We start from the raw sequence: 57,210 nt of genomic DNA, 5'->3' as shown, positions 1-57,210 counted from the left end.
GGAGGAAGAATAGTCTGCCTTGGAGTGGTCGAATGTTTACTCCTCATCGTATAAGGGATTGGCTTGGCTTATTGAATTACCAGGTGGTTCATACCGATAGATATGCGGTTTTTCCAATGAAACACCCGTTTTGGACTTGGTTGGAGAATAGCATGGGTGATAGGTTAGCCCCATGTGGTAGCCTCTATTTTATTGTGGCAAGAAAAAGAACGTACCCCCTTAAACTGATTAAGCCGCACTGGCGACTAAAGAGAAAGCTATCGCCAGTTGGAGTGAATATGAGAGTAGAAAGTCGCGCCGAATCGACCAATAATTCAGATTAGTATCTCAAGTGATTTATCCTTTATACCCTTCATCTATCTCGGTTGGTTTTTCTGCTGCGGCTCTTGCTATATCATCGCATATTTCGTTTTCTCTATGCCCCGCATGCCCTTTAACCCAGTGCCAATCTACGAAATGGCGAGAAGCTTCAAAATCTAATGCTTTCCAAAGGTCTGCATTTTTTACGGGCTTTTTATCTGACGTTATCCATTCCCGTTTTTTCCAGTTGTGAATCCATTTGGTGATTCCCTGGCGAACATATTGGCTGTCCGTTGTTAAAATGACGTGGCAAGGCTCTTTCAGTGCTTTTAGTGCGACGACGGCCGCCATCATTTCCATACGGTTATTTGTTGTCAAAGTATAGCCTTTAGCCAGTTGCTTTTCGGTTTTTTTATATCTAAGGACGATGCCATAGCCTCCGGGACCGGGGTTGCCTAAACATGAACCGTCTGTGAAAACTTCAACTTGTTTCGTCATGATTTGATACTATTGCTCAATGCGCTGATTTCAGTATAAATATAGTCTGACATAGATATCATTATGAATACTAGTAACAATTTGAACCAACAACGAATCGTCGTACTCGATACCGAAACGACCGGTATGAACCGAGAAGGTGGACCAACTTATCTTGGGCATCGAATTATTGAAATTGGTGCAGTAGAAATCGTTGATAGAAAGCTAACGGGTAAGCACTTTCACGTTTATGTGAAACCTGATCGGTTGATTCAAGAAGATGCAATTGACGTGCACGGTATCACAGACGAATTTCTTCGCGACAAACCTGAATATAGGCAAGTTCATCAAGAATTCTTAGACTTTATCAAAGGTGCAGAACTTGTTGCTCATAACGCACCCTTCGATGTCGGGTTTATGGATTATGAGTTTGAGAAGTTAGATCCTAAAATCGGTAAAACAAGCCAGTATTGTAAGATTACCGATACTCTTGACATGGCGAAAAAGATATTCCCCGGCAAGAGAAATAATCTCGATATTCTCTGTGAGCGATATGGAATAGATAACTCCCATCGAACACTGCACGGTGCATTGCTCGATGCAGAGATCTTAGCTGATGTTTACCTGCTTATGACTGGGGGGCAGACTTCATTGCAATTCAGTAGTGAACAACAATCAGATAGCGAGGGTGAATCCATTAGGCGAGTAAACGCGGGTAGAAAATCTCTTAAGGTTTTACGAGCATCTGCCGATGAAATAGAAGCACATCAAAATCGTTTAGATATCGTAGAGAAAGGCGGAAGCTGTCTCTGGCGACAATAGAGGAAACTATGCTTAGGATTCTGTTTTTTATCACCTGTATTTTGACCAGTTTTTTTAGCTGGTCTCAAACAGAATCATCTGTCTCTTTATTGGACAACCGATTTCGAGTTGACCCGACTATAGAACAAATCTCATTCGTAATTTATCGAAAGTCGCCATCCCGATCGGTTGTACTGGTTCGTCCCGATGGTAAAAAATACTATTCATGGGAACATCCTGAAACCGTGTCTTGGTATGAAGAAAATGGCATGGACATTATTTCAATTGAAAACCCGATGCCGGGACCATGGCAGGCAGTCGGCAAGGTCACACCAAAAAATAATATAAAGTTACTATCGAATTTGCTTCTTCATGTCGATAAGTTTCCTAGTCGCCTGTATCAGGACGAGACAATAAAATTCACGGCACGCCTTACGCAAGATGGTAATCCATTAGTATTGAAGGACTTCTTGGATAGAGTGAGGTTACGCGTTAGCTTTATTCAACATGTTGAGGATGAGGAAAACCCAGAACTGACCTCAGAACCAGAATCCACTATTCTTGGTACCTTTAAAGACGATGGCCAAGGGTTAGATGAAGTATCCGGAGATGGTATATTTACCGTGGAGCTTCCTATTGAGGTTGCTCCAGGTAAATATCGAGCCATTATCACTTCCGGAAATGGCGTTTTTTTAAGAGCAGTAGAGCAGACCGTTCTTGTTTACCCTTCTCCAATTACGGTTGGCTTTATCCAATCAAGGGATGAAACAGAGGGGCATTTGGTCACGGTGACAGGTGAGCAGGGTATGGTTTTACCGGGTAGCATTGCAGCAACGATTGAACAAACGACGCCCGATAAAAGAACGATTCTTACTCAAAGTAGCGTTGGCCCAGAAGACTTTACGACCGAATTTACTATCACTAATGACCAGAAACCCGGAAAGCATACTTGGAAGGGCACTGTATATGCTACTGAAGGTGCGGCTAAACGCGACTTAGTCATTCAGGTTGAAGAGTCTGCTTTCAGTGTCATGGAGAAGCTCGATATAGAACAATCGACTAAAGAGTATCAGCGTTTGCAAGAAGAAAAGCGTAGGGCTCTCGAAATAGAAAGAATTAAGCGCGATAGAGAAGAGGCCAGAATGACTGGAATGTTAACAATATTGGTTGGTAATTTAGTCGTCATCATTCTAGGCCTTATCATTTGGTTTATCATTCGAAAACTAAGAGTACGTAAAGTTTCAGCACCCGAAATGCAACTTGATGCACCACCGAAACAGTAGTGGATTAGGAATAGAAGAGCTTGATGCTCTTCTATTTTTTTATGTGGTTTTTTAATGTTAAATCCAATTCTTTTATCTAATCGCTCGACACCTGAAATCAAAACTAGGTAAACTCCGAGTTAATATTAATCCCTTGAAAACAGTGAGAGTCACCATGTATCAAGATCTAATTCGTTCCGAACTAAATGAAGCGGCAGAAGTATTAAATAAATTTTTAAGTGATGATCACAATATTCAACAAATTGAAGCGGCAGCTAAGCTGATTGCAGATTCGTTTAAGCTTGGCGGAAAAGTACTTTCTTGCGGCAATGGTGGTTCACATTGTGATGCTATGCACTTCGCGGAAGAGTTAACAGGCCGATATAGAGAGGATCGCCCGGGGTACGCTGGTATAGCTATCTCAGATCCAAGTCATTTATCCTGCGTGAGTAATGACTTTGGTTACGATTTTGTTTTCTCCCGTTACGTTGAAGCAGTAGGGTCGTCTGGTGATGTATTGTGGGGGCTTTCTACTTCTGGTAATTCAAGTAATATCTTAAAGGCCATTGAAGCTGCTAAGAAGAAGGGGATGAAGACGATTGCGCTTACCGGTAAGGATGGCGGCATGATGGCAGGGTGCGCCGATATTGAAATTCGTGTACCTCATTTTGGTTATGCGGATCGCATTCAAGAGATCCATATAAAAATTATTCATATTGTCATTCAGCTAATTGAAAAAGAGATGGCTGAAGTATTCTAAAAAGCGGTTCGTATAGGCATATAAAGTGCTTAATGTTTCCTAGTAATATTAGTAGTTAAAGGTTTTGCAAATGTGTGAATTGCTCGGAATGAGCGCTAATGTGCCAACTGACATCTGTTTTAGTTTTGCAGGGTTGATGCAGCGAGGTGGAAAAACCGGTCCTCACAGTGATGGTTGGGGGATTACTTTTTACGAAGGTAAAGGGTTTAGAACTTTTAAAGATCCCAATCCTAGCTACAACTCAAAAATAGCGGAGTTAGTACAAAACTACCCTATTAAAAGTTGTGCTGTCATCAGTCATATAAGACAAGCGAATAGAGGCGGTGTTAATTTAGAAAATACGCACCCATTTACCCGCGAGTTATGGGGGAAGTATTGGACGTTCGCCCACAATGGGCAGCTATCAGATTACGATTCATTGCAAACAGGTCGATTTAGACCGGTAGGTAAGACAGACAGCGAGTTGTCATTTTGTTGGATACTCAATAAATTAGAGTCTAAATACCCTGAACCGCCTCAAGATATCGTTGAGATGTTCCAATATATCGCTGTTTGTTGTGACGAGTTAAAAGAGTTTGGTATTTTTAACATGTTGCTTAGTGATGGCGATTATGTGATGACTTATTGTACTAATCATCTCTACTGGATTACTAGACGAGCACCTTTTGGTAAAGCAAGCCTCATTGATGAAGACATGACGGTTAACTTTCAAGAAGAGACAACACCAAATGATGTTGTGACAGTTGTTGCTACTCAACCTCTAACGGACAATGAAACGTGGAATAGAATGAAACCAGGTGAATACAACCTATTTCATTTTGGTGAAGTTATAAGTTGTAATACGGAGTGTTTGGTTGATGTAGAGTTCGCTCTACCAAAAATTAAATAATCCGAATTTAATGAATAAAAAAACAGCGATGGCTTGTGAAGCTCTCGCTGTTTTTTTCGGTTAGAGAAAATATCACTCATTTATTACTAACTAATCAGAAGCATACCCTGACTCACCAAGTACTTTACCATCCAGTATCGCGTTGTTGTCGGTCATCGATAGCCGACCTTCAACAAACCAGTTTACGGTTAGTGGATAGATATCATGTTCTTGCGTTTGTACTCTTTCGTTTAATGTTTCAGGAGTATCCTCAGAAAAAACAGGTACTTTGGCTTGTAGAATAACAGGTCCGCCATCGAGTTGTTCTGTTACAAAATGAACACTCGTTCCGTGCTCAATGTCACCTGCCTCTATAGCACGTTTATGGGTGTTCAACCCTGTGTATTTAGGTAGTAGAGACGGGTGAATATTGATCATTTTTCCAAGATAGTGAGCCACAAATTCTTTGCTTAGAATACGCATATAGCCCGCCAGAACAATCAGATCTGGCTGATATCTATCTATTTGAGACATTAATTCTGTATCGAATAAATCTCGGTTTTCAAACGCTTTAGGATCGATAAAACGTGCATCAATATCGGATTGTTTAGCCCTTTCTAGGCCATACGCATCAGATTTATTTGAGAAAACAGCAGTGACTTCACCATTGGCAATTCGAGTGCCACAAGCATCAATGATAGCTTGTAGGTTACTACCGTTTCCAGAAATGAGTACGACGATCCTTTTCATAGTGTTGAATTACCTTAGTTTATCTCTACTTGCTCTTCGCCTTCAGATGCACTGGCAATTTCACCAATAACCCAAGCATTTTCACCTTCAGATTTTAGCAATTCAACAGCGGCACTCGCTTGATCTTTAGGTAACGCGACGATTAGGCCAACACCACAGTTGAATGTTCTATACATTTCAAAGGTTTCAACATTGCCTTTTTCTTGAAGCCAGTTAAAGATAGCAGGCCACTGCCAGCTTTTTCCGTCAATGACTGCTTTTGTCCCTTCAGGTAAAACGCGTGGGATATTTTCCCAAAAACCACCACCAGTAATATGCGATATTGCGTGAATATCGTGTTCCGCAATCATCTTAAGTGCTGATTTTATGTAGATTTTAGTCGGTTCTAAAAGATGCTCTCCAATAGCGCGACCATTCAATTCTTCTGAAAGATCAGCATTAGATACTTCAATTATTTTACGTACTAGAGAGTAACCGTTTGAGTGTGGGCCACTAGAACCAACAGCGATAAGGGCATCTCCAGCCGCTACCTTTGAACCATCAATAACATCTGCTTTTTCTACTACACCAACACAAAATCCAGCTACGTCGTAATCTTCGCCTTCGTACATGCCCGGCATTTCAGCTGTTTCGCCACCAATAAGTGCACAACCTGCTTGAATACAACCCTCACCAATTCCTGAAACAACATCTGCAGCGGTATCGATGTCAAGCTTACCTGTTGCATAGTAGTCAAGGAAAAATAGTGGTTCCGCACCTTGAACAATCAGATCGTTGACACACATAGCAACAAGGTCTATGCCGATTGTGTCGTGCTTGTTCATATCCAAGGCAAGACGAAGTTTCGTGCCTACGCCATCGGTACCAGAAACAAGTAGTGGCTCTTTATATTTGGTTGGCAGCTCGCAAAGAGCACCAAAACCACCAATGCCACCCATTACTTCTGGACGGCGGGTGCGTTTTACTACACCTTTAATTCTGTCTACTAGAGCATTACCTGCATCAATGTCTACACCAGCGTCTTTATAGCTAAGAGAAGTGTTATTGCCACTCACGGGAAGTCCTCGTCATGATAGTTTGGATGTGAAAATCGGCGCTATTCTAACCGAGTTGCAGCAATAAGGAAAACGTTTGCGTAAGAAATTTTTTCGTTATATTCATTCAGAAAAAGCTTAAAAAAACATGTATAATTGCAAGGTTTACTAAAAAATCGTCGGAGATGGAAATGAAAGTTGTTGAAGTGAAACACCCTTTGGTTAAACACAAAGTAGGTTTAATGCGCGAAGGGGATATCAGCACGAAGCGTTTTCGTGAGTTGGCTACAGAGGTTGGTAGCCTGTTAACTTATGAAGCGACAGCAGATTTCGAGACAGAAAAAGTGACAATTGAAGGCTGGGATGGCCCAGTAGAAGTTGATCAAATTAAAGGTAAAAAAGTTACTGTTGTTCCAATTTTGCGTGCAGGTTTAGGCATGATGGATGGCGTGCTTGAGCATGTACCTAGTGCACGTATTAGCGTTGTTGGTATTTATCGTGATGAAGAAACTTTAGAACCTATTCCTTATTTCAATAAACTTGCATCAAATATTGATGAGCGTATTGCTCTTGTTGTCGATCCGATGCTTGCAACTGGCGGCTCAATGATTGCAACTATTGACCTATTAAAGGACAAAGGTTGTAAGCATATAAAAGTCTTGGTTTTAGTTTCTGCTCCGGAAGGAATCGAAGCGCTTAAGAAAGCACATCCAGATGTTGAACTTTATACCGCTGCAATTGATGAGAAGCTAAATGACAAAGGTTATATCGTTCCAGGTTTAGGTGATGCGGGCGATAAGATCTTTGGTACAAAATAAGATAAGTGACTAGATTTGCTGTCGCAATCGATCGTAGTAAAAAGGGTTACTGTTTTACAGTAACCCTTTTTAGATCTTGTGTACTAGTTAGCGAGAGCAGTATCACGAAGTGAATAAATAGCCATAAACGACTCTACCTTCCGGGTTGGCTGCGTTGTAATCTAGAAACACACAACGTCAGCAAGGGTACTAATAATGAAAAATAGTTTTGAGCATACATTGCCTAATGAAGAAGGGTATTTTGGTGAATATGGTGGAAGCTTTATTCCTCCACAACTTGAAACAATTATGGAAGAGATCAATCAGTCTTATCAGAATTGCCGCCAGGATCCGAACTTTCAAGATGAGCTAGCAAGGCTTTATAAGCACTTTGTTGGCCGTCCAAGCCCTATTTTCCATGCTCAGAATTTATCGGAAAAATATGGCATAGATATCTACTTAAAACGAGAAGATCTTAACCATACTGGCGCTCATAAAATTAATCACTGCCTTGGCGAAGCGTTACTTGCGAAAAAAATGGGTAAGAAAAAAATCATCGCAGAAACAGGAGCTGGTCAGCATGGTGTTGCTTTGGCAACGGCTGCAGCACTTGTTGGACTTGAATGCGATATATATATGGGCGAAGTTGATATAGCAAAAGAACATCCAAATGTCGTTAGAATGCATATTTTAGGTGCAACCGTCGTACCTGTTTCTCATGGAAGAAAAACGTTAAAAGAAGCGGTTGATGCCGCGTTTGAAGCCTATTTACAAGATCCTGTGACTCAACTTTATGCGATAGGCTCGGTGGTTGGTCCTCACCCGTTTCCTATGATGGTGCGTGATTTCCAGTCTATCATTGGAAATGAGGCAAAAGTTCAATTTGAAGAGATGACCGGCAAACAACCGGATAATCTTGTTGCATGCGTTGGTGGTGGTTCTAATGCTATGGGGCTGTTCACCGCTTTCTTAAATGATGAAAACGTTGCTATTCATGGTGTTGAGCCAGCAGGTCGAGGTTTGGATGTAGAAGGCGAGCATGCTGCTACTTTAACTCTAGGGGAACCTGGGGTAATGCATGGATTTAAATCCTACATGCTTAAAGATAAAGAAGGGGAGCCTCAAGAAGTTTACTCGGTCGCTAGCGGATTAGATTATCCATCAGTAGGGCCTCAGCATAGTTACCTTAAAGATCTGGGACGAGTGCAGTATGGTACGGTAGATGATAAGGAAGCGATTGATGCATTTTTTGAATTATCTCGTTTAGAGGGGATAATACCCGCGATAGAGTCTTCTCATGCTGTTGCATATGTATTTAAGCTGGCTAAGCAAGGATTAAAAGGCAGTGTTTTAATTAATCTTTCTGGTCGTGGTGATAAAGATATCGATTTTGTTGTTAATAATTACGGTCAAGATTACGGTATAACATCTACGTTATAGTGAGAGTTAAATGAAAAAAGGTTGCGTATTTCACGCAACCTTTTTTCGTTTCGGTATACCGATATTTTTAGCAAAGTGTCATCACAGTTTATTTGAAAAACTAGGCTTCATCTTCTATTTGAGCATTATCCACTACGTGGTTTTCACCAAGATCATGTGGTAGGACTAAGTTAAGAATGATTGCCACGATACCACAAAGGCTTACACCTTGAAGGCTGAATTCACCGATACCGAAAGCCATGCCACCAATACCGAACACTAATGTCACTGCAACAATCGCTAGGTTGCGTGACTTATGTAAATCGACGTTATTCTTAATAAGAGTATTCAAACCTACGGTAGCGATAGAACCGAACAGAAGGATCATGATACCACCCATAACAGGCATAGGAATCGTTTGTAGAATTGCACCTAGTTTACCAACTAAAGCAAGAACGATAGCGGTAACAGCAGCCCAAGTCATGATCACAGGGTTATAAGCCTTGGTGAGCATAACGGCACCTGTAACTTCACTATAAGTTGTGTTTGGTGGAGCACCAACCATAGATGCTGCCATCGTCGCAATGCCATCGCCCATTATTGTGCGATGAAGGCCTGGTTTTTTAAGGTAGTCTTTACCTGTAACATTTGAGATTGCCAGCATGTCGCCCACGTGTTCAACGGCAGGTGCAATCGCAACTGGAATCATGAATAAGATGGCATTAATGTTGAATTCAGGTGCAACAAAGTTAGGTAATGAAATCCAAGCAGCTTCTGTTACAGGGCTAAAATCGACAACACCAAACATCAAACTTACAGCATACCCAACAAAGATACCACCAAAAATAGGCAGCAACTTCATAAAGCCTTTTGCAAATACGCTAATGCCAATAACGGACAATAACGATAAGCTAGAGATCCATAACGCTGCGTCAGCATCCACTAATTGAGTACCATCGCCTGTTCTGCCCAATGCCATATTAACGGCAACTGGAGCCAAGCCTAAGCCAATGACCATTATTACTGGACCCACAACGACCGGTGGAAGCAGCTTATGGATGATCTCGACACCTTTAGCTTTAATGACCGCACCCAAAATAATATACATAACACCAGCAGCCATAAGACCGCTCATTGTGCCCGCAATACCCCATGTTTGAACCCCGTACATAATTGGAGCAATAAACGCAAAAGAAGAGGCTAAAAAAATGGGAACTGAGCGTTTAGTGACAAGTTGAAAAATAAGGGTGCCGACGCCAGCACCAAACAGTGCAACGTTGGGGTCTAACCCGGTTAATAGAGGTACAAGAACAAGTGCTCCAAATGCAACAAATAGCATTTGTGCGCCCATAAGTACGTTAGTCATGATTCCATCCGAAATAGTTAGTTAAACAAAATTCGCAGGATTCTATCATTTATGCAATCGTTTGCCTCGCGGTTTAGATCAAAAAAATGGCTATAAATTGCTGAGATTTTCCAATATACCCCTGTAATAAATAGCCGTTGAAATTGAGCCAAACAAGGTTCTCGTGAGTTAACTTGGTAGTGTTCGTCTTTCTCGTTATACTAGAGCGGCTTAACTTCATTTATTCACTACTCATTTAATTTAGGGTCAGCATGCGCTATTTAGTTGTTTTGTTCATAGGAATACTCTCTTTACCTCTTCATGCATCAGTAAAGGTTGATGTGTTCAGTTCAGAAGTAGTTTTAGATGAGAGTAAAGCTGATGCTGAAAAACTCGCAAAAGCAGAAGGTTTGAAGCAAGTCATTGTTCGGGCATCTGGTGATAAGAACGCCATAAATAGCCCCGTGATTAAAAAAGTGCTTAATAGAAGCGGTAATTATCTTTCTCAGATCTCTTATGGAGAGCAATTAGGTCAGAAAAGTATAAAAATGGTTTTTAACCCACCTCAAATTCAGTCTTTGTTAGGACAAGCGGAGCTTCCGTATTGGTCTGACATTAGATCAAACTTAGTTGTTTGGGTGATTCAAGAAGGGCAATATGGCCGCGAAATATTGTGGGATTACACAGATAGCAGCGCTCTAAATCAAATTAAAATATTTTCAGATTTACGTGGTTTGCCGATCACGATTCCTGTTGGTGATATCGAAGATGTTACGAGTATATCTGGTCCTGATTTATGGGGCGGCTTTACGTCACCGATAAGCAAAGCAAGTGTGCGTTATTCTTCAGATGCAGTACTTGTTATTAGGGTGCAAAAGGCAGCGAATGGCAGCTATGTACGTTGGACGTTGTATGATGAAAAACCTGAATTCATAGTGGACTCTAAACGTGAACCAGTTGTAGGTGAAGCAACGGGCGATACTCTTAAAGCTCTAGAAGTAGTTATAGATGAAGTAAGTAATTACTATGCGCGTAAGAGTGCCATAAAGTCGAGTGGTGTATCAGAAAATACAATTACCGCAAAGTTTATTGAAGTTGAGTCTGCTCAAAGCTTTTTCGCATTAGAAAACATTCTACAAAAATTGAATTCAGTTGCGGGTGTCGACGTTGAAAAAATAGTCGGCAACGAAGTGACATTTAACATACACTTACTTGGCTCTGAAATAGATTTTGAAACAGAAGTAATCCAAAGCCAACACGTTACAAAATTTGAAGTGGACGAGCTTATTGCTCCAACATTAGATGAAAATAGTATAACTCCAGAGCTCAATGTGACGGTGGATGGTACAGAGTTAGTCGAGAGTGCTGAGCTAGTTGAAAGTACTACGGCAATAATCCCATCAGAAGAGACGACAGTTCAAGACAATGCCAATACTTTTCCTCAAGCGATAGAAGAAGTCATCAACACGGTTGAGCAAGAGCCTATGTTAGAAGTAAATTCGTTGGTTTTTGAGTGGGTAAAATAGCCGAACAAAAAGGCCCCTTAATTGATTAACTTCAATGGGGCCTTTTTTGATTTTGTTAACTTATTTTTTACCAAATTTCTCTTTTTCTTTTTTTCTACTTCCGACAACCTAGGTAACTTTAGGCCTAACTCTCTTCCTCGATGCCTTGCATAAAGTACGTTCCCTACAAATGCACTGCAAGCCAATATTAATTCGACCGCTGCAAGCCATCTTTCGCCTTGATCTACATATAAGATGGTGAGCGCATGCAAAAAATAGAGCATCAAAACAAAGTTTGCCCATGCGTGGGTATAAGCTTTACCCGATAATATGCCTCTCAACGGGAATAATAGAGGTATACACCAGCCAATAGCGGCAGTGAAAGGGTTAATGTGAGGGTGTGGAGAAATAAATATCTGCCATAGTGCTACCCAACTTAAAAGTGAAAGGTACCCAGTTAGAGCTAGGTAACGGTATTGTTGGGTTTTAGGTAGAACCTGCTTTTCTTCCATTGCGTGCTCTCTAAACTAACTCTAAGACTTGCTCGGGTGGACGACCATGTTTTGCTTTTCCGTTCGCAACAACAATCGGGCGTTCAATCAGTTTTGGATTTTCCACCATGGCCTGAAATAATTGGTCATTGGATAAGCTATCGTCCGCTAGATTGAGATCCTTATAGACGCTCTCTTTTGTCCTCATCATTCCGCGTACACTGGTAAGCTCGAGTTGTGAATAAAGTGTTTTTAGCGTATCAACCGAAGGAGGGTTTTCTAGATAGGTCACCACCTCAGGTGTAATTCCATTCTCTTCTAAAAGTTGTAGGGTTTGTCTGCTTTTTGAACACCTTGGGTTGTGATAAATCACGACTGTCATTGGGTTTCTCCTTGTTTTTATATAATTATTGTAATGATAAAAATCGATCGCGTTCAACCATAAGTTGATCGATTCTAGCATCAAATCTCGCTTGCTCTAAGCTACCTAGATCTGCAAGTTGACTTGCCTGAGTGAAATTTTGCAGCGCTTTGTTCCAATTGCCCCTAAGCGCAAAAATTTCGCCAAGAGCAGCTATATTTTCGTCTGTTTTTCCTGTTTTTCCGTAAGCATCTGCAAGAAGTTGCCAACCGTTCATATCCGTAGGACGTTCATGTGTGTATTTTTGCAATATACTTACTGCTTTTTGATTGTCATCGCTTTCAATCAGTGCGTTAGCATAGTTAATTATCAGCACCGGGTTATTCGGCTTTTTACTTAATGCGTTTTCTAGCATCTGCACTGACTTTTTGGGATTTTGTTGATAGATGTATAAATCAGATAGTGCATCAAGATAGAATTCGTTTAAAGCATCTTTCTTGAGTAAGGCAGTTAAAATAGGTTCTGCTTCTTCTAGTTTTTTGGTATCGAGGTAAACCAAAGCTTGACCATATTTATATGTTGGTTCTAATGTCGCGTTGTTTTTCTTTAATCTTCTTTCAAACCAATCGAGTGAAGCTGATGACTCTATGTTGGCATATCGAGCGACAATTCTTGCTTTCGCTAAATGGTATTCTAATGATGGACCCAGTTTCATAGGGGCATATTTCTGGGCTCTTGCTCTTGAATCTGTAATACGATCTTGTGGTAATGGGTGAGTAAGCAGCATGGCTGGTGGTGTGCTGGCATAACGGTATTCATCGGCTAAACGACCGAAAAATGTTGGCATGGCATAAACATCAAAGCCTGCTTTGGCTAATGTATTAATACCGAATCGGTCGGCTTCTTTTTCGTTACTTCGAGTGTAGTTGATTTGACTTTGCATGCTGCCAGCATTGGTGGCTGCCAGAGCAGCTATACCTGCCTCTGGAGAGGCGATAGCAAGCAATAATGAACCTGCGAGGGCTGCGATAGTTGCAGGAGTTCGTCGAGCTTGCTCCTCCATGCTTCTCGCTAAGTGGCGTTGCGTTACGTGGGCAATCTCGTGAGCCATTACGGAGGCGAGTTCACTTTCACTGCTTGCATGCAAAAATAGACCAGAATGTAATGCTACATACCCACCAAAAAACGCAAATGCGTTAATGTTTCGATCTCGAATCATAAAAAATCGAAATGGGGTTTTCACATCTTCAGAATTGGCAACGAGTTTATGACCAAGGTTAGTAATATATTCATTTAACACAGGATCGTTGATAATAGGGCTACTGGCACGCAGCATCCGCATGTAGGCGTCACCGTAAATCAATTCTTGATCGATTGTGAGCGTGCCCGCTGCTGCGGTGCCTATATCTGGTAACTCGTTGTTATTGGCTATAGCAGGCTGAGACAGTGATGTAGCTATAACTAAAGCGATTAAGGACCGTGTTTTTTTTAACATTGTTATTAGATGAACTCCGAGATCGTTTCGAGTTAAGACAGCGAAAAACTGCCTTGGTTCGCCTTTGTTTTAGCAAATATAGTTAAATAAAGCGCGTTAATTACCTATTGATTATTTCTATATTAAAAGTTGAGTTGAAAAGAGAAGCCCTTTTAATCAAAACCCTTTACAATATTCCCTTTATAATAAGCATCCAACGACAGAATGAAACCCTATATTCTTGATTTACGTGAAGAACGTTGCCCTATGGCACTATTGAGAGCTAAAAGGGAGTACCGCAATTCAATTGATAGGAAGCTTATTATTCAGATTCGTGATTTAAGTTCTAAAAATGATATTGTTCGTTTCTTTCAAATGCAGCATGTTTTAGTGCATATTGAAGAGACACCAGACCATTATTTGTTGGTAGTTAATAACTAAGAGAAGTTTATTAGATGTTTGATATGGTTAGTCGTTGGTATAAACGACGTTTTTCAGATCCACATGCGGCGAGCTTGGTTGCCATTTTGCTCGTTGGATTTATTACCATCTATTTCTTCGGGCATTTGCTCGCCCCTTTACTCGTGGCTATTGTACTCGCGTACTTATTAGAGTGGCCTGTGAGCCAATTGGTTCGCATCGGTCTTCCTAGGGGGATTTCAGTTGCAGTGGTGTTGATTATTTTTGTTGGTTTTATGATATTAGCTGTTTTCGGCTTAGTTCCAACCATTTGGAATCAGGTAGGCAATCTGATTAATGATATACCGACAATGTATAATGGCTTCCAAGAGTTTTTGAAAACGATACCTGAGCAATATCCAGAACTTGCCAACTTACAGATTGTGGAATCGGTCCTAGAAAATACAAAAAGTAAGGTGTTAGGGTTAGGAGAAACAGTCGTAAAAGGCTCTTTAGCATCCCTGATAAACATTGCTGCGCTTGCGGTTTATATGATTCTTGTCCCATTATTGATTTTCTTCTTATTGAAAGACAAAGAAGAGATGTTGTCTATTTTGAGTGGTTTATTGCCTCAAAATCGTCGTTTAGCAACGAAAGTTTGGCAGGAAATGAACCTGCAGATAGCCAATTATATTCGCGGTAAAGTGGTCGAAATTCTTATAGTTGGTTCTTCTAGTTATATTACCTTCGTTTTACTGGATTTAAGATACTCGGCCTTACTTGGTGTGGCTGTCGGTCTTTCGGTTCTTATTCCATACATTGGAGCCGCTGCCGTGACGGTACCTGTTGCGATTGTAGGCCTTTTCCAGTGGGGTGTATCACCTGAATTCTATTGGTTACTCGGTGCTTACGGCATTATTCAAGCATTAGACGGAAATTTGTTGGTACCAGTTTTGTTTTCTGAGGCAGTCAATCTACACCCTGTCGCCATTATATGTGCGGTACTGGTCTTTGGTGGTATGTGGGGGTTCTGGGGGTGTTTTTTGCCATTCCTCTCGCGACTTTAGTCAAAGCTGTATGGAATGCGATAAAGAACCAAGAAACCTCTGAAGCGCTAACGATTGACGAGTAAAAAATTCGTCATCCCCACACGGTTGTGGGAATGACGACGTTGTTATCGACATTTTTTATTAAATACCGATACTATTTATTAAGGTAGTCCAGAACGACCTCGTGATGGGTTTTGGTTTTAAACTTGTTGAATACCTGCTCAATAACACCATTTTCGTCAATCAAAAATGATATTCGATGTAGGCCATCGTAGATTTTGCCCATAAACTTCTTTTCGCCCCAAACACCAAATTGCTCCGCAGCAGAGTGATCCTCATCAGAAAGAAGCGTGAAGTTTAGTTCATCTCGTTCTATAAACTTACCTAACCGTTTAACAGGATCAATACTAACGCCTAGGACAACAACATTGTGGTCATCCAGTTGTTTTTTAATGTCTCTCAGGCCTTGAGCTTGGACTGTACATCCCGGTGTCATTGCTTTTGGATAAAAGTAGAAAAGTATTTTTTTCCCTTGAAATCAGAGATTGATACCTTGTTTCCGTCTTGGTCGAGCAAAGTGACATTAGGAGCTGGAGTTCCAGCAGTTAATGTTTCCATTTCAGACTTCCTTTATTGACTGTTTTTTATGAAATTTAGAGAGCCTTGCACGGATAAAGTTGTGCAAAGTTGATTAAACTCTTCTTGTAATTGCATTAAGTTATATTCCGCCTCAACTGTTGCAGTAATTGCAATTTGAAAAAGATTGTTATCACTGCTTACTTTGGCTTTATCTATGGTTTTAGCACTTAAAGAAGCTAGGCCAATGCTTCGGTCTGCAAAAAACTGAGTGAATTGCTCTGTTAAACCTTTTTTGTCATCAGATTCGATAAAAACTTCAATAGTATAGCTGTGTGGTAGTTCTTGATGAGGCGATGTTCTTTTCATCATGGTGATTAAACCGTGTTCTTGACCAAGAACAGGAAGAGTTGTTTCTACTCGGGTTATTTGACTTGCGCTACCAGCCGCTAACATTAACAACGTAAATTCGTTGCCAAATAGTGCGATCCTGCTATCCACTATGTTACATCCTGATTGAGTAACAAGGTGAACGACTTGATTACATATCCCTGGTCGGTCTGACCCTACCGCTGTGATGACTAAATGTTGAGACATAATTATTTAACTTTTTAAGTATTATCTCCAAATACTAGCACAGTTGGTATTGGGGTAAATAACAAACGAGTTTTCAGCCACAAGTCGGTTTAAGGGATAAATGTGCAATTATTCCATCATTTAGTGTAAAACATCACACTTTAATCCCTTGTGTTATCTAAGTTTCATGCATTACTATGCAAGTAGTGAAATTAAAGGGAGATAGACATGTTTTCAGGAAGTATTGTTGCGTTAGTTACCCCATTCAAAAAAGATGGTGAAGTAGACTACGATGGCCTAAAAAAATTGGTCGATTTCCATGTAGAATCAGGTACTGATGGCATTGTCGCTGTTGGAACAACGGGTGAGTCAGCGACGCTAACTATCGAAGAGCATGTTAAGGTTGTTAATAAAATCGTCGAGTGTGCAGATGGTCGAATTCCTGTCATTGCGGGTACTGGGGCTAATGCCACCCATGAAGCGATGACATTTAGTCGTTTACTTAATAACTCGGGTATTGTTGGCGTTCTCAGTGTTACCCCTTATTACAATAAACCGACGCAAGAAGGTTTATATCAGCATTACAAAGCGATTAATGATGTAAGCGAAGTTCCAATCATTCTCTATAATGTACCAGGTCGTACTGCGGTTGATTTATTGCCAGAAACAGTTGCACGTTTATCTAAGCTGGAAAATATCGTTGCACTTAAAGATGCAACAGGAGATTTAGAAAGAGTTGCAATTCATCGTGAACTTTGTGGCGAAGAGTTCGTCTTACTAAGTGGTGATGATGCTACGGGGCTAGAATTTGTACGATTAGGTGGACAAGGTGTAATTTCAGTTAGTAATAATGTAGCTGCAAAACCTATGGCTGATCTATTTGATCTTATGAAAGAAGGTAAGTACGAAGAAGCGGCTGAGATAGATAAGCGCTTAACATCACTACATAAAAATTTATTTGTTGAAGCTAACCCAATTCCAGTCAAATGGGCGGTCCATCAAATGGGTCTCATTGATGATGGCGGTATGCGTTTGCCTTTAACGGTGCTTTCTGAAGAAGCACAACCGGTTGTGAAGCAAGCGTTAAGTGACGCTGGAATACTATAAGTTAGAAAATAAATTCGAGATAAAATTGCTTTGTCTCGAATTTTATTAGGAGTGCTAATGAAGTTTTCTCATCAGCTAGTGATTAGTTCACTGGCTGTTCTTGTTTTAAGTGCATGTTCAGGTAGCCCAGAGCAAAGACGTCAAGCTAAAGACGATTTCGAATACCTTGAAACCGTTCCTTTTGAAAGTTGGACTGTTCAGGAGGGGGCGAAAGGTGAATTTTATCCAAATTATGATATTCCTGTAGGAGATTATGATGGAAATATTGGCCCTGATGTCGATATTCGTCCACCTCAACAGATATTAGAATTGATCCCTGGTGCCCGTTCTGAAGTGAAAGATGGCGTTGTATCAATTTGGCTTCTTCGAGAAGATGAAGTGGACAACGTATGGGAATCTGTCAATGACATGATTGTTGAACGGAATATAAAGCTAAGAGTTGATAGCGAAACACGTCTTGAATCTGATTGGATTTCTTGGGAATCAGAAGATGAAGAGAATCTAATTGAAGCCCGTTATCTTTTTGAGCGCATAGAAGCCAACAATAGATATGGTTTTCAAGTCAGTTTAATTGACTGGAAAGAGAACGGTATTGCTAAAGTTGTTAGCCGAACCAATAAAGAAAGGTATAACACGTTTATGACTAACGTGATTACTTCTACCTACGATCAAAGGCTACGAGCAGAAGCTGATCGAAAAGCACTTCAACTTGTTAAGCAGATTCCTATCAGTATGGGTAAAGATAGAAGTGGGTTACCTGTTATTATTGCGCGTGCTCCATATAACGCCTTTTGGCAGAGGTTGACTACCGTTTTACCGAAACTCGGCTTCCAACTTGAAGAGCGCAATCAATCTCAAGGATTGTTAAAGGCGAAATACTCAGAACCCGACGATGAGTTTTGGACATCTATAGGTACAAAACCACTTTCTCTCGAAAGTAAAACGTACACCTTCCTTTTAGGTGATATGGGGAACCGAACGTCGATCAACATTACAGATAGCACAGGTAAACCTGTAACGGCTGAAGTGCTTGAATCGATTGTTCCTGCTTTTGCAGCAGTAATAGCTAAAGAGTATTAGCCCCAATTATAGTCAAGCAAAAAGGACACTATTTGGTGTCCTTTTTTTGTTGTTCTTGGCGTTCTTTGTCTAGTTGATTCAGTCTATCTAAATCGCTTTGTTTCTTGTTTGTTTGACCAAATTTCATATTGGCAGTGTACTTAAGGGCTGCGATATTGCCTATAACGACACTGAGGATAATAATACTAATTACCCAAGGGTTTAGAAGAAAATCAATCATGTCATTTATCCTTGCATATATTAGTAATGTACCGAGAGAAAATCGTATCCAAGTTAACCTCAATGTAAGGTAAACCCAATAAACCCTGTTGCGAAATCGTGTCTAAGATTAAGGATTTTGATAACTGACCTAAGAGTTGCTCACTGCTTTCACGATGACTTATATGCCAAGGCTCCGGAGCAACACCACCTAAATCTATTTTGTATGGGAAGAAAAAACCAAAGAACGAAATATTATTCTTTAACCAGTGATAAAAAGGAGCTTGGTGACCTTCTAAATATTCCCATGGTTCCAGTTTTAATTGGCATCCGCTAGGGAGTAAGTTTTTAGCATAGACGTCGAAATCCGTTCCCCAATGATGACGACTAGCGCCAGGTAGAGCAGACCAGCGAAGGATCGCAAATAGACGTTGTTGTTTTGTTAGCTTATCAAACTCGATTGGCTGGCTATCAGCATCTAAAATAGCTAGCTGACCTGAGAATTTTTTGTCCCAAATCAGCTTTTGTCGATGAAAATCTCGAAAGCCACTCGCTACCTCTAACTGAAAACCATCACGTTCTGCAGCATTAACAAGACGGCTTATATCGGTCTCTATTAAATGGTTAACCTTAATAGATTGAAATTTAGTTTTGACCATCTTTAGGTGAGACTCTGTTAACCCTGTTAATTGCTGCTGATTCATGTGATTACTTAGTATTAAAGGTGTACCAAAAGTGAGTATTATTTTACCAATAGTTTTTGAATCGTTTTTTCGTACATGTCAGTTAGCTTTTCAAGATCTGCAATATTCACACACTCGTTTACTTTGTGAATAGTGGCGTTTACAGGGCCTAGTTCAATAACCTGACAATCCATGCGGGCAATAAAGCGCCCATCTGATGTACCCCCAGTAGTAAGAAGCTGTGGTTTAATATGATTGATCTCTTCAACAGCCTCGACAACAGCTTCTAATAACGCGCCATGATCAGTTAAAAACGGGTCACCATTAAGCGTCCAATCTATATCATAGTCTAACCCATAAGAATCAAGTGTTGAGAGTACTCGACGTTTTATTTCGTCGTTATTGAGTTCAGTACTAAAGCGCATATTAAATTGCACATTGAATTCACCTGGAATGACATTCGACGCTCCAGTTCCCGCATGAAGGTTTGGAATTTGGAAACTAGTAGGTGGGAAGTATTCATTCCCATCGTCCCATTTTGTTGTGACTAATTCGGATAGTGCCGGGAGAGCCTGATGGATAGGGTTACTTGCTAAATGCGGATACGCAACATGCCCTTGGATACCTTTTATTTTGATATCCCCTGTAATAGAGCCACGACGGCCATTTTTAATAATATCACCGGTAAAATGAGTACTCGATGGTTCACCAACGATGCACATATCAATGTTTTCACCGCGAGCCATTAACGTTTCTATTACTTTGACGGTACCGTTAATGAAAGGCCCTTCTTCATCGGAAGTAATTAGAAATCCGATTGATCCTTTATGGTCTGGATTTAGAGCAATAAAACGCTCCACAGCAACGATCATACAGGCTAAAGACCCTTTCATATCGGCAGCGCCACGGCCATGTAAATGGTCATCAATGATCGTTGGTTCAAATGGTGGTGTATGCCATTGGTCTAATGGACCGGAAGGAACTACGTCTGTATGGCCTGCAAAGGCAAACAAAGGTGCTTCGGTGCCACGACGAGCCCAAAAATTGGTAGTATCGTCAAAGACCATAACTTCAATATCAAATCCTAACGCTTTCAGGCGGTCTATCATTACCACCTGACATCCTGCATCTTCCGGAGTGACGGACTGTCGGCTGATTAAATCTTTTGCTAACGCCAAAACTGGGCTGTCATTCATTTTGGATAAATCCTTTTATTTAAAAATATCTGAATATTGTGGGGCTTTAAAGCCAATATATAGCTGCTCGTTTACTTTAAGTATAGGGCGTTTAATCATGGCAGGATGTTCGACTAACAGAGGAATAACCGAGTGTTCATCTAAGCTGTCTTTTTGTTCTTGAGTGAGTTGGCGATAAGTTGTACCGCGTTTATTAAGAACATGCTCCCAACCGAGTTGTTGGCAAAAACTGGCTACTAGGTGGTTATCCACGCCTTGTTTACGATAGTCATGAAAATCAAAACTAATGTCTGCTTCTTGTAGCCATTTTTTGGCTTTTTTAATTGTGTCGCAGTTCGGGATACCGTACATGGTAATACTCATCTCTATTCCTTCTAATGTTACCTGAGCGTGAATCCTATCAGGAACATGCCTATCAGACAAAATAACAATTAAATGTAATCTAATGCACAATTATCACTAAAGGGGATTAAGAGTGGGCACTTCTTGATCAAACGCAAAAACAATCGTAGGGAAAAAGAAATAATGACTCTGCTGTAGATTTTATTTCTTGAAATCAATGGCCCTCGAAATAAAGTAGTAATGGAGATATCGATGGAATTGAGTCCTGTTTTTGCGAGAAGACTGTATTTAGCGCTTTTAGTAGAAAATTTAGATAGGCCCAACGTGCCTAAATTGATCGAAAAGACCGGTTGGCCCCGTAGAACTATTCAGGATGTACTAAAAGCATTGCCTGGAATAGGGATTGAGTTGATGTTTGTTCAAGATGGGCGAAGACACAATGATGGCTACTATCAGTTATCTGATTGGGGACCTTTTGATAGTCAGTGGGTCCTCGAACGAAAAGGTGAAATAGCGTCTACACTTGGTTTTCATTAAGCACCACCATTACCGAGTAACCTAGAGCATGAAAAACGCTACAGAAATAATGTAGCGTTTTTTGTTTATAGCTTATAGCTTGGTACTGTATTCACAGAAAGAGGCACGTTTTTATCGGGATAATTACATTGGTAAGCTGTACCTACGAAAGTGACTGATGTGGCAAAATCGATAGGACTAAGTAAAAAAACAGTATTTGCTCCTATGTTATGGGCATTGCTTTTAAGCTCGTTTAGTGCACCTCTGATCATGGTGTCATTAGCAAAGAAAAGGTAATTATACCAGTGCCCCTCATTACCCGTAACTTCTCCTTTCCATTCACAATACTCAAAGCGATAAACACTATCTGTACGGATATGTACGGCCGAAGCTTCAGGGATTAGGATTTTAGTAGGAGCCGAGCATCCGATCAGGAAGCTAACGCAAATTAAAGATATCCACTTTATCATTGTCGATCCTAACTTAAAGATAAATAAGCGATAAATGCAATCCAACTTAATACCAATAGTAGCCATGGTGCCATTGCGTTACTTTTTTTGGATGGCTCGATCACTTCTTGGTTAGCTGATGTTTCGTCAAGGTTATTGAGCACCGCTTGTTTTTCTTTTTGAGACTTCTTCCTTGCTCGGTCAGCTTGACGGTTTTTTTCTTTTGCTGCTTTTTGTATAAAGCAATGCCTTTTTCAATACCCTGAGCAATCAATTTAGTTTGCTCTTTAGTTTGTGCTGGTTTTTGTGTTGCTTTGGCAATTTTCATTGCTTCAGCTTGTGATTCAGGTGAGACCTGTTTTTTACTCGTAGCCATAAAAATTCTTACAGAAAATGATTAACCAACATAGGTTATATGATATATCCTCGTAGATAAATAAATTGATGTATATAGTGATAAGTGCGTTATTTAATTGAAGAGTACAATAACGATGGCTTTCTGAAAGCACCTAAATTACTGTTGGCTGGTTGGCTATTTTTAGCAAAAGCTTGGATTATCTTTATCGTGGCTGGAGCTAGCAGGGATATGGGCGCTAAACTCCTAGAAATAATCTACCCAGTTCATTCCTCGTTATACCTCGGTTTAATTGCTGGTTTTCCTGCATTGCTTCTTATCTGGTTACTTAGCCTTAGAAAGCACGATAGAAAACGAATATGTATGGTCGTTTCCTATGGTAAATTAGCTACGTTAATAACGATATCAGTTCAGATATTATTGGTGCTTTATCAAATTTATCTGGAAAACAGCCAATTTAGTTGGCCAAATGCAGTGACACTGTTAAGCCTGATTTGGTTAATGCTTTATATATTGAGAAGCCGAAGAGTTCGAGACTGCTTTCGCTCGCCGTTGTTAAGTTAAAAAATAGTAGTTACTTATCTGATTGAGATGGTTATTTTTATCGGTTGGATAGAATAGAATAAAAAATAGTTATTTAGATAAAATTTTGGAGAAATGTTATGGCAAATTATCAATCTGCTATCGTGCCTGAAGCAGGTCCATTTGCACTCTATATTCAGATTAAGGTGAATTCACAACCTCAAAAAGTGATACAGCAACTTAAAGCGATACCTACTTTGGTAGAAGAACTTAATGAAAGCCAGCCTAATGCTGATTTAACTTCTTCTATTGCATTCAGTAAGTCGTTTTGGAGTAAAACGAATCAACCTATGCCAGAAGAGTTAATTCATTTTACACCGTTAGGAGAGGGTGAAATTGTTGCACCAGCAACAGATGTTGACGTACTTATTCACTGTCACTCGAATCGTCATGATTTGCATTTTTATCTACTTCGTAAAGTTATGTCGGAAATTGCGGAATATGTAGAAATCATAGATGAAACATACGGCTATCGTTTTATGGATGCCCGTGATATGACAGACTTTATAGATGGAACTGAAAACCCTGAAGGCGATGAAAGAAGGGAAGTTGCGATTATTCCAGAAGGGGCTTTTGCTGGTGGCAGTTATGTCATGGCGCAACGCTTTATTCATAACTTACCAGCATGGAACAGGTTGTCTGTCTCAGCTCAAGAGAAAGTGATTGGTCGTACAAAGGTCGATTCCATTGAGCTTGATGATGTTCCTGCGGCTTCGCATGTTGGGCGAGTGGATATAAAAGAAAAAGGTGTAGGGCTGAAAATTGTTCGACACAGTTTACCGTATGGCTCTGTTAGTGGTGACCATGGACTATTATTCCTCTCCTATTGCAGTACATTACATAACATTAAGGTAATGCTTGAGAGTATGTATGGTGTTACCGATGGTAAAAGTGATCAAATGTTGCGTTTCACTAGCGCCGTTACTGGCGCTTATTTCTTTGCGCCATCAAGCGAAATGCTACAAGCAATAGAGTTCTAAGTGTAGGTTACTTATATATTTACACTCATAACGCCTATTGAAAGTAGGAATTGTGAGTGTAAAACAGCCTTCCATTAGGGTTTTGGTATTTGAGATATAATGACTTATATCTTTACCGCACACCTCTAACTTTTCCCTAAAGTTTTTTTCTGCACAGCCGATACTAGCCTGAATTCCTCATTTAAGAAGGCGTTATGGCTGTCACCGTTAATACTAATGTTTCCGCATTGATCGCACAAAAGAATCTAAGTCTGTCAACAAACATGTTGAATCAGTCTCTAGAACGTTTGTCTTCAGGAAATCGAATTAATAGTGCTAAAGATGATGCCGCTGGTTTACAAATATCTAATCGCCTTGAATCTCAAATGCGTGGCTTAGATGTCGCTGTCCGTAATGCAAACGATGGTATTTCCATTATGCAAACGGCAGAAGGTGCGATGAAAGAGACCACTAACTTATTGCAACGTATGAGAGATCTGTCTCTTCAGTCTTCTAACGGATCGAATAGCCAATCAGAACGTGTTGCGATACAAGAAGAGATGACGGCATTAAATGATGAGTTGAATCGTATTGCTGAAACAACCTCTTTTGGAGGAAGAAAGTTATTAAATGGCAATTTTGCCAGTGCATCGTTTCAAATAGGTGCATCCTCTGGTGAAGCTGTTCAAGTAAATATAAAAAGCATGAGGTCAGATACCAAAAATATGGGCGGCCTTAGTTATATTGCCAACGGAATGGCTGATAAAGAGTGGCAGGTTAAATCAGGTCAGAATCATTTAGTGATGCAATATACTAATAATCATGGTCAAGATGAGACTATCCATATTAATGCCAAACATGGTGATGATATAGAAGAGCTTGCCACTTATATTAATGGACAGACTGACGCAGTGTCAGCTTCAGTGAACGAAGATGGTCAGCTACAGATATACATGGCAGGCAGTAAAGCGGGAGGTCAAATTAGCTTTGGTGGTAACCTAGCTAATGAACTTGATATGTCTAATCCTGTGGTTGAGACGGTGAATGATTTAGATCTCACTACTGTTGGTGGTTCGCAACGAGCCGTTGCTGTGATAGATAGTGCCATGAAGTTCGTCGATAGCCATCGCTCTGAGTTAGGCGCTTTTCAAAATAGGTTTGGTCATGCGATAAATAACCTAGAAAATATTCATGAAAATCTCGCCAGTTCAAAGAGTAGAATAAAAGACACGGACTTTGCTAAAGAAACCACTGAAATGATTAAGCAACAAATTCTTCAGCAAGTAAGTACAACTGTTCTGGCACAAGCCAAACAAGCACCGAATCTAGCATTGACTCTGCTTGGGTAATACTGCTCGTTAGGCTCGGCTAGCTTATCGATAACTTTAGTTTTTATTTGCTATTTTTTTAATCACTTCACGATTTTATCCTTCAAGACATCTTTTTTAAAATTAACTTAAATTTCTTCTAAAGATTCCTCAATCTAGGCCGTTATAAAAAGTAACTTTGAGAGAACTACTTGGTTTTTCGAGACGTCGAAAACCGCTTTAACGAAAAATCAATTGGAGAATCACCATGGCAGTTAATGTAAATACAAACGTAGCAGCAATGACAGCACAACGTCATTTGTCTAGCGCAGCGAGCGACCTAAACAGCTCAATGGAACGCCTATCTTCTGGCTTTAAAATCAACAACGCAAAAGACGATGCAGCAGGTCTACAAATCTCGAATCGTTTGAATGCACAAAGCCGTGGCTTAGACGTAGCAGTACGAAATGCAAATGATGGTATTTCGATTGCCCAAACTGCTGAAGGCGCAATGAAAGAAACGTCGAATATTCTTCAACGTGTACGTGACTTGTCACTACAATCAGCGAATGGCTCTAACTCAAAACAAGAGCGTGTTGCGATTCAAGAAGAAGTAACGGCACTTAACGATGAATTAAACCGAATAGCGGAAACAACCTCTTTTGGTGGTAACAAACTGCTTAACGGCACACACGGTACGAAATCATTCCAAATCGGTGCAGATAGCGGTGAAGCGGTGATGCTTGACCTGAAAAATATGCGCTCAGATAACGCGATGATGGGTGGTAATGCTTACAAAGCGGAAAATGGACAAGGTAAAGACTGGTCCGTTGCTCAAGACGCAAGTATGACCATCAGCTTGACAGACAAGTTTGGTGACGCACAAGAGTATGTTATTAACGCTAAAGCGGGTGATGACATAGAAGAGTTAGCGACTTACATCAATGGTCAACAAAGCGATGTTAGTGCTTCAGTAGATGAAGAAGGCCGTTTACAGATATTTGCAGGCAACAATAGTGTTGATGGCGAAGTGGCCTTTAGTGGCAGCCTAGCAGGCGAGCTTGGAATGGGGCCAGCGACAGCGGTTACGGTAGATACTATCGACGTAACGTCAGTAGGTGGAGCACAAGAAGCCGTATCGGTTGTTGATGCAGCGATGAAATATGTTGATAGTCACCGAAGTGAACTTGGTGCATTCCAGAATCGTTTCGACCACGCAATCAATAACTTAGATAACATTAACGAGAATGTAAATGCGTCTAACAGCCGCATCAAGGATACAGATTTCGCGAAAGAAACAACAGCGATGACTAAGTCTCAAATCCTACAGCAGGCGTCTACATCAGTACTTGCACAAGCGAAGCAAGCGCCGAATACAGCACTTAGCCTTCTAGGTTAATACAGACAGCTACCTAGCTGAATAATATAAACCCAGCCTTTATGGCTGGGTTTTGTTGTTTTGGAGATTGATAGAAGGAAACTACTCGTACTTTATAATAGGTATAAAAAAACCGCTGATGTAAACATCAACGGTTTCTAATTTTCCAAACGTTAAAACGAATTGATTACTTCGTTACACGTAGAACAGGGTTTTCACCAACAGTAACTGAACCAGAAAGCTTATTAAGCTCTTTGATTTCGTCCATGTTAGAAATAACCACTGGCGTTAAAGTTGATTTTGCATTTTCTTCTAAGAAAGCAAGATCAAATTCAATTACAGTATCACCAACTTTTACCGCTTGACCTTCTTCAGCGATACGTGTGAAGCCTTGACCTTTCAGCTCAACAGTATCGATACCGAAGTGAACGAACAGCTCAACACCGTCATCCGATTCAATAGAGAAAGCGTGGTTAGTTTCAAATATTTTGCCAATAGTTCCGTTTACTGGAGCTACCATCTTGTCACCAGAAGGTTTGATAGCGATACCATCACCAACAATTTTTTCTGCAAAAACAACATCTGGCACATCTTCAATGTTGATTATTTCACCAGATATTGGTGCGATGATTTCGATTGCCCCCGCATCAGCGCTATCATCAGATACTAGCTTCTTAAGCTTGTCAAACAGACCCATGTCGTGCTCCTAAACGTTTAATTTTATTCTATTCTATTGAATTATATTAGCAGATGGATTTTTCTGCGATAAATTTTTCAACATGAGCTTCAATTTCTGCTGCAGTAGCCATTTCTAAAGCTTCATCAGCCATAGCTTTTACTTCTGCATAATCCGCACCACGGATTATTTTCTTAACGCTAGGAATTGAGATACCACTCATACTGAATTCGTCTAGGCCCATACCCAGAAGAAGTAGAGTTGCGCGTTCGTCACCAGCCAACTCACCACACATACCAGTCCACTTACCTTCTTTATGAGAGGCATCAATCACTTGCTTGATAACAGTTAATACAGCAGGTGATAGTGGGTTGTATAGGTGAGAAATCAGTTCATTACCACGGTCTACAGCTAGAGTATACTGGGTTAAGTCGTTAGTACCAATACTAAAGAAGGAAACTTCTTTCGCTAAATGATGTGCAATAGCGGCAGCGGCTGGTGTTTCAACCATAACTCCGATTTCAATATCTTCATCAAATGCCAAGTCTTCAGCACGAAGTTCTGTTTTATATTCTTCGATTGCGTTTTTAAGCTCGCGAATCTCTTCAACAGAGATGATCATTGGGAACATGATACGAAGCTTACCGTGTGCTGAAGCGCGTAATATCCCGCGAAGTTGATCACGAAGAATCTCGCGGCGATCTAAACTAATTCGAATTGCACGCCAACCAAGGAATGGATTCATCTCTTGAGGTAGGTCTAAATATGGTAGATCTTTGTCACCACCAATATCCATAGTACGGATAATGACAGATTCACCTTCCATTGACTCAGCAACTTCTTTGTATGCTTGGTATTGTTCTTCTTCTGTTGGTAAAGAAGTACGATCCATAAATAGGAATTCTGTACGATATAGACCAACACCTTCACCACCGTTGCGCAGGATACCATTACAGTCTTTAACAGTACCGATGTTACCGCAAACCTCAACTCTGTGACCGTCTGTAGTAATAGCAGGTAAATCTTTTAATTTTGCTAGCTCTTCTTTTTCTGCAATGAAGTTGTCACGAATACTTTTCGCTTCAGTAAGCTCTGCTTCAGAAGGGTTCACAATGATTTTGTTGTTGATTGCATCTAGAATCAACGTATCCCCATTCTTCACTTTAGCCGTAATATCGTTAGTACCAACGATAGCTGGAAGTTCTAAAGAACGAGCCATAATAGAGGTGTGAGAAGTACGACCACCGATGTCACATGCAAAACCTAAAACGTAATCTAGGTTAATTTGAGCGGTTTCAGATGGTGTTAGATCGTAAGCAACAAGAATAACTTCTTCATCAATATCACTAAGGGATACGATGTTAATGCCAAGTGCATTTTTAACGAAACGAGAACCGATATCACGGATATCTGTTGCACGTTCTTTTAGATATTCATCATCTAAAGATTCTAGTGCTGTTGCTTGCTCTTCGATAACGGTATAGATAGCGTTGTCGGCATGCATCTTGTCGTCTCTAACGAGAGTTAAAATTTCTTCTTCCAACTCTTCGTCTTCAAGTAACATGATATGGCCTTCAAAGATTGCTTCTTTTTCTTCGCCAAATGTTTCTAGAGCTTTTTGTTTAATAATACCCAGTTGATGAGCAGATTTGTCACGCGCTTCGTAAAAGCACTTAACTTGAGCTTCAACTTGGTCATCAGAAATTGAGTGAGTGTTTAGAACAATTTCATCTTCTTGAAGAAGTAGTGCTTTACCAAAAGCAATACCAGGAGATGCTAGAATGCCTGAAATCATAGCCTTACCTTAAGTTTGTCAACAGTAAAAGAGTAGATTTAATAACTACGTATGAATGATAGAGTATTTGTCGCTAAGTCCAACAAAGCCATTTTGCGTTAGCAAAATGGCTTTGTTTTTTTGAATTGTTAGCTATTACTCAAGTGTATCCATAAGAGCTACTAGGTGATCTACAGCCGCTTGAGCTTGTGGGCCTTCAGCAGATAAAGTAACAACAGTACCTTTAACTAGACCTAGCGTTTGAAGCTTGAATAGGCTTTTAGCGCTTGCGCTTTTACCGTTAGAAGTCACAGTGATGTCTGCGTCAAATGATTTAGCTTCTTTAACAAACTGAGCAGCTGGACGAGTGTGAAGACCGTTTTCTGCAGTGATTTCTACTTGTTTTTGATACATGTGATATACCCCAATCGATTTATTTATTGTTTAAGTACTAGTTTAACTCGGTCATAAGTCTAATTTTAGCAATATAGAGCAGAAAAAAGACATATGTGAAACCATTTACCAGTTAGATGAGACATTTGTACTAGTTTTGTATCTCATCTCTTAATTCTCTATGTTTATTGTTTTATTTCAAGCTGCAAAATAAAACCTGTCCCGATAGTACCAAACGATTTATAAGGATCAATAAAAAAGCCCCAGAAAGGGGCTTTTTTAGCTGAAAATTTGATATGAACACACTTTTTTTACAAAATTATTGTGCGTTTTCTTTTTCTGTAAACAACCCAGAAAATAGCGCAGTGCTCAGGTAACGCTCACCTGAACTTGGTAATACGGTTACAATCGTCTTGCCTTCAAATTCAGGTAGTGCGGCAATTCGGTTCGCTGCAACAACAGCGGCACCAGAAGAAATACCCGCTAAGATGCCTTCTTCTTCCATCAAACGTCGAGCCATTGCAATCGCTTCATCGGAAGTCACAGCTTCAACTCGATCAAGTAGCGACAAATCTAGGTTTTCAGGGATGAATCCAGCACCGATACCTTGAATTTTGTGTGGTGATGGTTGGATATCATCACCGGCTAATGCTTGAGCGATAACTGGAGATTCTGCAGGTTCCACAGCAACAGAAGTAATTTCTTTGCCTTTGCTTTTTAGGTAACGCGATGTCCCCGTAATCGTACCGCCCGTACCAACACCAGCAATAAAGACATCAATTCCACCATCTGTAGCATCCCAAAGCTCTGGTCCAGTAGTTTGTTCGTGGACCGCAGGGTTAGCTGGGTTATTGAATTGTTGAAGCAACAGGTATTTTTCAGGGTCACTAGCGACAATTTCTTCCGCTTTGGCTATCGCGCCTTTCATACCTTTTGCAGCTTCAGTTAGCTCTAATTTTGCACCTAGAGCTTTTAGAAGTTTACGACGCTCAAGGCTCATTGACTCAGGCATAGTCAATGTCAGTTTGTATCCGCGCGCTGCAGCAACAAATGCTAAAGCAATACCTGTATTACCACTTGTAGGCTCTACAAGTTCAACGCCGGCTTTCAATTTACCTGACTTTTCCGCTTCCCAAATCATGTTTGCACCAATACGGTCTTTAACGCTGAAGCTTGGGTTACGAGATTCTATTTTTGCTAAAACTTTTCCACCACTTACCTTATTAAGGCGCACAAGAGGTGTATGACCAATAGTTAGTGAGTTATCTTCGAAAATTTTGCTCATGTTTAGTTGTCCTTTTCTACACGCGATTTCATATGTTGTGTTGTTGTCTAGAATCATAAGCCCTATTAAAAAAAGGAAAAAGACCTAAAAGTTATATGTTATTAATGAACGTTTGCATTATTTTGATTTGCTTACAAAATTAGTGCTTATCTTTAAACTCTTCAACCCACATTGCCGTTGCTCCACAGACTGCAATAGGCATTACAATAAGGTTCAAAATTGGAATAGCGGTAAAGAAGGCAACACAAAACCCAAAACCATAAGCTTTTGCTTGATTCTGCTTAAGATCTTGACGCATTTTATGAAATGGTATCTTGTGGTTGTCGAAAGGGTAATCACAGTATTGAATAGCCATTACCCAAGCAGAGAAGATAAACCAAAGAACAGGGCCTACGGTTTGTCCCAATGCAGGTATTAGTAACAAAATAAATAATCCCACTGCTTTAGGTAGAAAATAGGCGATTTTTTGTAATTCACGAGAAATAATGCGTGGTGTATCTTTAATGATACTTATAAGGTTTTGGTCGCTATCTAATTTTCCGCATAGCTTTTCTTCAACTTTTTCGGATAGCAAGCCATTAAAAGGAGCCGCGATAAGATTCGCTAATGTACTAAATAAGTAAGAAAATGTACCTAAGATAGTAATTGTTAGTATTGGCCACAATAGATACGATAGCCATGACAGCCAATCGGGTATATATGACATCCATCCGGTTATCCAATCATTGAGATGAGAGAATAGATAAAATAGGGCGCTACCAACTAAAATGATATTAGCTAGTAGTGGAAAGATAACAAATCGGCGGATCCCGGGAGTTAGCGCTAGTTTTATTCCTTGGAAAAAATAGCCAAAGCCACTCTGTTTCATTTTTATTTCTCTTTGTGAAATGATAGAAAGGTATTGTACCTATGGGTTGTGAAACTTTCAAAATGAGAAAAGCGTGGTAGTTGTCACAAGGTAAAGGTAACTACTCGTATTAATTTATTCAAAAACTTCATACACTTTTGGTAAAGTAGACCTATTAACCGATTGATATTCAATTTGATGTTGATTTTTTCGTCAAATATAGCAGAGAGTGAACAATGCAGGAATTGCGATTAGTACTCATTATAGTTGGTGCGCTAGCCATAGCAGCACTTCTGTTCCATGGGCTTTGGACGAGTAAAAAAGAAGGGAAAAGCAAATTCGCAGAAAAATCTGTTATTGCTAATGATGGGCTAAACACTTCCCAAATGGTTTCCGATGATGATTTTGACGTGGTGTTAAAAAATCAAAGTGAAACGGCATTTGGAGTGGATCGTCATTTTTCTCATGATCCGTTAGGGGTAGATGACCCTGAAGAAATAGAAGATGATCTTCTAGGAAAAAATAAAACCTCTGAGGATGAAGAGTTTCCTCATGTCATGTTACGCGATGATATTGATGACCCATTGGAAGAAAAAGTCATATTTACCGATGGTGATGATGCGATTACCTTAAAACCTAAAAAGCCTTTTATCGAAAAAATTGAGCAAGAAGAACAAAAGCTTGATGTTACTATCGAAGAAGCGGATAGCTCTACGGAAATAGTAGAAGAGAGTGAACAAGAAGACGAAATGCAAGTTATCGTTATTAATGTTCACTGTGCCGGTGAAGCTCCTTTTGTTGGGACAAAGCTATTTGATAGTATGCAGCAACATGGTTTGCTTTATGGTGAAATGGATATTTTCCATCGTCATAATGATATTTCAGGTACAGGTAAAGTGCTTTTTAGTGTTGCTAATATGATGCACCCAGGGACACTAAAACACGATGATCCTGCAACATTTACTACTAAGGGTATTTCATTTTTTATGACTTTACCTGGCTTCGGTGAGGCAGATCAAAACTTTAAAGTGATGCTTAGAACTGCCCAACAGATCGCTGATGATTTAGGTGGGAATGTTCTCGATGAGCAACGTAATCTGATGACGCCTGATAAGCTCTTAAGTTTTCACAATCAAATAAGAGCCTATAAGGCTCGTAGAGCCCAAAAAGAAGTGTAGTGACAAATAGGGTTCCGTTTGGAACCCTTTTTTGTAGTATTAAGATTTAAAAACGGGATTAGGAAAAAAACATGCCTCAGTCGGTCGAAGAAAGACTCAATCAACTTAAACAAGAACTGCATTATCACGGCGTAAAATACTATGTTGAGGATGCCCCTCAAGTCCCAGATGCTGAATATGATCGCTTGATGAGGGAGCTTCTGGAAATTGAAGCTACTCACCCAGAATTAATTTCGATTGACTCACCTAGTCAACGCGTTGGTGGAGCACCGTTAGATGGTTTTACACAAGTTCAACATGAAATCCCTATGTTATCTCTCGATAATGCATTTAGTGATGACGAGCTCGAGGCGTTTAAAAAAAGAATGGACGATAGGGTAACAGGTCAAGATATTAATACTTTTTGTTGTGAGCCTAAATTAGATGGATTAGCGGTCAGTCTGCTATATGAGAACGGCGTACTCGTTCAGGCTGCAACGAGAGGAGATGGTAATACAGGGGAAAACATCACTGAGAATGTGCGAACCATCGCTGCAATTCCGCTGATACTCCAAGGAGAAGGGTGGCCTACTAGAATAGAAGTTCGTGGCGAAGTATTTATGCCCAAAGCTGGTTTTGAAAGGCTAAACCAAGACGCTCTTAAATTCGGCACTAAACCGTTCGTTAACCCAAGAAATGCTGCAGCGGGAAGTTTAAGGCAATTGGATTCTCGTATCACCGCTAAGAGACCGTTAAATTTCTATGCTTATAGCGTGGGTGTTGTAGAGGGTATCGAACTTGCTGACAGCCACTATGAGAGATTTTTACAGCTTAAAGGCTGGGGTTTACCCATGTGTCCAGAGACTAGTCAACTAGAGACACTCAGCGAGGTTAAAGCCTATTACGAAGATATATTGCAACGCCGAGAACAGCTTGCGTATGAAATAGACGGTGTTGTGATCAAAGTCGACGATATTGAGATTCAAGAACAATTAGGCTTCGTAGCAAGAGCGCCCCGTTGGGCAATTGCCTATAAGTTTCCTGCTCAAGAAGAACTAACTACACTCAATGATGTTGAGTTTCAGGTAGGTCGAACGGGTGCTATTACACCGGTCGCGAAATTAGAACCAGTATTTGTCGGGGGTGTAACGGTCAGTAATGCGACGCTACACAATGCCGACGAAATTGAACGTTTAGGAATTATGATCGGTGATACCGTTATTATTCGTCGAGCTGGAGATGTAATACCTCAAATTACCAGTGTCGTTTTAGATCGACGTCTGGATGAGGCTCGCGAAATAGTTTTTCCAACGACTTGTCCGGTATGTGGGTCTACAGTAGAGAGAATCGAAGGAGAAGCCGTTACGCGTTGTAGCGGAGGGCTGGTTTGTCAGGCTCAGCGTAAAGAAGCGCTAAAACACTTTGTTTCTCGTAAAGCGCTAGATGTTGACGGGCTAGGAGTAAAGGTCATTGAGCAGCTCGTTGATAAAGAGATGGTCGACTCACCAGCGGATCTTTTTAAACTTTCAGCAGGAATTTTAACCGTTCTTGAACGCATGGGACCTAAGTCGGCACAAAATGTTGTCAATGCTTTACAGGCTTCTAAAGAGACCACGTTGGCTAAGTTTCTCTATTCATTAGGAATACGAGAGGTTGGGGAAGCAACGGCGGCGAACTTAGCGGCACATTTTAAAACCTTACCAGCAGTACAAGATGCAACATTGGAACAACTCATCGAAGTTTCAGATGTTGGTGAAATTGTTGCTAATCATATTGTTTACTTTTTTAAGCAAGAAAAAAATCGACAGGTCGTTGCTGATCTTCTTCGGCAAGGTATTCATTGGCCGGAAATAGAAGTACTGTCTAATGATGTTCCTCAACCCTTAGCTGGAAAAGTGGTGGTTTTGACTGGCTCACTGTCTCAATTAAATAGAAGTGATGCGAAAGCGGCTCTGCAAGCGTTAGGGGCTAAGGTTACGGGTAGTGTGTCTAAAAAAACAGATATTCTGTTTGCAGGTGAAGCCGCTGGCTCTAAGTTGACGAAAGCACAAGATCTCGGTATTGAAATTCTTGACGAGCAGGCGTTGGTTGATTTATTGAAAGCGTAAATATTGTTTATTAGAAAGCCGTTAACGAAATCTAGGTTCCTCTGAGCTTATTTTTTAGCGGCTGGTCTATGAATCTGCAAGAGGTAAATATGATGAATATTAGTCAAGTGGCGAAAGCGACTCAGCTTTCTTCAAAATCTATTCGACTGTATGAAGAAAAAGGTTTAATTTCGGCACCATTACGTTCGGTTAATGGGTATCGTCAATATAGTCCTTCACATATCGAAGAGTTGCTGGTTATTGCTAGAGCGAAAAGGGTGGGGTTCACATTAGAAGAGTGTAAAGCCCTAGTCCATTTAGCGAATAATTCAGAAACAACGAGTGCAGAAGTAAAAAGGCGAGCCGAAGAAAAACTAGCTGAAGTAAAAATAAAATTGGCAGAACTAACGGTAATCAAAAATCAGTTAGAAAAATGGGTAGCAGACTGCCCAGGAGATTCAGGTAACGCCTGCCCAATTATGGATGATTTGAAATCGTAATCGATGGTTTGTGTCTTTAAATACACACTTTCGTTTAGCCCCGCGAGCCTTAATGTATTTATAAAGGCTCACGAGTTAAGATTTATGCGGGCTCGATAGTAACGACAATGCCATCTACATCAATAACTTTAACCAAAGTCCCGGCTGCTATGTCTTCATGGGTTCTCGCTGACCAAGTTGTATCACCTAGTCGAATACGACAATTGCCTTTTTGAACATCTTGTTCCAATCTCGTTGTCTTACCAACCAATTGCTTTTCTCTTTGGTTTAGTGAACTGTCGGCTTCTGATTGCACATCTTTTTTATGCTGATAACGCCACCATCCCCATGTAGTGACTAATGAAAAACTAGCGAATGTCGTCCACTGCAACTGCCAGCTGATTGGCAATAGCGTGAACACGATGCCGACCAAAATAGCGGAAATACCAAGCCATAAAAAGTAGCCAGCAGTACCGAGTAGCTCCCCTGATAGCAACACAAGACCAAATGCGATCCAATGCCAATGATTAACTTGATTGAGAAGTTCTATCAAAACGCCCCCTTACTTATCATCTTTTTGATGATTAAACATTTCGGCAATGCCTGCAATGGATCCCATCAATCCTGTTGCTTCTAGCGGTAACATTATAATCTTCCCGTTTTCTGCTTGTCCTATTGATTTTATCGCCTCAGTGTATCCTTGCGCGATGAAGTAGTTAACCGCTTGCATATCACCTTGTGCGATAGCTTGAGAGACCATTTCTGTTGCTCTCGCTTCTGCTTCTGCGGATCTTTCACGGGCTTCAGCTTGTAAGATAGCCGCTTGCTTTTCACCTTCAGCTCTCAAGATGGCAGACTGTTTATGGCCTTCGGCTTTTAATATCTCTGCTTGACGCACACCTTCCGCTGAAAGGACATCAGCACGTTTGTTTCGCTCTGCTTTCATCTGGGCATTCATTGCGGCGGTAAGATCAGCTGGTGGCTGAACGTCCTTGATTTCGATACGTGTAACTTTTACGCCCCAAGGGTTGGTTGCTTCGTCAACGATCGATAGAAGTTTAACGTTGATCATATCTCTCTGGCTTAGCATTTCATCCAATTCCATAGAACCAAGAACAGTACGAATATTGGTGAGAGTCAGGTTTCTGATAGCATGCTCGAGGTCGTTAACTTCGTAAGCAGCTTGTGATGCATCGATGACTTGCACAAAACAAACAGCATCAATAGTGACATTGGCGTTATCTTTAGAGATCACTTCTTGTGCTGGGATATCAAGTACTCGCTCCATCATGCTGATTTTTGAACCGATACTATCAACAAATGGGATGATTAAGTTTAACCCAGGTTTCAAAGTATGGGTGTAACGGCCAAATCGCTCGATTGTCCAGTTACTTCCCTGAGGAACGGTTTTAACACCTGCAGCTATAAAAGCGATGGTGACAACGATTAAAACTGCAATGGTAATGAGTACATCTAAAGCCATGTGATTTCCTTCTTGTTTTTATCTGAAACGTAACGACAAGTTATTGAACAATAATAAAAATATTTGAGATGAAAATATGCCCACTTTCCTCACAACATCAAGTATTAAACGACTTGGAGTACATTATTTGGTCAGAATATCAAAGTATAGACAGTATTCGAGAAGGATTGTTGACTCATCTTCTATTCGTAGAAAAAGTAAGGAAGAGAGTCAACATCGTCATACACAAATTACCAATAGTTAATTTTTCGGATTGGTATTAGTAGAGCAGTGAGTACAATTGCCTACGGTATTTTGCAGCAGTGCTATTTCCTTGACCCAAGGCAGAAAGTATATCCATAAATGCTTTTTTCATATCACCATCTTCAGCATTGAGATCTTTAACTAAAAATGACCACAATAATTCGAGTGATTCTTCGCTTCTGGCAACTTGATGGTACTGCAGTGCGAGTTCAAGGGCGACAGAAGCATCAAGAAGGTCTTGGCTATAGCGGTTTTCTAATGATTGAATCTCTGGACTGTCAGCCGCTTGTTCATGTAGCTCTAGTTTTGCGACTAAACCTTTATAATAATTGTCTTGATATTCTAATGGAATATGACTTAGCAGCGATTTAGCTTGTTCAAACTGTTGAGTTTCTAGCAGGCAGTCGATAGTCGCAAGTTTAATATCGCCTCGCGTTTTTAGATCTTCTGGCAAGCTATTGATAAGAGTTAACGCTTGTTCATGTTCACCCGATTGCAGTTTATCTAGCGCGTCTTTTAAGGTTAATTCATCTTGGCTAGGTAGATGTTTATTGAGCATTTCTACGATAGCTTCAAGTGGTTGAGGTCCGCCTAATCCATCTATAGGTTGACCATTTGCAAATAATGCAATGGTGGGTAGAGCCTGCACACCAAACTGACTTGCGATCGCTTGTTCTTGCTCACAGTTGAGTAGCGCGAGAGTAAATGCACCTTTATATTGTTGGGTTAGTGATTGTAATTGAGGAATTATCTCGGCACTTTCAGGGCTCATTGGTGCCCAAAAATGGATGAGAACAGGGTGTTGAACGGATTGCTCTAATACTTGACGAAAATTCTGTTCGTTCAACTCTACGATATTCTCAGGCTGCATGGGGTTTCCCTTAATTAATATTGTTTCTCTTTAAATATGGGTAACGGTGTCTAATATCAAGAGTTGTTATGCTTCTTAAACAAAAAACGCCCAGTAATGAGCGTTTTTGTTTAAACTTTGGGAGATGCTACAGAGTTAAGATAAACAGTAGTGCAACACCTACAGCAATCCAATTTAGCTGATTTAATGTCATAGTATTTACCGAATGCAACGCCTATAAGTTTGTATTGAATTAACCATTGCAGCGATGGTATATACATTGTATTACAGATACATGACAGTTCTGTAAAAAAGAGAAAAATTAAGCGAAAAACGACTAATATTTTCTCTTTTAGCATGAGTTTGAGTCCTTATGCCGCCTTTCTTAAAATAATATCTAACCATCGAGAGGGTAAAATTCGTTTCAAAAATGAAAAAACTTTTGTTGGTGTTGTTACCCTATATCGAAGTTTTGGCTCTCGTGTGTTTAGTGCATTAAGTAATGGCGCTACGATTGACTCGGCAGGTAAAACGAATGCGTTTTTAGAGGTTGTATCGCCTAATCGAGCGAGTTGAACACCGTATGCTTTTTTATGCACGCTGCTGTCGACATCTATCCACTGTTGAAACTTTAGTAAGGCGTTGGCTCGAAACTGTGTTTCTATTGGACCGGGTTCAATGATGCTTATCTTGATATTGGTATCGAATAACTCTAATCGTAAAGTATCGCTCCATCCTTCGATTGCAAACTTAGATGCATTGTATGCACCACGATACTTCATCGCAGCGAAACCAAGTACGGAACTATTTTGAACAATGCGTCCGACTCCCTGTTTACGCATATAAGGCAATATTTCACACACAAGTTGGTGCCAACCGAAGAAGTTACTTTGAAATTGTTCTTTTAAAGCAGCGACTGGTAAGTCTTCTAGTGCGCCAGTTTGACCATAAGCGCCATTATTAAATAGCCCATAAAGTTGACCATTACATAAGTTCATGGTCTCAATGACTGCGTTGGAGATACATTCTGAGTCATTGAGGTCCAACTGTATGCAAGTTAAACCTTCAGAGATAAGTCTTTCTACGTCCTCTTTTTTACGACATGAAGCGATTACTTTAAATCCTTCTTTTTGCAATGCATGGGCGCATACATAACCTATTCCTGATGAGCACCCAGTAATAAGAACTGTTTTCGACATAGTGTATTATCTAATTCGCTGATTTATTATAGAAAACGACTTTAGCACCTTTAATGCTGTAAAAGTGATTTGATTGCTGGCTCTAATCTGGAATAAGTGAAATTAAATCCGAGCTCTGTCAATCGTTTCGGTTTAGCGCGAATACTATCAAATAATAGGCAAGTTGCTTCGCCCATAATAAGTTTGAAAAACCATTTGGGTGTTGCAAGAAATAGCGGACGTTTCATCGTAGAAGCCAAGCACTTACTAAATTCCGCGTTAGTGATCGGGTGTGGTGCGCTGAAATTAAAATAACCACTTGCATGAGGCGTATCTAATAGAAAAAGAATGCCTTTAACCATGTCTAGGATATGTATCCAAGGCATATATTGTTTACCGTTACCTAAGCGACTGCCTACTCCGTATTTAAAAGGAGTCAACATTAGAGGTAAAGCGCCACCATCTAAACCTAAAACTAAGCCAGTTCGAACGATACATACGCGAGTGGCTTCTGATTTGCTTTTTTTGCAATTGACTCCCATATAGAGCAGACATGATGCGTGAACCCTTCATGATAGGCTTGAAGTGATTCATCAAATGGATGCTCTTGCTGATCTCCGTAATAACCAACGGCAGAACCACTGATAAAAGTTGCAGGGGGAGTAGTACTTGCGTGAATTAGATCAACAAGTTTTTCTGTTAGAGACCAACGGCTGGTGCAGATCGCTTTTTTTGTTTTTTACTCCACCTTTTTCCTGCAATAGGTTCGCCTGCAAGGTTTATGATAGCGTCAATTTCATTGAAATTACTGTAGTGATCCAAGCTATCGATATACGTAATATTGCCAAAGTCGGCATGTTGGAGTTTGAATTTAGCTTCGGTGATATTTCTACTAAGAAGAATGATTTTATGCGACGAAAGTTGTTTGAGTAATTCTGAACCGATAAAACCTGTCCCACCAGTTAGCAGTATCTGCATGTGCCCTCCTTAGCAAATGACCAATGAATTCTCATTATAGTCCTAAGTTGACGATCAAGCTAAATTACATGGACTTAAGTTAAATATCTCATTTTGGTAAAAAGAAGAGATAGTTGTGGACGTATTTTTAATATTTGACCAACATAAGAATAGGCGAATATTCTAAAGGGGGAGACATGAAAGCACTGATTGCATTATTTAAAGCAATGTTAGGAAGCTTGCGTGATCTTCTACCAATTATAATTGTTATCGGTTTTTTTCAACTTATCGTTCTTCAAGAACCTCTTCCTAATATTACATCTATCCTTCTAGGCTTACTTTTTGTCGTTCTCGGATTAACCTTCTTCATTTTTGGCTTAAATATGGGATTGTTTCCGATTGGTGAAAGTATGGCTCAATCTTTCGCTCGTAAAGGTAGTATTTTTTGGCTGATTTTGTTCGCATTTTGTTTGGGTTTTGGTACCACGATAGCAGAGCCAGCCTTGACGGCCGTAGCCCAAGAGGCGGCTGAAGTGGCAGCTGAAGGAGGGGTTATCTCTCAAACCTTAGAGGATATGGATGATTATGCCAATGGGCTTAGGATAACTGTCGCCCTGTCAGTGGGGTTAGCAATTGTCATTGGTGTTGTTCGCATCCTGAAAGGTTGGCCTATCCATATAATGATAACTGGTGGTTATATTGGCGTGATTATTTTGACCTGGTTTGCACCGGAAACCATCATAGGTATCGCTTACGATTCAGGAGGAGTAACAACATCCACTATTACGGTTCCATTAGTGACCGCGTTAGGTGTCGGGTTAGCATCGTCCATCAAGGGGCGTAATCCGATGCTTGATGGGTTCGGACTGATCGCTTTTGCTTCCTTGCTTCCGATGATGTTCGTTATGATTTATGGGATGGTGTTAGCATGATTAGCCTATCTCAATTTATAGACACTTTTACCGGTACTGTTCTCGATGTAATTCCTATCGCTACTATTATTTTTGGTTTCCAAATGGTGGTGCTTAGAAAGCCTATTGCCAATTTAAGTAATGTAATTCTTGGGTTTTTTTACGTTATTTTAGGTTTATCGTTGTTCTTGTTAGGATTGGAGTTGGCGCTATTTCCGCTGGGTGAAACCATGGCAGCGCAACTGACTGCACCAGAGTTTCTTTACTCTTTTAAAGACAGTCTCACGGAGTCGTTAAGCTGGATAGATTATTATTGGGTATATCTTTTTGCCTTTGCTATTGGATTTAGCACCACAATTGCGGAGCCTTCGTTGATCGCCGTCGCTATAAAAGCGAATCAAGTTTCTGGTGGCTCTATTAGTGTTAATGGACTGCGCATTGCAGTGGCACTTGGTGTTGCTATTGGAATATCTCTTGGTAGTTATCGAATTGTTGTTGGCGACCCTATTCACTATTACATCATGGTCGGTTATATCGTGGTGATTATACAAACAAATTTCGCACCTAAATTAATAGTGCCTTTAGCCTATGATTCGGGTGGTGTGACAACATCGACAGTAACCGTCCCACTTGTTACTGCATTGGGTTTAGGTCTGGCGTCTACGGTTCCAGGAAGAAACCCTGTTATAGATGGTTTTGGATTGATTGCGTTTGCAAGTTTGTTCCCAATTATATCCGTTATGGCTTACGCCCAAATTACTCAATGGTTAAATGCAAAATCTGTTTCTAAGGAGAATGAGGATGCGCTTTAAACTAATAATTGCCTTTGTGGAAGATACAAAGACAGATACAGTTTTAGATGCTGCGCGCTCAGCAGGCGCCACTGGTGCAACGGTAATTAACAATGCGAGAGGAGAAGGGCTAAATCAAAAAACTACTTTTTTTGGCCTTACTTTAGAAGTACAAAAGGATGTTCTTTTATTTGTTGTAGAGGAGCATTTATCCAGACATATACTTGAGACAATTAATACTGTCGGTGAGTTTGATGAAGAATCCGGTCAAGGTATCGCAATACAAATTGATATTGAAGATGCTGTTGGGGTCGCTCATCAAGTTGAAACATTAACGAAAGTAGTAGAGGACGAGTTATGACTCAGCACAAGATTGTTAGAGTTCGGGACGTAATGGCGAATTCTTATGTAATGGTTGACGGAATTACTACGGTCAAAGAAGGAATTCGATTGGCAAGAATAAACGTCGTAAAAGCGCTTGTGGTAAATAAACGTAATGACGATGATGAATACGGTATTGTATTGATGAATGATGTTGCTAAAAAAGTACTGGCTCAGAATCGTTCGATTGAGCGCACCAATATTTACGAAATCATGACGAAACCGGCTCTATCTGTTGACCCAGAAATGAACGTAAAATACTGCGCTCGTCTTTTTGAAAGGTTTGGTGTTAGTCGTGCTCCTGTAATTGAAAAAGGAAAGATAATAGGTATGGTCAGCTACAATAATATTGTTGTTAATGGCATGGCTTTAGATGCATAGGAATAGAGATAAAAACCTTATGAAATTGTTTTTTGTTTCTGATTTACACGGTTCATTGCCAGCAACGAAACGAATGCTGGAGAAATATGAGCAGTCAGACGCCAAACAACTGCTCATTTTAGGCGATATTTTAAATCATGGGCCGAGAAACCCAGTACCGGAAGGTTATCAGCCGGCTCTGGTTGCTGAGCTACTCAACCAATATAGTGATGAAATTGTTGCCGTACGTGGTAATTGTGACAGTGAAGTCGATCAAATGTTACTTGAGTTTCCAATGCTAGAGTCTAACGCATGGGTATTACTCGAAAATGGGATACGAATATTCTTAACCCATGGGCATACCTATAATAGTGATAATCGACCGAAGTTAAAGACGGGTGATGTAATAGCACATGGACATACTCATTTGCCCGTTGCTGAAAGAATAGGGGACCAATTTATTTATAATCCCGGGTCCATCACCTTTCCAAAAGGCGGGAATGTGGAGAGTTATGGATTGTATGAAAATAATACTTTTAAGGTTCTTTCGTTTACTGACGAAGTTATAAGGCAAGTGAGTCTTTGAAAAAAAACGCCATATCTACTTGATGTAGAAATGGCGTTTTTATATTTAATTAGCAAATATTTGTTCTAATGTGGGTTAATTAGAAGACAATATTCTAGAACCGTGATTTAAGCTGGTTAGTAAAATAGCTTTGGCATTGATAACATCAACACGGCGACTCTGCTCAGCATCCATAATAAACAGTGTCTTAATTATATCTAAGTGTTCTTCAGTAAAATCCACACTGGTATTGGTTGTTGTATCTTTAAACTCTTCTGGATGAATGAGCAGGTAGTCATCACTCAGTTCCCATTTCCCTGTTTCGGAAATATTCATCACAGAGGTTACCTGATTATCTCTTTCGTACATTGTGAGTCGAGAGACACGCAAGTAAGCGCCATTTGGCAAGTATTTTACATTGCTGCTGACATCAATTCTGCTCAATATACTAATTCTATTGTTATCTCCTTCTTGCATCTCTGGCGAAATGTAATGGCTCATCGTTGATTGCCACTCTCGAGATGTTAGCTCTTTCTCAAGCTTGATATCCGCGCCTAAATATAACCAACAGCTAAACAATACTGAGACAGTAAGTATAACAAGGGCAAATTTTTGATTAGTCATGTTCTACTCCTACCTTCTGCACAATGCAGACATGTCTTGCTGCTTAGCGATGAGTTGAATGGTGATATTTTCAGATGTATTTGACTCTGAATGAACATAATTCATCATTAAGTTATTGTTAGGCCCGGCGGTAACGATTATCTTTATCGGTTTCTCGGTATGTTCAGTCAGATACGCGGAAACACATTTATTGATAAGTGGTTGCCAATCATCTAGTGGAGGGTGATTTTCCGTTGTTTGCAATGGTATGTCTGCAATCGTATCGACTAATTTAAACTTTGATGGGGCAGGTTCTATCATCATATAGACGAATATAGGTAAAAGTGCAGCAATAACCAGGATCAGTTTGGTAATTAGTCGGTGCTGTTTATGTGGTGTCGCGATCTGCGGAGACTCTTGACTAGCGCTAGCGTCTGTATTATCGACCATTGACTCAACAGAATCTTTGAATCCTTTGTCTGCCGAAAACACAACATCTTCCGTGTTCTCTTGGGTTTCTTCTTCGATACTTGAAGACAACGGAATGGTTTTTTCAACCGTGGCAATAAACTGGTAGCCACGTTTAGGTACAGTTTTTACAAATTTAGGCGCTTTAGTTGAATCCAACAGTACTTTTCTAAGTGTTGATATAGCTTGAGTCAGACTTGAGTCATCAACCTGGAAACCTTGATCTCTCCAGACAAACTCATGGAGCTCATCTCGAGTAATGATTTGATTTGTGCGCTCACAAAAAAGTAAAAGAATTCTACTTTCATTACTACCTAAACGACTTAACTCATTACCGTTTATTTTGTCGGTAAGCGAATTGTTATTTGGGTCAAATACAAATCTTTGTGCAAGAAGAAATTTGGTACCTACGCTGCTCATTGATTAAATTTTTCACCTTAAGTAATTGAATAAAAAAGTCGGATACCTAGCGAATCAATACATTCACTAGACTAATAATATAAGATTTTTATAATTTTTGATAAAAACTTTGCGCAGAATAGACAAAAATAGTTGTAAAAAACACTGTTTTTATGAAGTTTGACCTTGAATTTACAATTGCCAACCCTATCTATTAGCGAGCAATAGGTACGATTTAGACCTAACTATAGAACTCAACAGTGAATGGCAATAGAGCCAGATACAGCAATTGAACCAAAATGAATGGAGCTAAAATGAGCGAGACAGTAACACAAGACAAAGAAACTCGTGGTTTTCAGTCAGAAGTAAAACAGTTACTTCACCTAATGATTCACTCACTTTATTCAAATAAAGAGATTTTTCTACGTGAGCTAATCTCTAATGCCTCTGATGCATCCGACAAACTTCGCTTTCAAGCACTATCAAATGCTGATTTGTATCAAGGTGATGCAGATTTAGGTGTAAAACTGACATTTGATGCGGAAGCCAAAACCTTAACTGTTTCCGATAACGGTATTGGTATGAGCCGTGATGATGTAATTGAACATTTAGGTACCATAGCAAAATCGGGTACGGCGGAGTTCTTTTCCAATTTATCTGATGACCAAAGTAAAGATTCTCAATTAATCGGCCAGTTTGGTGTTGGTTTCTATTCCGCCTTTATTGTTGCTGACTCAGTAACGGTACGCACTCGCGCAGCAGGAACTAACCCTGAAGATGCTGTTCAGTGGCATTCATCAGGAGAAGGTGAGTACACTATTGAAAGCATCAAGAAAGAGTCTCGCGGCACTGACATTGTTCTTCACATGCGTGAAGAAGGGGAAGAGTTTCTGTCGGAATGGCGTTTACGCGATGTTATTGGCAAGTATTCTGATCACATTGGAATTCCGGTGTCTATTTGGACTAAGGAAAAAGATGAAGAAGGCAACGAGAAAGAAGAAGGAAAATGGGAGCAAATAAATAAAGCTCAAGCACTTTGGACACGTAATAAATCGGATATTGGTGAAGAAGAATATAAAGAGTTTTACAAACACGTTTCACATGACTTTGCGGACCCGCTTGTATGGAGCCACAATAAAGTAGAAGGTAAGAACGACTATACCAGTTTACTATATATTCCTGCTAAAGCACCTTGGGACATGATGAATCGCGATCATAAAAGCGGTCTGAAGCTTTATGTTCAGCGCGTATTTATTATGGACGATGCTGAGCAGTTTATGCCGACGTACTTACGTTTTGTTCGTGGTTTGATCGACTCAAATGATTTACCGTTGAATGTTTCTCGTGAGATCCTTCAAGACAACAAGGTGACGCAAGCACTCCGTAATGCTTGTACTAAGCGTGTGCTAACAATGCTTGAGCGTATTGCCAAGAATGACGAAGAGAAATACCTCTCATTCTGGAAAGAGTTTGGTCAAGTGCTTAAAGAAGGTCCGGCAGAAGATTTTTCTAATAAAGAAAAGATCGGCGGCTTGATGCGCTTTGCTTCAACAGAAGTTGATTCATCAGACCAAACGGTATCGCTAGCATCCTATGTTGAGCGAATGAAAGAAGAGCAAGATAAAATCTTCTATCTTACTGCCGATAGTTATGCAGCAGCTAAAAACAGCCCTCACTTAGAGCAGTTTAAGGCCAAAGGCATCGAAGTTATTCTAATGTTTGATCGCATGGATGAATGGCTTATGAACTATTTAACCGAATTTGATGGTAAATCATTCCAATCTATTACCAAAGCAGGGTTAGATCTCAGTAAGTTTGAAGATGAAGCTGAAAAAGAGAAACATAAAGAGACAGAAGAAGAGTTCAAATCTGTTGTCGAGCGGACGAAAACCTACCTAGGTGATCGAGTTAAAGAAGTACGTACAACCTTCAAACTTGCAAATACACCTGCGGTTGTTGTGACGGATGACTTCGAAATGGGTACTCAGATGGCGAAGTTGCTAGAGGCGGCTGGACAAGATGTACCTGAAGTAAAGTATATCTTCGAAATTAACCCTGAGCATGAATTGGTCAAACGCATGGCAGATGAAGCTGACGAAGAAGCGTTTGGTCGTTGGGTTGAAGTACTTCTTGGGCAAGCGATGTTGTCTGAACGTGGTGCGATGGAAGATCCGGCTCAATTCTTAGGTGCTATCAATACGCTTTTGACTAAGGTGTAAGAGAATAGATCTTGGATAACCCGTAAACTACACAACGAGCCCGCATTCTGTGCTAGAATCGCGGGCTTATTATTGAATAGTAATTATAAATCTTATACCCAAACTCATCGTTATTAGTTGATTAAATATGAAGTTCTGTGAGCTTCGGTATAAATCAAAATCAAGAGGACATGTCATGCGCATTATTCTACTAGGTGCCCCAGGTGCTGGTAAGGGAACACAAGCTCAATTCATCATGGAAAAATACGGGATCCCTCAGATCTCTACTGGTGATATGCTACGTGCTGCTATCAAAGCCGGTACTGAAATGGGTAAAGCAGCCAAAGCCGTTATTGATGCAGGCCAGCTTGTTTCTGACGAAATAATCTTAGGCTTGATAAAAGAGCGTATCGCTCAAGATGATTGTGAAAAAGGTTTTCTATTAGATGGTTTCCCTCGCACAATTCCACAGGCTGACGGTCTAAAAGAGCTTGGTGTTGCAGTAGATAATGTCATTGAAATTGATGTGCCTGACAGCGTTATCGTTGAGCGTATGGCAGGGCGTCGTGCTCATTTACCTTCTGGTCGTACATATCACGTTATATTCAATCCGCCAAAAGTAGAAGGCAAAGACGACGTCACAGGTGAAGATTTGGTTGTTCGTGATGATGACCAAGAAGATACTGTACGTGCACGCCTCGGTGTTTATCATGAGCAAACATCGCCTCTTATCCAATACTATGGAAAAGAAGCTGAAGCTGGCAATACAACGTACCTTAAGTTTGATGGTACCAAAAAAGTGTCGGAAGTAAGTTCAGAGCTAGAAGCCGCACTTTCTTAAGTTACAATAGGTTTGGAAAAACCGACTTTTTAAGTCGGTTTTTTTATGCGTGAATTATCAGGGTATGCAGGAAGTCTTTGTTAAATTTAATCTGACAAGATAAGCTATGCTGAAGATCATTTATCATGAAAATAAGTACTTATCAGATGGAATCGAATACAAACATAGGCGTTTTATTAGTAAATTTAGGTACGCCTGACGCAGCAACGCCAGCTGCGGTTAAGGCTTTTCTCAGTGAGTTTTTACATGATCACCGTGTTGTTGATATGAATCGTTGGTTATGGTGCCCATTACTGCATGGCGTCATACTACCTATAAGAGCACCCAAAGTGGCTAAGCTATACCAGAGTGTCTGGACTGATGGTGGTTCGCCACTTATGGTACATTCTAAAAATCAGGTGAGGATGCTTGAAAAAACGCTCGGTATTCCTGTTGAACTTGGAATGACTTATGGAAACCCAAGCATGATATCGGGTATGAAGGCGCTTGAGCAGCGTGGTGCAAAGCAAATTATTATATTGCCGCTTTATCCTCAGTATTCAGGGACAACAACTGGCGCTGTCGAGGACGCAAGAGACAAAGCTGCCTCACAGCTTGATAGCGGTTTACATGTCAAGACGATTAATGATTATCACGATCACGCCCTTTATATTTCGGCCCTTGCCAAAAAAGTACGTCAACATTGGCAGGATAATGGCAAAGGTGACTATTTACTCTGTTCTTATCACGGTATTCCTCAGCGATACGCGGACAATGGCGATATTTATCCAAATCATTGTGAAAAAACCACAGCATTATTGGCGCAAGAGCTAGGGTTAAATGAGAATGAAATTGGCATGAGCTATCAGTCTCGATTTGGTAAAGAAGAGTGGTTGAAGCCATATACGGATGCAACACTTCAATCTCTAGCTAAGAGTACCGTTAAAACTCTGGATATTGTCGCACCTGCATTTTCATGCGATTGCTTAGAGACTTTGGAAGAACTAGCAGAAGAGTGTAAAGAGATATTTATTGGCGCTGGTGGTAAGAATTTTCGATATGTTCAATGCTTAAACGATGATGATGATCATATTAATATGATGGCAGAGCTTGTTAAGGCTTATCTTTAGATTATATATAATAAAATTGTCAGGATTGCTTGCTAATTAGTAGTGACTGTTGTGCAACTAGTTTTTCAAATCGATAGATAATGATAACATTCAGCTGAATTCAATTATTATAGAGAGCTAGGTTTATGAAGCATTGGTATCTTCTCTACTGTAAGAGAGGCGATCAAGCGAGAGCGAAAAGTCACCTTGAAAACCAAGGTGTAGAGTGCTATTACCCAGTGGTCGAAATAGAAAAAGTTGTTCGAGGAAAGAGAAAGTTGGTAACCGAGCCGCTATTTGCCTCTTACATGTTTGTATACTTTGACTATAAAGAAGGGCCAACCTTTACAACGGTGCGCTCTACTAGAGGTGTGGTGGATTTTATACGTCGAGGTATCTCACCGATTGAAGTTAATAGTAACTTGGTGACGGAGCTTAAGGAATTTGAAAAAAATTCTGCTCTTTATCGTAGTGACGCATTGCCAGAAGCTGGACAAGAAGTAGTTATTACTGAAGGGCAGTTCGTTGGTGTTGAAGCGATTTATAAAGAACCCGATGGAGAAAAACGATCAATCTTATTGATTACTTTGATGAACCAAACTATTCCAGTATCGGTAGACAATAAAGATATTGAATTGAAATAGCGTCAGAATCGAGTAAAAACGCCTGTTGATTAACAGGCGTTTTTTTATCTAATTACATTGATTTTTGAGATTACAGAAAATAATTAGTATGAGTCGTTGTGAACCGTTTGTATAGCACGCCCAGAAGGGTCTGCCATATTCTTAAAGGTTTCATCCCACTCTATTGCTTTTGCTGAAGAGCAAGCGATAGAAGGGCCACCAGGTACACATTCAGCTGCTGATGGGAGTGGGAATTGCTCTTCAAATATCTCACGATACATATAACCTTCTTTTGTTGATGGCGTATTGTACGGGAATCTAAAGGCAGCACTTTCTAATTGCTGATCCGTTACTTTTTCTTCAGCAAGTTCTTTTAGCGAGTCAATCCAGTTGTAGCCTACGCCATCTGAGAACTGCTCTTTTTGACGCCAAGCGATAGACTCTGGTAAGTAGTCTTCAAAACATTCACGAAGAATGTGTTTTTCCATTTTACCATTGCCACACATTTTGTCTTTTGGATTAATGCGCATTGCGACATCAATAAATTCTTTATCTAAGAAAGGTACTCGACCTTCAACACCCCAAGCTGCTAGAGATTTGTTGGCTCGCGCGCAATCGAACATGTTTAGAGCGAGAAGTTTTCGTACCAACTCTTCATGCATCTCTTTGTCGTTTGGTGCTTTATGGAAGTATAAATAACCGCCAAATATCTCGTCAGCACCTTCTCCAGAAAGCACCATCTTGATACCCATGGCTTTAATTTTTCGGCCCAAAAGGAACATTGGCGTAGAGGCACGAATAGTCGTTACATCATAGGTTTCGATGTGATAAATAACATCACGAATTGCATCAATGCCTTCTTGAACCGTATACGTCATCTCATGGTGAACAGTACCTAGTTTGTCTGCTACTTCACGCGCAGCTTTTAGGTCAGGTGCTCCCTCTAGTCCAATAGCAAATGAGTGCAACTGAGGCCACCACGCTGCTGATTTCTCATCATCCTCAATACGCATTGCAGCAAATCGTTTTGCTACTGCGGAAGTAATCGATGAATCTAAGCCACCAGAAAGAAGAACACCGTAAGGAACATCAGTCATTAATTGGCGTTTAACTGCATCTTCTAATGCTTTTGTTAGTTCTTCTTTACTTGATACGTTGTCTTTAACTGCATCATATTCCATCCAATCGCGCTGGTAATAGCGTTGTGGTTCGGCATCGTTAGAGCCGTAATAGCAGCCAGGAGGAAACTCGCTAATTGTTTTACAAACAGGAACAAGGGCTTTCATTTCTGATGCGATAAAGTAGTTTCCATGCTCATCGAAGCCTTGGTACATAGGAATAATCCCAATGTGATCACGGCCAACTAAATATTTGTCTTGTTCTTCATCGTAGAGAACAAATGCAAAAATACCGTTGAGCTCTTCTAGTAACTCATCACCAAGTTCTTGGTATAGCGCAAGAATAACTTCACAATCTGAATCTGTTTGGAAATCGTATTTGTCGGCGTATTTAGCGCGGATTTCTTTGTGGTTATAAATCTCACCATTAACGGCTAATATGTGTTTTTTATTTGGGCTGTAAAGAGGCTGTGCTCCACTATTAAGACCAACAATAGATAAACGTTCGTGAGCAAGAATTGCCTTTTCTGAGGCGTAAATACCAGACCAATCCGGGCCACGGTGACGAAGTTTTTTCGACATTTCTAACGCCATTGGACGTAGAGTAGCGGCATCGCTCTTAATGTCTAAAATGCCAAATATTGAACACATAAATATAAATCCCTATTAAATTCCGTTACAGCAATAAACACAATTTGCCATTATCGTTAAAAAAAGCAACCGTTAATTGTGATTAAAATCACTAAAGATGACTATGATTAGAAAAATTTAATAATAACCCAAAAAAGTGAATAATATCTAATTCGTGCTGTTTTTTGCACCACAAATGTAATGATTGCACCAATAGGGTATTTATTCGTCCCTATATAGAAAAAGGGTTCTAATTTCGCTATCAATCTTACAAATCAAATTTAGGATTAAGTTGCTCAGTTACATGCTTTGCAAAGCCGCTTCCGGCTTCGTTATAGATATTGAATGCGGCATTGGCTCCAAGCTCACGCATCGCATCGACCTGATCAGAGTAAGCTGCTATTGCAGCGGTTTGACCAGTATAGTGCTTCAATTTCAATTGTTCTAAAGCAAGTTCGTTACCCTGATGGTGTGGCATCGCTAACAGAACCAATTTTACATTACCCGTATCTAATATGCGCTCCCAAAAATCTGGGTCAGTCGCATCACCGCAGATAACATTTCTATGTTCTGTTTGATGTTGCTTTGCTGCATCAGGGTGCAACTCTACGCCCAAGCTTATTTTTCCATAGCGCTCGGTAAGTTCATCATAAGCTCCTGTTCCTATGCGACCCATGCCTAAAATGAGTACTTGAGCACTTCCTGGATTAATAAGTTGGTCCATATGATTCAACTTTTCAGCGCTACGTTCTTTGAGCCATTTTGATGAGCGTTGGTATAAAGAGTGACCAAATCGATTAAGTGGAGCAGCAATAATAAAGGAGAGAGAAACCGCAATGGCAATTGATACCAACATGTCACCAGATAACCATCCCATTTTGAAGGCCAAGCCCCCGACAATTAGACCGAATTCGCTATAGTTAAATAACGATAAGCTGGCAAGCAGTGAAGTACGAACTCGAAATTTAAAGCTGTTAAATACTAAATAGTAGAGTATGCCTTTAACTGGAAGCAGCAATAGAAAGAGTATTGCTGTTAAAGCACCAGCTATTGTTGGTTGTTCCGCCAAACCTATATTAAGGAAAAAGCAGACGAGAAATAGCTCTTTCAGATTAAATAACGACTTGGATAACTCGGATGATTTTTTATGTCCGGCTAGTATCATACCCAAAATAAGCGCACCAAGATCAGGCTTTAACCCAGCAAAATCAAACAATCCGGCACCTAATACCAGTGCACTGAAGATACCATAGACTACAAGCATCTCACCGTGACCCACTTTATCGAGTAACCTGTAGAAAAAAGGTCTTAAGAATGGCAGTAAGAATAAAAACAGGGCATACCACTCTGGTATTTTTCCAGTCGAAATGCTTAAGAATAGGACGGCAAAAATGTCTTGCATAACCAAGACTCCAATTGCAATTGTGCCGTATGTCGCGTTCATTTCTCCTTTTTCTTGCAGGCTTTTAACTGCGAAAACAGTACTAGAAAAGGAGAGTGCAAAACCGAGTAATAGCATTTGTTCTAACGACATCAGGCTGAATGTCGTGACGCCGAGTAATTTAAGAGCAGCAATAGAAAGGGTAAAAAAGAGGGTCGAAAGTAGATTGTGGGCGGTTGCTCCAGCCCATATTTCTTTAGATAAAAGCGTCTTTATATCGAGTTTAAGACCGATGGTGAATAGCAGTAGTGTTACACCTAAATCAGCCAGCAACTCGATATTTTCATTGGACTGAAAGCCAAAAAAATTCAAGCCAAATCCAGCAATCAGAAAGCCCACGAGTGGAGGGAGATTACAAAGTAATGCAAGGTAGCCTGCTGCAAATGCTGATGATATTAAAATGATTTCCATACTTGCCTATCGCACTGTTTCTAATTGAAATTATTCCAATTACATTAATTATGTGATCAAAATGAATTCGATTGCTCTATGCGCGTGAATTCATCCTTATCTCAAACATATTTAGCTTGGTAATAGCCATAAAAAAAGGGTCATGCGTATTCAAGCACAACCCTTTGCATCAAGCTAGGAGAAAAGAATCACTCTTCTAAAAGTTTTTGTAACAATACACCATTTAGCATGGCTCTCTTTATCATAGAAAAAGCGCCTATGGTCGGCTTGTCTTCTAATACGGATGCCACAATAGGTAGGTCAGTATGGAAAGTGGTGAGTGATTGGCTTTCAACGTTTCGACGTATCGCAGGGAAGACTATTTCGGCGGCTTGAGTAATATCTCCTGCAATAATGATTTTTTGTGGGTTAAATAGGTTGACTGTAATTGCAATCGCTTTGCCTAATTCATTGCCTACTCGAATTAAGCTTTGGGTTGCCAAATCATCACCTTCCATAGCGTGTTTACAAACGTCCTTTATGGTGATTTTATCCAAGCTAGAAAGTGATGAAGAACGACCCTTACTTATCAATGTCTTGATGCTATCCAAAATTGCAGGGTTAGAAGCGACTGTTTCTAAACAACCGAAATTACCACATTGGCATTGCTCACCAAGTGGGTCGATTTGAATATGGCCTATTTCACCAACATTCCTATTTGAGCCTAAGAAAACTTGCTTGTTAACAATAATCCCAGCACCTGTACCTCGATGTACGCTGACTAAGATGGAGTCGTTACACTCTTGGCTCACTCCAAAATAATGCTCGGCTAGGGCTTTTCCTCTAATGTCGTTGCCTATGAAGCACTCAACGTTAAAGGTATTTTTGATGATATTGCCTAACTCAAAATTATTCACATTGGTATTTGGAATATAGTCAACGACACCTTCTACAGGGTCAACCAAACCTGGCAACACAATCCCAATGGCAATGAGCTGGTTAATTTTATCGCTGCATTCGTCTAAAAATAGTTGAATACGCTTAATTAAGCCGGATTCAAGTTCTGTTTGGTTTGAATAGTTAAAATTACTCTGTGTTCTGGCAATTTCTACACCGCCAAGATTAAAAAGGCTAAGTTGAACGTAATCACGTCCTAGTCTAATTGCGATAGAATGGAATGGCTCAACTTCCGTTGTTAAAGAGATAGCGCGTCGACCACCCGTTGATGCTTGCTGTGCTACCTCTTTAATTAAGCCTTTTTCCATAAGCTGACGGGTTATTTTAGTAACACTAGCAGGTGCTAACTGACTAACATCGGCTACTTGAATTCGCGAAATAGGACCCTGTTGGTCTATTAAGCGATATACCGCAGCACCATTTAGTTGTTTTACAAGATCTACGTTACCTATTTGTCCGTCAGTCATACTTTAAGTTTGCTCGTATTGTCCGTTTACAATTGTCGCATGGACATTGAAGTCGTTATCAAAGACGGTAAGGTTTGCAACCATACCGGTTTTGATTCTACCTAGCATTTTATCTGCTCCAACCGCTTTGGCTGGGTACAGTGTTGCCATGCGTAGTGCTTCATCCAGTGCGATACCTACGTGCTCAACCGTGTTTTGCACTGCTTCTATCATTGTCAGTGCCGAGCCACCAAGCGTACCGTTTTCATCAATACACTTACCATCCCGGTAATATACTTTTTTACCAACAAAAATAAAGTGATCCATCTCTGCACCAGCCGGAGCTGTGGCGTCGGTCACTAATACTAGCTTTTCGCCTTTTAATTTATGGGCAATTCGAATATTTGCATAATCGACGTGAAATCCGTCAGCAATGATCCCGGCGTAAACGTCAGGGGTATCAAAAATCGCGCCCACAACGCCAGGCTCTCGCCCTGTCATTGGTGTCATAGCATTGTGCAAATGTGTAGCAAAGCGAATACCCGCTTGAAACCCTTCAATAGCTTGTGCATAAGTGGCATTTGAGTGACCGATCGACACGACGATACCTGAGTTACTAAGGCGTTTAATATGCTCGGGGTTATTTTGTTCCGGAGCTAAAGTTACCTTTGAGACTAAGTCACTGTTTGAACAGATATAGTCGATCATAGAATCGTCGGATTCACGAATAAAATCTGTGCTATGAATGCCTTTTTTCATCACGTTAAGATATGGCCCCTCTAGATGTAGCCCTAGAGACTGATGCTTGTGCAGTCGCGTATATTGGCGTTGAGCCTCAATTGCTTGCTGCATATTTGCATCTGAAGACGTGATTAACGTGGGCAGAAAACTAGTACAACCAGATTTAAGATTCACTTTATGCATAGTTTCTAGTGTTTCAACCGATATTTCATCGTTAAACATCACGCCGCCACAGCCATTAAGCTGGAGATCTATAAATCCGGGGCTTAAATTTGCCCCATTTAGATCAATTAAGTTTATGCCATTAGGCAACTCTGTGTCTGAGCAGACAGAACTTATTTTACCGTCCTCAATGATTGCCGAGAAATTCTCGAGAACATCGCTACCGGTAAAAATTTTACAGTTGGTTAGCGCATACATAATCAGAGTCCTATTTTTTGAGGTTTTTGATATTTTCGGCTTCTAATTCGTTGAAGTATTTTACAGTTTTTACTTTAAGTTCTTGCGTTGCCGGTTCATCGCACACAATAACTGATTTTGCGTGCAGTTGCAGTGCTGAAATTGTCCAAAGGTGATTTACGCTACCTTCAACTGCGGCTTGCAGAGCGAGTGCCTTGTTATGACCAGACACCAATAACATGACTTCTTCTGAATCAAGGAGCGTTCCTACACCGATTGTCAAAGCATATTTTGGTACTTGATTTATGTCCCCATCGAAAAATCTTGAATTAGCAATTCGTGTATCTTCTGTCAATGTTTTGATTCTTGTTCTTGAAGATAACGATGAAGCTGGTTCGTTAAATGCGATATGACCATCATTACCAACGCCACCCATGAAGAGATTGATTTTTCCGTAAGATTTAATTCTTTCTTCGTACTGCTTACATTCAGCGTCATGATCATCCGTGTTGCCATTCAGTAAATTGATATTTTTTTCTTGAATATCAACGTGATTGAAGAAGTTCTCATACATAAATGTGCGATATGATTCAGGGTGGTCCGATGGAAGGCCAATATATTCATCCATATTAAAAGTCACGACGTGCTTAAAGCTTACTTCGCCTAAATTATAAAGTTCCACAAGATACTTGTATGTTTTGAGTGGAGAGCCACCAGTTGGTAACCCCAATACAAATGGTTTTGTCTCTGAAGGCTTGAATTTATTAATAGTATCAATGATATGTCGAGCAGACCATAAGCCAATTTCATCGGATGTTTGTAGTGGAATAAGTCTCATAGTGGCACCTCAATTAAGTTTAGGAAACAGGTCAATAATAGTATTGAAATCACGTTAATTCGAATCATAAAATAAGTTTTATGATCTTGCTAGCAAAATATACAATAAATGTCACTTTTTGGTGATTGTTATCACATAATTAGAGCATTTAATTTGCGATGAAAAATTAAACTCATAAACTGAAAAGGACTAAATTGAAAGGATGAATTAAGTCCTTTTACACCAAATTGACATCCTATAGGGGGAATTCACGGTGAATATTCTTGGATATTTTCAAAAAGTAGGTAAAGCACTGATGGTACCAGTTGCTACATTGCCTGCAGCAGCAATATTAATGGGAATCGGATACTGGATAGATCCGACCGGTTGGGGTGGCAACAATGCGTTTGCTGCATTTTTGATCAAGGCAGGCGCTGCAATTATAGACAACATGTCGGTGTTGTTTGCAATCGGTGTGGCTTACGGTATGTCTAAGGACAAAGATGGTGCAGCAGCACTGGCTGGTTTTGTTGGTTACATGGTTATTACAACGTTATGTAGCGCAGGTTCAGTCGAAGCTATTGGCTTAGTTACTTTAGACGCGAGTTCAACGCTTGCATTTAATAAGATAGGTAATCAGTTTATTGGTATCCTATCTGGTATTGGTGCGGCGGAGATTTATAACCGTTATTATCAAGTAGAATTACATAAAGCGCTTGCCTTCTTTAGTGGTAAGCGACTTGTGCCTATCTTGACCTCATTTGCAGCCATTGGCGTTTCTTTTGTTCTTATGTTTGCCTGGCCTATTATCTTCGGTGGATTGATTTCATTCGGTGAAAGCATTGTTGGTCTTGGTGAAGTAGGTTCTGGGCTATACGGTTTCTTTAACCGACTACTTATTCCTGTAGGTTTGCACCATGCATTGAACTCTGTATTCTGGTTCGATATGGCCGGTATCAATGACCTTGGTAACTGGTGGACACCAAATGCAGTAGAAGCAGGGGTCGGTGTAGTGGGTGAAACAGGGCGTTATATGGCTGGTTTCTTCCCGATAATGATGTTTGGTTTGCCAGGTGCTGCGCTTGCTATTTATCATACGGCGAAACCTGAGCATAAAACTCGTGTTGCTTCGATAATGATTGCTGCTGGTTTTGCCTCTTTCTTCACTGGTGTTACCGAGCCACTAGAATTCTCTTTCATGTTCCTAGCGCCAATGCTTTATGTATTGCACGCGTTGT

At 40.2% G+C, this 57,210-nt stretch carries 58 protein-coding genes and 4 pseudogenes (2 of these 62 running past the window's edge); 30 read left to right on the top strand and 32 right to left on the bottom strand.

Annotated elements, in window-relative coordinates; all coding sequences use genetic code 11:
- Positions 1-323 carry the final stretch of a class I SAM-dependent methyltransferase gene (locus PGX00_RS13415; RefSeq protein WP_272137227.1) on the top strand. It extends 424 nt beyond the left edge of the window, so the window shows 323 of its 747 coding nt (coding positions 425-747); the start codon falls outside the window, past its left edge; it ends in the stop codon at positions 321-323.
- A gap of 13 nt (positions 324-336) precedes the next feature.
- Here the strand turns inward: PGX00_RS13415 and rnhA are convergent, their stop codons facing one another.
- The gene (rnhA, locus tag PGX00_RS13410) at positions 337-798 is read right to left on the bottom strand and encodes a ribonuclease HI (protein ID WP_272137225.1); all 462 of its coding nucleotides are present in this window, start codon (positions 796-798) and stop codon (positions 337-339) included.
- A gap of 63 nt (positions 799-861) precedes the next feature.
- Between rnhA and dnaQ the strand changes: the two genes are divergently transcribed.
- From dnaQ to PGX00_RS13390, 4 genes are all read left to right on the top strand, one after another.
- Positions 862-1,599 (top strand): DNA polymerase III subunit epsilon, encoded by a 738-nt coding sequence (gene dnaQ / locus PGX00_RS13405; protein WP_272137223.1) that lies wholly within the window; start codon positions 862-864, stop codon positions 1,597-1,599.
- 8 nt (positions 1,600-1,607) lie between these two features.
- On the top strand, positions 1,608-2,861 hold the full coding sequence (locus PGX00_RS13400; protein ID WP_272137221.1) for a TIGR03503 family protein: 1,254 nt from the start codon (positions 1,608-1,610) through the stop codon (positions 2,859-2,861).
- Positions 2,862-3,015: 154 nt separating this feature from the next.
- A complete protein-coding gene (lpcA, locus tag PGX00_RS13395; RefSeq protein WP_272137219.1) occupies positions 3,016-3,600 on the top strand; it encodes a D-sedoheptulose 7-phosphate isomerase in 585 nt (194 codons plus the stop codon).
- 70 nt (positions 3,601-3,670) lie between these two features.
- Entirely contained in the window at positions 3,671-4,489 is an 819-nt protein-coding gene (locus PGX00_RS13390) for a class II glutamine amidotransferase (protein WP_272137216.1), read from the top strand.
- A 90-nt stretch (positions 4,490-4,579) separates the two neighbouring features.
- Here the strand turns inward: PGX00_RS13390 and purN are convergent, their stop codons facing one another.
- Positions 4,580-5,218 (bottom strand): phosphoribosylglycinamide formyltransferase, encoded by a 639-nt coding sequence (purN, locus tag PGX00_RS13385; RefSeq protein ID WP_272137214.1) that lies wholly within the window; start codon positions 5,216-5,218, stop codon positions 4,580-4,582.
- A gap of 14 nt (positions 5,219-5,232) precedes the next feature.
- Positions 5,233-6,273, bottom strand: coding sequence for a phosphoribosylformylglycinamidine cyclo-ligase (gene purM, locus PGX00_RS13380; protein ID WP_272137212.1), 1,041 nt, complete (start codon positions 6,271-6,273; stop codon positions 5,233-5,235).
- Between the two features lie 170 nt (positions 6,274-6,443).
- On the opposite strand from purM, the gene upp reads away from it, so the two are divergent.
- Complete coding sequence (gene upp, locus PGX00_RS13375; protein WP_272137209.1) at positions 6,444-7,070, top strand: uracil phosphoribosyltransferase; 627 nt, start codon at positions 6,444-6,446, stop codon at positions 7,068-7,070.
- A 195-nt stretch (positions 7,071-7,265) separates the two neighbouring features.
- Positions 7,266-8,489, top strand: a complete 1,224-nt coding sequence (gene trpB / locus PGX00_RS13370; RefSeq protein ID WP_272137207.1) for a tryptophan synthase subunit beta — start codon at positions 7,266-7,268, stop codon at positions 8,487-8,489.
- 100 nt (positions 8,490-8,589) lie between these two features.
- On the opposite strand, the gene PGX00_RS13365 is transcribed toward trpB, so the two are convergent.
- Complete coding sequence (locus PGX00_RS13365; protein WP_272137206.1) at positions 8,590-9,834, bottom strand: uracil-xanthine permease family protein; 1,245 nt, start codon at positions 9,832-9,834, stop codon at positions 8,590-8,592.
- Between the two features lie 251 nt (positions 9,835-10,085).
- On the opposite strand from PGX00_RS13365, the gene PGX00_RS13360 reads away from it, so the two are divergent.
- Complete coding sequence (locus tag PGX00_RS13360; protein WP_272137203.1) at positions 10,086-11,339, top strand: DUF2066 domain-containing protein; 1,254 nt, start codon at positions 10,086-10,088, stop codon at positions 11,337-11,339.
- A gap of 17 nt (positions 11,340-11,356) precedes the next feature.
- Here PGX00_RS13360 and PGX00_RS13355 read toward each other — a convergent pair whose 3' ends face one another.
- The 3 genes from PGX00_RS13355 to bepA are packed head-to-tail and all read right to left on the bottom strand — an operon-like array spanning position 11,357 to position 13,665.
- Positions 11,357-11,830 (bottom strand): DUF2069 domain-containing protein, encoded by a 474-nt coding sequence (locus PGX00_RS13355; RefSeq protein WP_272137202.1) that lies wholly within the window; start codon positions 11,828-11,830, stop codon positions 11,357-11,359.
- Positions 11,831-11,840: 10 nt separating this feature from the next.
- Positions 11,841-12,191 carry an arsenate reductase (glutaredoxin) gene (gene arsC, locus PGX00_RS13350; RefSeq protein ID WP_272137200.1) on the bottom strand — a complete coding sequence of 117 codons (351 nt, stop codon included), beginning with the start codon at positions 12,189-12,191 and terminating at the stop codon, positions 11,841-11,843.
- A 25-nt stretch (positions 12,192-12,216) separates the two neighbouring features.
- Positions 12,217-13,665, bottom strand: coding sequence for a beta-barrel assembly-enhancing protease (bepA, locus tag PGX00_RS13345; RefSeq protein ID WP_272137198.1), 1,449 nt, complete (start codon positions 13,663-13,665; stop codon positions 12,217-12,219).
- 204 nt (positions 13,666-13,869) lie between these two features.
- On the opposite strand from bepA, the gene PGX00_RS13340 reads away from it, so the two are divergent.
- Both PGX00_RS13340 and PGX00_RS13335 read left to right on the top strand, forming a co-directional pair.
- On the top strand, positions 13,870-14,085 hold the full coding sequence (locus PGX00_RS13340; RefSeq protein ID WP_272137196.1) for a sulfurtransferase TusA family protein: 216 nt from the start codon (positions 13,870-13,872) through the stop codon (positions 14,083-14,085).
- 14 nt (positions 14,086-14,099) lie between these two features.
- Positions 14,100-15,175: pseudogene (locus tag PGX00_RS13335) on the top strand (AI-2E family transporter).
- A 71-nt stretch (positions 15,176-15,246) separates the two neighbouring features.
- Here PGX00_RS13335 and bcp read toward each other — a convergent pair.
- Positions 15,247-15,710 (bottom strand): annotated as a pseudogene (bcp, locus tag PGX00_RS13330) (thioredoxin-dependent thiol peroxidase).
- Positions 15,711-15,722: 12 nt separating this feature from the next.
- Positions 15,723-16,265, bottom strand: coding sequence for a glycine cleavage system protein R (locus PGX00_RS13325; protein WP_272137194.1), 543 nt, complete (start codon positions 16,263-16,265; stop codon positions 15,723-15,725).
- Positions 16,266-16,472: 207 nt separating this feature from the next.
- Here PGX00_RS13325 and dapA point away from each other — a divergent pair, with 207 nt between their 5' ends.
- Both dapA and bamC read left to right on the top strand, forming a co-directional pair.
- Positions 16,473-17,351 carry a 4-hydroxy-tetrahydrodipicolinate synthase gene (gene dapA / locus PGX00_RS13320; protein ID WP_272137192.1) on the top strand — a complete coding sequence of 293 codons (879 nt, stop codon included), beginning with the start codon at positions 16,473-16,475 and terminating at the stop codon, positions 17,349-17,351.
- Positions 17,352-17,408: 57 nt separating this feature from the next.
- The gene (gene bamC, locus PGX00_RS13315) at positions 17,409-18,431 is read left to right on the top strand and encodes an outer membrane protein assembly factor BamC (protein ID WP_272137190.1); all 1,023 of its coding nucleotides are present in this window, start codon (positions 17,409-17,411) and stop codon (positions 18,429-18,431) included.
- Positions 18,432-18,459: 28 nt separating this feature from the next.
- On the opposite strand, the gene PGX00_RS13310 is transcribed toward bamC, so the two are convergent.
- From PGX00_RS13310 to PGX00_RS13295, 4 genes are read right to left on the bottom strand one after another with little or no spacing between them, the layout of a single operon-like run.
- On the bottom strand, positions 18,460-18,651 hold the full coding sequence (locus PGX00_RS13310; RefSeq protein WP_272137188.1) for a DUF2897 family protein: 192 nt from the start codon (positions 18,649-18,651) through the stop codon (positions 18,460-18,462).
- 1 nt (position 18,652) lies between these two features.
- Positions 18,653-19,333 (bottom strand): M15 family metallopeptidase, encoded by a 681-nt coding sequence (locus PGX00_RS13305; RefSeq protein ID WP_272137186.1) that lies wholly within the window; start codon positions 19,331-19,333, stop codon positions 18,653-18,655.
- 38 nt (positions 19,334-19,371) lie between these two features.
- Positions 19,372-20,508 carry a succinyl-diaminopimelate desuccinylase gene (gene dapE, locus PGX00_RS13300; RefSeq protein ID WP_272137184.1) on the bottom strand — a complete coding sequence of 379 codons (1,137 nt, stop codon included), beginning with the start codon at positions 20,506-20,508 and terminating at the stop codon, positions 19,372-19,374.
- 15 nt (positions 20,509-20,523) lie between these two features.
- The gene (locus PGX00_RS13295; RefSeq protein ID WP_272137182.1) at positions 20,524-20,871 is read right to left on the bottom strand and encodes an ArsC family reductase; all 348 of its coding nucleotides are present in this window, start codon (positions 20,869-20,871) and stop codon (positions 20,524-20,526) included.
- Between the two features lie 231 nt (positions 20,872-21,102).
- On the opposite strand from PGX00_RS13295, the gene PGX00_RS13290 reads away from it, so the two are divergent.
- Positions 21,103-21,387 (top strand): winged helix-turn-helix domain-containing protein, encoded by a 285-nt coding sequence (locus tag PGX00_RS13290; RefSeq protein ID WP_272137180.1) that lies wholly within the window; start codon positions 21,103-21,105, stop codon positions 21,385-21,387.
- Between the two features lie 65 nt (positions 21,388-21,452).
- Here the strand turns inward: PGX00_RS13290 and PGX00_RS13285 are convergent, their stop codons facing one another.
- Positions 21,453-21,836, bottom strand: a complete 384-nt coding sequence (locus PGX00_RS13285) for a DUF4156 domain-containing protein (RefSeq protein ID WP_272137179.1) — start codon at positions 21,834-21,836, stop codon at positions 21,453-21,455.
- 8 nt (positions 21,837-21,844) lie between these two features.
- Positions 21,845-22,143 (bottom strand): annotated as a pseudogene (locus tag PGX00_RS13280) (DUF2956 domain-containing protein).
- A 132-nt stretch (positions 22,144-22,275) separates the two neighbouring features.
- On the opposite strand from PGX00_RS13280, the gene PGX00_RS13275 reads away from it, so the two are divergent.
- The 4 genes from PGX00_RS13275 to PGX00_RS13260 all read left to right on the top strand — a co-directional run bounded on the left by PGX00_RS13275 (position 22,276) and on the right by PGX00_RS13260 (position 26,417).
- Positions 22,276-22,734 (top strand): DUF2919 domain-containing protein, encoded by a 459-nt coding sequence (locus tag PGX00_RS13275; protein WP_272137178.1) that lies wholly within the window; start codon positions 22,276-22,278, stop codon positions 22,732-22,734.
- 98 nt (positions 22,735-22,832) lie between these two features.
- Positions 22,833-23,732 carry a Dyp-type peroxidase gene (locus PGX00_RS13270; RefSeq protein ID WP_272137176.1) on the top strand — a complete coding sequence of 300 codons (900 nt, stop codon included), beginning with the start codon at positions 22,833-22,835 and terminating at the stop codon, positions 23,730-23,732.
- 194 nt (positions 23,733-23,926) lie between these two features.
- Entirely contained in the window at positions 23,927-25,060 is a 1,134-nt protein-coding gene (locus PGX00_RS13265) for a flagellin (RefSeq protein ID WP_272137173.1), read from the top strand.
- A gap of 226 nt (positions 25,061-25,286) precedes the next feature.
- Positions 25,287-26,417: a flagellin gene (locus tag PGX00_RS13260; RefSeq protein ID WP_272137171.1), complete on the top strand. Its 1,131-nt coding sequence runs from the start codon at positions 25,287-25,289 to the stop codon at positions 26,415-26,417.
- Positions 26,418-26,583: 166 nt separating this feature from the next.
- Here PGX00_RS13260 and crr read toward each other — a convergent pair whose 3' ends face one another.
- The 5 genes from crr to cysZ form a co-directional block, all read right to left on the bottom strand.
- Positions 26,584-27,093: a PTS glucose transporter subunit IIA gene (crr, locus tag PGX00_RS13255; protein WP_272137169.1), complete on the bottom strand. Its 510-nt coding sequence runs from the start codon at positions 27,091-27,093 to the stop codon at positions 26,584-26,586.
- A 46-nt stretch (positions 27,094-27,139) separates the two neighbouring features.
- Positions 27,140-28,867 (bottom strand): phosphoenolpyruvate-protein phosphotransferase PtsI, encoded by a 1,728-nt coding sequence (ptsI, locus tag PGX00_RS13250; protein WP_272137166.1) that lies wholly within the window; start codon positions 28,865-28,867, stop codon positions 27,140-27,142.
- A 135-nt stretch (positions 28,868-29,002) separates the two neighbouring features.
- A complete protein-coding gene (locus PGX00_RS13245; protein ID WP_195702530.1) occupies positions 29,003-29,260 on the bottom strand; it encodes an HPr family phosphocarrier protein in 258 nt (85 codons plus the stop codon).
- 298 nt (positions 29,261-29,558) lie between these two features.
- Positions 29,559-30,524 (bottom strand): cysteine synthase A, encoded by a 966-nt coding sequence (cysK, locus tag PGX00_RS13240; RefSeq protein ID WP_272137163.1) that lies wholly within the window; start codon positions 30,522-30,524, stop codon positions 29,559-29,561.
- A gap of 139 nt (positions 30,525-30,663) precedes the next feature.
- The gene (gene cysZ, locus PGX00_RS13235; protein ID WP_272137161.1) at positions 30,664-31,392 is read right to left on the bottom strand and encodes a sulfate transporter CysZ; all 729 of its coding nucleotides are present in this window, start codon (positions 31,390-31,392) and stop codon (positions 30,664-30,666) included.
- Positions 31,393-31,607: 215 nt separating this feature from the next.
- On the opposite strand from cysZ, the gene zipA reads away from it, so the two are divergent.
- The 3 genes from zipA to cueR all read left to right on the top strand — a co-directional run bounded on the left by zipA (position 31,608) and on the right by cueR (position 35,115).
- A complete protein-coding gene (zipA, locus tag PGX00_RS13230) occupies positions 31,608-32,549 on the top strand; it encodes a cell division protein ZipA (protein WP_272137159.1) in 942 nt (313 codons plus the stop codon).
- 71 nt (positions 32,550-32,620) lie between these two features.
- Entirely contained in the window at positions 32,621-34,636 is a 2,016-nt protein-coding gene (gene ligA / locus PGX00_RS13225; RefSeq protein WP_272137157.1) for an NAD-dependent DNA ligase LigA, read from the top strand.
- 92 nt (positions 34,637-34,728) lie between these two features.
- Entirely contained in the window at positions 34,729-35,115 is a 387-nt protein-coding gene (cueR, locus tag PGX00_RS13220) for a Cu(I)-responsive transcriptional regulator (protein WP_272138070.1), read from the top strand.
- Positions 35,116-35,197: 82 nt separating this feature from the next.
- Here the strand turns inward: cueR and PGX00_RS13215 are convergent, their stop codons facing one another.
- From PGX00_RS13215 to PGX00_RS13195, 5 genes and pseudogenes are all read right to left on the bottom strand, one after another.
- Complete coding sequence (locus PGX00_RS13215; protein WP_272137154.1) at positions 35,198-35,647, bottom strand: NfeD family protein; 450 nt, start codon at positions 35,645-35,647, stop codon at positions 35,198-35,200.
- A 9-nt stretch (positions 35,648-35,656) separates the two neighbouring features.
- Complete coding sequence (locus tag PGX00_RS13210) at positions 35,657-36,577, bottom strand: SPFH domain-containing protein (protein ID WP_272137152.1); 921 nt, start codon at positions 36,575-36,577, stop codon at positions 35,657-35,659.
- 259 nt (positions 36,578-36,836) lie between these two features.
- Positions 36,837-37,691 (bottom strand): co-chaperone YbbN, encoded by an 855-nt coding sequence (locus tag PGX00_RS13205; protein ID WP_272137150.1) that lies wholly within the window; start codon positions 37,689-37,691, stop codon positions 36,837-36,839.
- Between the two features lie 350 nt (positions 37,692-38,041).
- Entirely contained in the window at positions 38,042-38,869 is an 828-nt protein-coding gene (locus PGX00_RS13200) for an SDR family oxidoreductase (RefSeq protein ID WP_272137148.1), read from the bottom strand.
- A gap of 50 nt (positions 38,870-38,919) precedes the next feature.
- A pseudogene (locus PGX00_RS13195) lies at positions 38,920-39,826 on the bottom strand (TIGR01777 family oxidoreductase).
- A gap of 176 nt (positions 39,827-40,002) precedes the next feature.
- On the opposite strand from PGX00_RS13195, the gene PGX00_RS13190 reads away from it, so the two are divergent.
- From PGX00_RS13190 to yfcE, 5 genes are read left to right on the top strand one after another with little or no spacing between them, the layout of a single operon-like run.
- A complete protein-coding gene (locus PGX00_RS13190; protein WP_272137146.1) occupies positions 40,003-40,737 on the top strand; it encodes a DUF1538 domain-containing protein in 735 nt (244 codons plus the stop codon).
- The gene (locus PGX00_RS13185) at positions 40,734-41,528 is read left to right on the top strand and encodes a DUF1538 domain-containing protein (RefSeq protein WP_272137144.1); all 795 of its coding nucleotides are present in this window, start codon (positions 40,734-40,736) and stop codon (positions 41,526-41,528) included. The genes PGX00_RS13190 and PGX00_RS13185 overlap by 4 nt, the downstream gene beginning before the upstream one ends.
- A complete protein-coding gene (locus PGX00_RS13180; RefSeq protein WP_272137142.1) occupies positions 41,518-41,868 on the top strand; it encodes a P-II family nitrogen regulator in 351 nt (116 codons plus the stop codon). The genes PGX00_RS13185 and PGX00_RS13180 overlap by 11 nt, the downstream gene beginning before the upstream one ends.
- Entirely contained in the window at positions 41,865-42,269 is a 405-nt protein-coding gene (locus tag PGX00_RS13175; RefSeq protein ID WP_272137140.1) for a CBS domain-containing protein, read from the top strand. The genes PGX00_RS13180 and PGX00_RS13175 overlap by 4 nt, the downstream gene beginning before the upstream one ends.
- A 19-nt stretch (positions 42,270-42,288) precedes the next feature.
- Positions 42,289-42,834, top strand: coding sequence for a phosphodiesterase (yfcE, locus tag PGX00_RS13170; protein WP_272137138.1), 546 nt, complete (start codon positions 42,289-42,291; stop codon positions 42,832-42,834).
- A gap of 75 nt (positions 42,835-42,909) precedes the next feature.
- Here the strand turns inward: yfcE and PGX00_RS13165 are convergent, their stop codons facing one another.
- Together PGX00_RS13165 and PGX00_RS13160 are read right to left on the bottom strand one after the other, a co-directional pair.
- Positions 42,910-43,437 carry a regulatory protein ToxS gene (locus PGX00_RS13165; RefSeq protein ID WP_272137136.1) on the bottom strand — a complete coding sequence of 176 codons (528 nt, stop codon included), beginning with the start codon at positions 43,435-43,437 and terminating at the stop codon, positions 42,910-42,912.
- 9 nt (positions 43,438-43,446) lie between these two features.
- Positions 43,447-44,304: a winged helix-turn-helix domain-containing protein gene (locus PGX00_RS13160; protein ID WP_272137134.1), complete on the bottom strand. Its 858-nt coding sequence runs from the start codon at positions 44,302-44,304 to the stop codon at positions 43,447-43,449.
- A gap of 293 nt (positions 44,305-44,597) precedes the next feature.
- Between PGX00_RS13160 and htpG the strand changes: the two genes are divergently transcribed.
- From htpG to rfaH, 4 genes are all read left to right on the top strand, one after another.
- Positions 44,598-46,502, top strand: a complete 1,905-nt coding sequence (htpG, locus tag PGX00_RS13155; protein WP_272137132.1) for a molecular chaperone HtpG — start codon at positions 44,598-44,600, stop codon at positions 46,500-46,502.
- Between the two features lie 175 nt (positions 46,503-46,677).
- On the top strand, positions 46,678-47,322 hold the full coding sequence (gene adk, locus PGX00_RS13150; RefSeq protein ID WP_272137130.1) for an adenylate kinase: 645 nt from the start codon (positions 46,678-46,680) through the stop codon (positions 47,320-47,322).
- 146 nt (positions 47,323-47,468) lie between these two features.
- Positions 47,469-48,431, top strand: a complete 963-nt coding sequence (hemH, locus tag PGX00_RS13145) for a ferrochelatase (RefSeq protein ID WP_272138067.1) — start codon at positions 47,469-47,471, stop codon at positions 48,429-48,431.
- A gap of 125 nt (positions 48,432-48,556) precedes the next feature.
- A complete protein-coding gene (gene rfaH, locus PGX00_RS13140; RefSeq protein ID WP_272137128.1) occupies positions 48,557-49,054 on the top strand; it encodes a transcription/translation regulatory transformer protein RfaH in 498 nt (165 codons plus the stop codon).
- 83 nt (positions 49,055-49,137) lie between these two features.
- On the opposite strand, the gene asnB is transcribed toward rfaH, so the two are convergent.
- From asnB to nagB, 5 genes are all read right to left on the bottom strand, one after another.
- Positions 49,138-50,802, bottom strand: coding sequence for an asparagine synthase B (gene asnB, locus PGX00_RS13135; RefSeq protein ID WP_272137126.1), 1,665 nt, complete (start codon positions 50,800-50,802; stop codon positions 49,138-49,140).
- Positions 50,803-51,049: 247 nt separating this feature from the next.
- A complete protein-coding gene (locus PGX00_RS13130) occupies positions 51,050-52,633 on the bottom strand; it encodes a cation:proton antiporter family protein (RefSeq protein ID WP_272137124.1) in 1,584 nt (527 codons plus the stop codon).
- 188 nt (positions 52,634-52,821) lie between these two features.
- Positions 52,822-54,036, bottom strand: coding sequence for a DNA-binding transcriptional regulator NagC (gene nagC, locus PGX00_RS13125; protein ID WP_272137122.1), 1,215 nt, complete (start codon positions 54,034-54,036; stop codon positions 52,822-52,824).
- Between the two features lie 3 nt (positions 54,037-54,039).
- Positions 54,040-55,176, bottom strand: a complete 1,137-nt coding sequence (gene nagA / locus PGX00_RS13120) for an N-acetylglucosamine-6-phosphate deacetylase (RefSeq protein ID WP_272137120.1) — start codon at positions 55,174-55,176, stop codon at positions 54,040-54,042.
- A 10-nt stretch (positions 55,177-55,186) separates the two neighbouring features.
- Positions 55,187-55,993 (bottom strand): glucosamine-6-phosphate deaminase, encoded by an 807-nt coding sequence (gene nagB, locus PGX00_RS13115; RefSeq protein WP_272137118.1) that lies wholly within the window; start codon positions 55,991-55,993, stop codon positions 55,187-55,189.
- 253 nt (positions 55,994-56,246) lie between these two features.
- Between nagB and nagE the strand changes: the two genes are divergently transcribed.
- Positions 56,247-57,210 carry the 5' portion of an N-acetylglucosamine-specific PTS transporter subunit IIBC gene (gene nagE / locus PGX00_RS13110; RefSeq protein WP_272137116.1) on the top strand. 509 nt of this gene lie beyond the right edge of the window, so only the first 964 of its 1,473 coding nucleotides appear in the window; its start codon is at positions 56,247-56,249; its stop codon lies off the right edge, out of view.

The sequence above is a fragment of the Vibrio algarum genome, from assembly GCF_028204155.1.
Classification (GTDB): Bacteria; Pseudomonadota; Gammaproteobacteria; order Enterobacterales; family Vibrionaceae; genus Vibrio; species Vibrio algarum.
This window is presented reverse-complemented; position numbering and strand designations above follow the sequence as displayed.

Coding starts and splice junctions, on each gene's coding strand:
- rnhA (WP_272137225.1), bottom strand. CDS start 798: ATGACGAAACAAGTTGAAGTTTTCACAGACGGTTCATGTTTAGGCAAC.
- dnaQ (WP_272137223.1), top strand. CDS start 862: ATGAATACTAGTAACAATTTGAACCAACAACGAATCGTCGTACTCGAT.
- PGX00_RS13400 (WP_272137221.1), top strand. CDS start 1,608: ATGCTTAGGATTCTGTTTTTTATCACCTGTATTTTGACCAGTTTTTTT.
- lpcA (WP_272137219.1), top strand. CDS start 3,016: ATGTATCAAGATCTAATTCGTTCCGAACTAAATGAAGCGGCAGAAGTA.
- PGX00_RS13390 (WP_272137216.1), top strand. CDS start 3,671: ATGTGTGAATTGCTCGGAATGAGCGCTAATGTGCCAACTGACATCTGT.
- purN (WP_272137214.1), bottom strand. CDS start 5,218: ATGAAAAGGATCGTCGTACTCATTTCTGGAAACGGTAGTAACCTACAA.
- upp (WP_272137209.1), top strand. CDS start 6,444: ATGAAAGTTGTTGAAGTGAAACACCCTTTGGTTAAACACAAAGTAGGT.
- trpB (WP_272137207.1), top strand. CDS start 7,266: ATGAAAAATAGTTTTGAGCATACATTGCCTAATGAAGAAGGGTATTTT.
- PGX00_RS13365 (WP_272137206.1), bottom strand. CDS start 9,834: ATGACTAACGTACTTATGGGCGCACAAATGCTATTTGTTGCATTTGGA.
- PGX00_RS13360 (WP_272137203.1), top strand. CDS start 10,086: ATGCGCTATTTAGTTGTTTTGTTCATAGGAATACTCTCTTTACCTCTT.
- PGX00_RS13355 (WP_272137202.1), bottom strand. CDS start 11,830: ATGGAAGAAAAGCAGGTTCTACCTAAAACCCAACAATACCGTTACCTA.
- arsC (WP_272137200.1), bottom strand. CDS start 12,191: ATGACAGTCGTGATTTATCACAACCCAAGGTGTTCAAAAAGCAGACAA.
- bepA (WP_272137198.1), bottom strand. CDS start 13,665: ATGTTAAAAAAAACACGGTCCTTAATCGCTTTAGTTATAGCTACATCA.
- PGX00_RS13340 (WP_272137196.1), top strand. CDS start 13,870: ATGAAACCCTATATTCTTGATTTACGTGAAGAACGTTGCCCTATGGCA.
- PGX00_RS13325 (WP_272137194.1), bottom strand. CDS start 16,265: ATGTCTCAACATTTAGTCATCACAGCGGTAGGGTCAGACCGACCAGGG.
- dapA (WP_272137192.1), top strand. CDS start 16,473: ATGTTTTCAGGAAGTATTGTTGCGTTAGTTACCCCATTCAAAAAAGAT.
- bamC (WP_272137190.1), top strand. CDS start 17,409: ATGAAGTTTTCTCATCAGCTAGTGATTAGTTCACTGGCTGTTCTTGTT.
- PGX00_RS13310 (WP_272137188.1), bottom strand. CDS start 18,651: ATGATTGATTTTCTTCTAAACCCTTGGGTAATTAGTATTATTATCCTC.
- PGX00_RS13305 (WP_272137186.1), bottom strand. CDS start 19,333: ATGAATCAGCAGCAATTAACAGGGTTAACAGAGTCTCACCTAAAGATG.
- dapE (WP_272137184.1), bottom strand. CDS start 20,508: ATGAATGACAGCCCAGTTTTGGCGTTAGCAAAAGATTTAATCAGCCGA.
- PGX00_RS13295 (WP_272137182.1), bottom strand. CDS start 20,871: ATGAGTATTACCATGTACGGTATCCCGAACTGCGACACAATTAAAAAA.
- PGX00_RS13290 (WP_272137180.1), top strand. CDS start 21,103: ATGGAATTGAGTCCTGTTTTTGCGAGAAGACTGTATTTAGCGCTTTTA.
- PGX00_RS13285 (WP_272137179.1), bottom strand. CDS start 21,836: ATGATAAAGTGGATATCTTTAATTTGCGTTAGCTTCCTGATCGGATGC.
- PGX00_RS13270 (WP_272137176.1), top strand. CDS start 22,833: ATGGCAAATTATCAATCTGCTATCGTGCCTGAAGCAGGTCCATTTGCA.
- PGX00_RS13265 (WP_272137173.1), top strand. CDS start 23,927: ATGGCTGTCACCGTTAATACTAATGTTTCCGCATTGATCGCACAAAAG.
- PGX00_RS13260 (WP_272137171.1), top strand. CDS start 25,287: ATGGCAGTTAATGTAAATACAAACGTAGCAGCAATGACAGCACAACGT.
- crr (WP_272137169.1), bottom strand. CDS start 27,093: ATGGGTCTGTTTGACAAGCTTAAGAAGCTAGTATCTGATGATAGCGCT.
- ptsI (WP_272137166.1), bottom strand. CDS start 28,867: ATGATTTCAGGCATTCTAGCATCTCCTGGTATTGCTTTTGGTAAAGCA.
- PGX00_RS13245 (WP_195702530.1), bottom strand. CDS start 29,260: ATGTATCAAAAACAAGTAGAAATCACTGCAGAAAACGGTCTTCACACT.
- cysK (WP_272137163.1), bottom strand. CDS start 30,524: ATGAGCAAAATTTTCGAAGATAACTCACTAACTATTGGTCATACACCT.
- cysZ (WP_272137161.1), bottom strand. CDS start 31,392: ATGAAACAGAGTGGCTTTGGCTATTTTTTCCAAGGAATAAAACTAGCG.
- zipA (WP_272137159.1), top strand. CDS start 31,608: ATGCAGGAATTGCGATTAGTACTCATTATAGTTGGTGCGCTAGCCATA.
- ligA (WP_272137157.1), top strand. CDS start 32,621: ATGCCTCAGTCGGTCGAAGAAAGACTCAATCAACTTAAACAAGAACTG.
- cueR (WP_272138070.1), top strand. CDS start 34,729: ATGAATATTAGTCAAGTGGCGAAAGCGACTCAGCTTTCTTCAAAATCT.
- PGX00_RS13210 (WP_272137152.1), bottom strand. CDS start 36,577: ATGGCTTTAGATGTACTCATTACCATTGCAGTTTTAATCGTTGTCACC.
- PGX00_RS13205 (WP_272137150.1), bottom strand. CDS start 37,691: ATGCAGCCTGAGAATATCGTAGAGTTGAACGAACAGAATTTTCGTCAA.
- PGX00_RS13200 (WP_272137148.1), bottom strand. CDS start 38,869: ATGTCGAAAACAGTTCTTATTACTGGGTGCTCATCAGGAATAGGTTAT.
- PGX00_RS13190 (WP_272137146.1), top strand. CDS start 40,003: ATGAAAGCACTGATTGCATTATTTAAAGCAATGTTAGGAAGCTTGCGT.
- PGX00_RS13185 (WP_272137144.1), top strand. CDS start 40,734: ATGATTAGCCTATCTCAATTTATAGACACTTTTACCGGTACTGTTCTC.
- PGX00_RS13180 (WP_272137142.1), top strand. CDS start 41,518: ATGCGCTTTAAACTAATAATTGCCTTTGTGGAAGATACAAAGACAGAT.
- PGX00_RS13175 (WP_272137140.1), top strand. CDS start 41,865: ATGACTCAGCACAAGATTGTTAGAGTTCGGGACGTAATGGCGAATTCT.
- yfcE (WP_272137138.1), top strand. CDS start 42,289: ATGAAATTGTTTTTTGTTTCTGATTTACACGGTTCATTGCCAGCAACG.
- PGX00_RS13165 (WP_272137136.1), bottom strand. CDS start 43,437: ATGACTAATCAAAAATTTGCCCTTGTTATACTTACTGTCTCAGTATTG.
- PGX00_RS13160 (WP_272137134.1), bottom strand. CDS start 44,304: ATGAGCAGCGTAGGTACCAAATTTCTTCTTGCACAAAGATTTGTATTT.
- htpG (WP_272137132.1), top strand. CDS start 44,598: ATGAGCGAGACAGTAACACAAGACAAAGAAACTCGTGGTTTTCAGTCA.
- adk (WP_272137130.1), top strand. CDS start 46,678: ATGCGCATTATTCTACTAGGTGCCCCAGGTGCTGGTAAGGGAACACAA.
- hemH (WP_272138067.1), top strand. CDS start 47,469: ATGGAATCGAATACAAACATAGGCGTTTTATTAGTAAATTTAGGTACG.
- rfaH (WP_272137128.1), top strand. CDS start 48,557: ATGAAGCATTGGTATCTTCTCTACTGTAAGAGAGGCGATCAAGCGAGA.
- asnB (WP_272137126.1), bottom strand. CDS start 50,802: ATGTGTTCAATATTTGGCATTTTAGACATTAAGAGCGATGCCGCTACT.
- PGX00_RS13130 (WP_272137124.1), bottom strand. CDS start 52,633: ATGGAAATCATTTTAATATCATCAGCATTTGCAGCAGGCTACCTTGCA.
- nagC (WP_272137122.1), bottom strand. CDS start 54,036: ATGACTGACGGACAAATAGGTAACGTAGATCTTGTAAAACAACTAAAT.
- nagA (WP_272137120.1), bottom strand. CDS start 55,176: ATGTATGCGCTAACCAACTGTAAAATTTTTACCGGTAGCGATGTTCTC.
- nagB (WP_272137118.1), bottom strand. CDS start 55,993: ATGAGACTTATTCCACTACAAACATCCGATGAAATTGGCTTATGGTCT.